This is a genomic window from Hyphomicrobium denitrificans ATCC 51888 (genome assembly GCF_000143145.1).
In the GTDB taxonomy this organism is placed as follows: domain Bacteria; phylum Pseudomonadota; class Alphaproteobacteria; order Rhizobiales; family Hyphomicrobiaceae; genus Hyphomicrobium_B; species Hyphomicrobium_B denitrificans.
This window is the reverse complement of the sequence record NC_014313.1, coordinates 3,577,974-3,622,500: the sequence shown is the minus strand read 5'-3', so window position 1 is coordinate 3,622,500 and position 44,527 is coordinate 3,577,974. Positions and strand designations below refer to the sequence as shown.

The 44,527-nt window shown below is 62.0% G+C and carries 38 protein-coding genes and 1 tRNA gene (2 of these 39 only partly in view); 19 read left to right on the top strand and 20 right to left on the bottom strand.

Annotation, left to right across the window (positions count from 1 at the left end; genetic code table 11):
• Positions 1-709 carry the final stretch of a M23 family metallopeptidase gene (locus HDEN_RS17530; RefSeq protein WP_013217488.1) on the top strand. The gene continues 1,319 nt to the left of window position 1, outside the view, so the window shows 709 of its 2,028 coding nt (coding positions 1,320-2,028); its start codon lies off the left edge, out of view; it ends in the stop codon at positions 707-709.
• Positions 710-898: 189 nt separating this feature from the next.
• Here the strand turns inward: HDEN_RS17530 and HDEN_RS17525 are convergent, their stop codons facing one another.
• Positions 899-2,296 (bottom strand): GntP family permease, encoded by a 1,398-nt coding sequence (locus tag HDEN_RS17525; protein WP_013217487.1) that lies wholly within the window; start codon positions 2,294-2,296, stop codon positions 899-901.
• Between the two features lie 262 nt (positions 2,297-2,558).
• Between HDEN_RS17525 and HDEN_RS17520 the strand changes: the two genes are divergently transcribed.
• Positions 2,559-2,801: a hypothetical protein gene (locus HDEN_RS17520; protein ID WP_013217486.1), complete on the top strand. Its 243-nt coding sequence runs from the start codon at positions 2,559-2,561 to the stop codon at positions 2,799-2,801.
• A gap of 91 nt (positions 2,802-2,892) precedes the next feature.
• On the opposite strand, the gene HDEN_RS17515 is transcribed toward HDEN_RS17520, so the two are convergent.
• Both HDEN_RS17515 and HDEN_RS17510 read right to left on the bottom strand, forming a co-directional pair.
• Entirely contained in the window at positions 2,893-3,294 is a 402-nt protein-coding gene (locus HDEN_RS17515) for a hypothetical protein (protein ID WP_013217485.1), read from the bottom strand.
• Positions 3,295-3,472: 178 nt separating this feature from the next.
• The gene (locus HDEN_RS17510; RefSeq protein ID WP_041922142.1) at positions 3,473-4,549 is read right to left on the bottom strand and encodes a helix-turn-helix transcriptional regulator; all 1,077 of its coding nucleotides are present in this window, start codon (positions 4,547-4,549) and stop codon (positions 3,473-3,475) included.
• Positions 4,550-4,700: 151 nt separating this feature from the next.
• On the opposite strand from HDEN_RS17510, the gene HDEN_RS17505 reads away from it, so the two are divergent.
• Complete coding sequence (locus tag HDEN_RS17505) at positions 4,701-5,399, top strand: outer membrane protein (RefSeq protein ID WP_041921723.1); 699 nt, start codon at positions 4,701-4,703, stop codon at positions 5,397-5,399.
• A gap of 105 nt (positions 5,400-5,504) precedes the next feature.
• On the opposite strand, the gene clpB is transcribed toward HDEN_RS17505, so the two are convergent.
• The 7 genes from clpB to HDEN_RS17470 all read right to left on the bottom strand — a co-directional run bounded on the left by clpB (position 5,505) and on the right by HDEN_RS17470 (position 16,400).
• Positions 5,505-8,099, bottom strand: coding sequence for an ATP-dependent chaperone ClpB (gene clpB, locus HDEN_RS17500; protein ID WP_013217482.1), 2,595 nt, complete (start codon positions 8,097-8,099; stop codon positions 5,505-5,507).
• Positions 8,100-8,524: 425 nt separating this feature from the next.
• Positions 8,525-9,487, bottom strand: coding sequence for a DUF4167 domain-containing protein (locus HDEN_RS17495; RefSeq protein ID WP_013217481.1), 963 nt, complete (start codon positions 9,485-9,487; stop codon positions 8,525-8,527).
• Positions 9,488-9,927: 440 nt separating this feature from the next.
• On the bottom strand, positions 9,928-10,815 hold the full coding sequence (prmC, locus tag HDEN_RS17490; protein ID WP_013217479.1) for a peptide chain release factor N(5)-glutamine methyltransferase: 888 nt from the start codon (positions 10,813-10,815) through the stop codon (positions 9,928-9,930).
• Positions 10,816-10,828: 13 nt separating this feature from the next.
• Positions 10,829-11,908 (bottom strand): peptide chain release factor 1, encoded by a 1,080-nt coding sequence (gene prfA / locus HDEN_RS17485; protein ID WP_013217478.1) that lies wholly within the window; start codon positions 11,906-11,908, stop codon positions 10,829-10,831.
• A 62-nt stretch (positions 11,909-11,970) separates the two neighbouring features.
• Positions 11,971-12,684 carry a helix-turn-helix domain-containing protein gene (locus HDEN_RS17480; protein WP_013217477.1) on the bottom strand — a complete coding sequence of 238 codons (714 nt, stop codon included), beginning with the start codon at positions 12,682-12,684 and terminating at the stop codon, positions 11,971-11,973.
• 87 nt (positions 12,685-12,771) lie between these two features.
• Positions 12,772-15,066 carry a phosphoenolpyruvate--protein phosphotransferase gene (gene ptsP / locus HDEN_RS17475; RefSeq protein ID WP_013217476.1) on the bottom strand — a complete coding sequence of 765 codons (2,295 nt, stop codon included), beginning with the start codon at positions 15,064-15,066 and terminating at the stop codon, positions 12,772-12,774.
• Between the two features lie 71 nt (positions 15,067-15,137).
• Entirely contained in the window at positions 15,138-16,400 is a 1,263-nt protein-coding gene (locus HDEN_RS17470) for an aspartate kinase (protein ID WP_013217475.1), read from the bottom strand.
• Between the two features lie 208 nt (positions 16,401-16,608).
• Here HDEN_RS17470 and ubiG point away from each other — a divergent pair, with 208 nt between their 5' ends.
• From ubiG to HDEN_RS17450, 4 genes are all read left to right on the top strand, one after another.
• Positions 16,609-17,388 carry a bifunctional 2-polyprenyl-6-hydroxyphenol methylase/3-demethylubiquinol 3-O-methyltransferase UbiG gene (gene ubiG, locus HDEN_RS17465; RefSeq protein ID WP_013217474.1) on the top strand — a complete coding sequence of 260 codons (780 nt, stop codon included), beginning with the start codon at positions 16,609-16,611 and terminating at the stop codon, positions 17,386-17,388.
• 29 nt (positions 17,389-17,417) lie between these two features.
• Positions 17,418-18,077: a rhomboid family intramembrane serine protease gene (locus tag HDEN_RS17460; RefSeq protein WP_013217473.1), complete on the top strand. Its 660-nt coding sequence runs from the start codon at positions 17,418-17,420 to the stop codon at positions 18,075-18,077.
• Between the two features lie 135 nt (positions 18,078-18,212).
• Positions 18,213-19,334 carry an acyltransferase family protein gene (locus HDEN_RS17455; protein WP_013217472.1) on the top strand — a complete coding sequence of 374 codons (1,122 nt, stop codon included), beginning with the start codon at positions 18,213-18,215 and terminating at the stop codon, positions 19,332-19,334.
• A 193-nt stretch (positions 19,335-19,527) separates the two neighbouring features.
• Positions 19,528-19,604 (top strand) — tRNA-His (locus HDEN_RS17450).
• Positions 19,605-19,625: 21 nt separating this feature from the next.
• Here HDEN_RS17450 and HDEN_RS17445 read toward each other — a convergent pair.
• Both HDEN_RS17445 and mprF read right to left on the bottom strand, forming a co-directional pair.
• A complete protein-coding gene (locus HDEN_RS17445; RefSeq protein WP_013217471.1) occupies positions 19,626-21,011 on the bottom strand; it encodes an AcvB/VirJ family lysyl-phosphatidylglycerol hydrolase in 1,386 nt (461 codons plus the stop codon).
• Positions 21,001-23,631: a bifunctional lysylphosphatidylglycerol flippase/synthetase MprF gene (gene mprF / locus HDEN_RS17440; RefSeq protein WP_013217470.1), complete on the bottom strand. Its 2,631-nt coding sequence runs from the start codon at positions 23,629-23,631 to the stop codon at positions 21,001-21,003. The genes HDEN_RS17445 and mprF overlap by 11 nt, the downstream gene beginning before the upstream one ends.
• Positions 23,632-23,993: 362 nt before the next feature.
• Between mprF and HDEN_RS17435 the strand changes: the two genes are divergently transcribed.
• Positions 23,994-25,115 carry a sensor histidine kinase gene (locus HDEN_RS17435; RefSeq protein ID WP_245256680.1) on the top strand — a complete coding sequence of 374 codons (1,122 nt, stop codon included), beginning with the start codon at positions 23,994-23,996 and terminating at the stop codon, positions 25,113-25,115.
• Positions 25,116-25,400: 285 nt separating this feature from the next.
• The gene (locus HDEN_RS17430; RefSeq protein WP_013217468.1) at positions 25,401-25,925 is read left to right on the top strand and encodes a hypothetical protein; all 525 of its coding nucleotides are present in this window, start codon (positions 25,401-25,403) and stop codon (positions 25,923-25,925) included.
• 16 nt (positions 25,926-25,941) lie between these two features.
• Here the strand turns inward: HDEN_RS17430 and glpD are convergent, their stop codons facing one another.
• From glpD to HDEN_RS17415, 3 genes are all read right to left on the bottom strand, one after another.
• Positions 25,942-27,438, bottom strand: coding sequence for a glycerol-3-phosphate dehydrogenase (gene glpD / locus HDEN_RS17425; RefSeq protein ID WP_013217467.1), 1,497 nt, complete (start codon positions 27,436-27,438; stop codon positions 25,942-25,944).
• A 68-nt stretch (positions 27,439-27,506) separates the two neighbouring features.
• Positions 27,507-29,435 (bottom strand): sodium/substrate symporter small subunit, encoded by a 1,929-nt coding sequence (locus tag HDEN_RS17420; RefSeq protein ID WP_013217466.1) that lies wholly within the window; start codon positions 29,433-29,435, stop codon positions 27,507-27,509.
• Between the two features lie 453 nt (positions 29,436-29,888).
• A complete protein-coding gene (locus tag HDEN_RS17415) occupies positions 29,889-30,431 on the bottom strand; it encodes a copper chaperone PCu(A)C (protein ID WP_013217465.1) in 543 nt (180 codons plus the stop codon).
• Positions 30,432-30,553: 122 nt separating this feature from the next.
• Here HDEN_RS17415 and coaBC point away from each other — a divergent pair, with 122 nt between their 5' ends.
• The 4 genes from coaBC to HDEN_RS17395 all read left to right on the top strand — a co-directional run bounded on the left by coaBC (position 30,554) and on the right by HDEN_RS17395 (position 34,400).
• On the top strand, positions 30,554-31,834 hold the full coding sequence (gene coaBC, locus HDEN_RS17410; RefSeq protein WP_013217464.1) for a bifunctional phosphopantothenoylcysteine decarboxylase/phosphopantothenate--cysteine ligase CoaBC: 1,281 nt from the start codon (positions 30,554-30,556) through the stop codon (positions 31,832-31,834).
• On the top strand, positions 31,831-32,409 hold the full coding sequence (gene dut, locus HDEN_RS17405; protein WP_013217463.1) for a dUTP diphosphatase: 579 nt from the start codon (positions 31,831-31,833) through the stop codon (positions 32,407-32,409). The genes coaBC and dut overlap by 4 nt, the downstream gene beginning before the upstream one ends.
• 132 nt (positions 32,410-32,541) lie before the next feature.
• Positions 32,542-33,543 carry a cysteine synthase A gene (gene cysK, locus HDEN_RS17400; protein ID WP_013217462.1) on the top strand — a complete coding sequence of 334 codons (1,002 nt, stop codon included), beginning with the start codon at positions 32,542-32,544 and terminating at the stop codon, positions 33,541-33,543.
• 20 nt (positions 33,544-33,563) lie between these two features.
• Positions 33,564-34,400, top strand: a complete 837-nt coding sequence (locus HDEN_RS17395) for a HesA/MoeB/ThiF family protein (protein ID WP_013217461.1) — start codon at positions 33,564-33,566, stop codon at positions 34,398-34,400.
• A 39-nt stretch (positions 34,401-34,439) separates the two neighbouring features.
• Here HDEN_RS17395 and HDEN_RS17390 read toward each other — a convergent pair whose 3' ends face one another.
• The gene (locus HDEN_RS17390) at positions 34,440-35,438 is read right to left on the bottom strand and encodes a 2-hydroxyacid dehydrogenase (protein ID WP_013217460.1); all 999 of its coding nucleotides are present in this window, start codon (positions 35,436-35,438) and stop codon (positions 34,440-34,442) included.
• A 213-nt stretch (positions 35,439-35,651) separates the two neighbouring features.
• Here HDEN_RS17390 and HDEN_RS17385 point away from each other — a divergent pair, with 213 nt between their 5' ends.
• Positions 35,652-36,209: an SH3 domain-containing protein gene (locus tag HDEN_RS17385; RefSeq protein WP_013217459.1), complete on the top strand. Its 558-nt coding sequence runs from the start codon at positions 35,652-35,654 to the stop codon at positions 36,207-36,209.
• Between the two features lie 25 nt (positions 36,210-36,234).
• On the opposite strand, the gene irrA is transcribed toward HDEN_RS17385, so the two are convergent.
• On the bottom strand, positions 36,235-36,681 hold the full coding sequence (gene irrA / locus HDEN_RS17380) for an iron response transcriptional regulator IrrA (protein WP_013217458.1): 447 nt from the start codon (positions 36,679-36,681) through the stop codon (positions 36,235-36,237).
• Positions 36,682-36,945: 264 nt separating this feature from the next.
• On the opposite strand from irrA, the gene fabA reads away from it, so the two are divergent.
• The 5 genes from fabA (at position 36,946) to HDEN_RS17355 (ending at position 41,077) form a co-directional block, all read left to right on the top strand.
• Positions 36,946-37,470, top strand: a complete 525-nt coding sequence (fabA, locus tag HDEN_RS17375) for a 3-hydroxyacyl-[acyl-carrier-protein] dehydratase FabA (RefSeq protein WP_013217457.1) — start codon at positions 36,946-36,948, stop codon at positions 37,468-37,470.
• A gap of 63 nt (positions 37,471-37,533) precedes the next feature.
• Positions 37,534-38,766, top strand: coding sequence for a beta-ketoacyl-ACP synthase I (fabB, locus tag HDEN_RS17370; RefSeq protein WP_013217456.1), 1,233 nt, complete (start codon positions 37,534-37,536; stop codon positions 38,764-38,766).
• 134 nt (positions 38,767-38,900) lie between these two features.
• Positions 38,901-39,770 (top strand): enoyl-ACP reductase FabI, encoded by an 870-nt coding sequence (fabI, locus tag HDEN_RS17365; RefSeq protein ID WP_013217455.1) that lies wholly within the window; start codon positions 38,901-38,903, stop codon positions 39,768-39,770.
• A 46-nt stretch (positions 39,771-39,816) separates the two neighbouring features.
• A complete protein-coding gene (locus HDEN_RS17360; protein WP_013217454.1) occupies positions 39,817-40,662 on the top strand; it encodes a glutamate racemase in 846 nt (281 codons plus the stop codon).
• Between the two features lie 154 nt (positions 40,663-40,816).
• Positions 40,817-41,077 (top strand): hypothetical protein, encoded by a 261-nt coding sequence (locus HDEN_RS17355; RefSeq protein ID WP_013217453.1) that lies wholly within the window; start codon positions 40,817-40,819, stop codon positions 41,075-41,077.
• A gap of 303 nt (positions 41,078-41,380) precedes the next feature.
• Here HDEN_RS17355 and pnp read toward each other — a convergent pair whose 3' ends face one another.
• The 3 genes from pnp to HDEN_RS17340 form a co-directional block, all read right to left on the bottom strand.
• Complete coding sequence (gene pnp / locus HDEN_RS17350) at positions 41,381-43,582, bottom strand: polyribonucleotide nucleotidyltransferase (protein WP_013217452.1); 2,202 nt, start codon at positions 43,580-43,582, stop codon at positions 41,381-41,383.
• Between the two features lie 171 nt (positions 43,583-43,753).
• A complete protein-coding gene (gene rpsO, locus HDEN_RS17345; RefSeq protein WP_013217451.1) occupies positions 43,754-44,035 on the bottom strand; it encodes a 30S ribosomal protein S15 in 282 nt (93 codons plus the stop codon).
• A 182-nt stretch (positions 44,036-44,217) separates the two neighbouring features.
• Positions 44,218-44,527, bottom strand: the 3' portion of a protein-coding gene (locus HDEN_RS17340) for an aminoglycoside phosphotransferase family protein (RefSeq protein WP_013217450.1). It continues 515 nt past the right edge of the window; the window shows 310 of its 825 coding nt (coding positions 516-825); the start codon falls outside the window, past its right edge — the gene reads right to left on this strand; it ends in the stop codon at positions 44,218-44,220.

The window sequence follows — 44,527 nt, the reverse complement described above, 5'->3', positions numbered from 1 at the left end:
CGACACCGACTTCCGCCGCCGCGTTCACCCCGGCGACGCGCTGGAAATGTTCTTCGACATGAAGGACGATCAGTCGACGGAAGGAAATCCGGGTGAACTTCTCTACACCGCGATCAGCAGCGGCGGCTCGCTCTACAAATTCTACCGCTTCCGTTCCGCCGACGGCGTGATCGATTTCTACGACGCGGACGGCAACAACTCGAAAAAATTTCTCATGCGCAAACCGGTTCGCGGCGACGAAGTCCGCCTGACATCCGGCTTCGGCGTGCGGTTTCACCCGTTGTTGAATTCGCGCAAGATGCACACCGGCGTCGACTGGGCTTGCTCGCCCGGCACGCCGATCATCGCCGCCGGCAACGGCACGATCGAAGAGGTCGGGCGCAAAGGCTACTATGGCAATTACATCCGCATTCGCCATGCCAACGGCTACCAGACGGCCTATGGCCACATGAGCCGTTTCGCCGACGTTCACCCCGGCATGAAGGTTCGCCAAGGCCAGGTGATCGGTTTCGTCGGATCGACGGGCTTGTCGTCAGGCCCGCATGTGCACTTCGAGGTGCTGGTCAACAGCCGTTTCGTCGATCCGATGTCCATCCAGGTGCCGCGCGAGCGCAAGCTCGAAGGCAAGGATCTCGCCGAGTTCGAGAAAGAGCGCGCCCGCATCGAAGAGCTGATGCACCGCGCGCCGGTCATGACCGCAAACAAGTAGCCAGCTTCTCGTTATCGGCGCTAAGCGGGAGACCAATCCCCACTCCCGCGCACGGGAAAAGTTTACTCCGGACTCAGCATCGGCGCGCACATCCATCCCCTCTCCCCGCACGCGGGGAGAGGGCTAGGGTGAGGGGCAGCCGCTTGCACGATCGTCCGCGCCAGTCCTGATTTGCATCCCAGCCCGCGCTCACACCCATCCCGTCGCGTAGTAGAGCCCGATCACGAACGCGACCGCGAGCGTCTTGATGCACGTGATCGCGAAAATATCCTTGTACGCCTGCACATGCGTCAGCCCCGTCACCGCGAGAAGCGTGATGACAGCTCCGTTGTGCGGCAGCGTATCCATGCCGCCCGAAGCCATCGCAGCGACGCGATGCAAAACCTCGAGCGGGATCCCCGCCGCGTTCGCCGCCGCGATGAACTGATCCGCCATCGCCCCGAGCGCGATGCTCATGCCGCCCGAAGCCGAGCCCGTGACGCCCGCAAGCGTCGTCACCGTGACGGCTTCATTGATCAGCGGATTCGGAATGCCCTTCAGCGCGTCGGATATCACGAGGAAACCCGGCAGCGCGGCGATCACCGCGCCGAAGCCATACTCCGACGCCGTATTCGTTCCGGCGAGCAACGCGCCTGCGACCGCATCCTTCGATCCTTCCGCGAACTTCACGCGAATAACCCGCCACGCGAATATAACGACCACCAGAATGCCGAGGAGAAGCGCCCCTTCGACGGCCCAGATCGCGGTCATCGCGCCGACATCCGCAATGACGGCTTTGCCGCCTGGCGTAAGCACGGCCTCGAATTTTTCCCCGTAAACAGCGGGGATCAACAATGTCAGCAGTTTGCTCGCAACGCCGACGACCACGAGCGGCAAAACCGCGATCAGCGGGTTCACGGATTTCGCATCGGAGTCGGCGGCAGCAACTGGCTCGTTCAGATGGTGTTCGCCATAGCCTTCGCCGCTTGCGAACGCTTTGCGGCGACGCCAGTCGAGATACGCCATTCCGAACGCCAGGATGAAAACAGATCCGAGCGTGCCGAGCACGGGCGCCGCCCACGCCGTCGTCCGGAAGAATGTCGTCGGAATGATATTCTGAATTTGCGGCGTTCCCGGCAGCGCATCCATCGTGAACGTGAACGCGCCGAGCGCGATCGTCGCCGGGATAAGCCGCTTCGGAATGTTCGAGCTGCGAAAGATTTCAGCCGCGAACGGATAGACCGCGAACACGACGACGAACAGCGACACGCCGCCGTACGTCAGGAGCGCCGCGACGAGCACGATCGCCAGCATTGCGCGTTCAGCACCCAACAGCGCAATCGAACTCGCAACGATGGCGCGCGCGAATCCCGAGATCTCGATCAGCTTGCCGAAGATCGCGCCGAGCAAAAAGACAGGAAAGTAGAGCTTCAGAAATCCAGCCATTTTCTCCATGAAAAGGCCGGAAAATACGGGCCCGACCGCGTGCGGATCGGTCAGCAAGACTGCGCCCATCGCAGCAACCGGCGCAAACAGGATGACGCTGTAGCCGCGATAGGCCGCAAGCATCAGAAAGGCGAGCGCGCCAACGGCGATCAGCAGACTCACGAATTTCCCTCGAGGCAGCTTGCGGCGAGCTTAGCGCGGCAGAGCTTCATCGGCACGAGATTTCGCGCACCGCATCGCTCCATCAAAAATCGCCGCGACATGCGCAGCCTCAACGTGCGCCGAATTTCGAACTCGCTGAGCACAACCGCACGGCAACGCGCACCGCAAATTATCGCCGCATTAACAAACTCGTATCGGCGGGGATGGTATCGTTACGAAAGATTCGCTCGACACCAGCGAACAAGATGAGGGGATCCAGCCAATGAAAACATTTGCACGAGTTGCGATCGTCGCCGCGGGCATCGGTCTCGCGCCGGTGGCCGCCAACGCCGGCGAACGCGTCACCGACGCAGCCTTGGGCGGCCTCGCGGGCGCTGTCGTCTTCGGACCGGTCGGCTTGGTGGCCGGCGGTGTGATCGGCTATACCGCAGGCCCGAAAATCGCCTGCAAAATCGGCGCGAAACGCTGCTACCGCCGTTCGCACGCACGCCGCTACCGTCGCTAGACGGAACGGCCGTTCGAACGAAGGAACAAAAAAACGCCAGGGTCGAGCCCTGGCGTTTTGCGTTTCAGTCGCGCTCAAAGCAGCGCGCATCTCACCACCAGCACAAGCCGATGCAGTAGGCGTACGGCCGGCGATATGCGGGGGCCGCATACGGACGCGCATACGAACGATAATAATAGTGGCGGCGGCCGTAATGGCGGCCACGCCAGGCGCGATTGTGACGCCAGTGGCGATGACGCCAGTGACGGTGCCGCCAGTTTCCACGATTCCAGCGATGATGTTGGCGCCAGCCGCGATGACCGACGTAACCGCAGCGGCGATAGCCGTCGCGCCACCAGCAGCGATAGCGAACGTCCTGAACCGCGCCGACCCGATCTGTCTTCAGCGCGAGAAGACCGGTCGGAAGCTGCGCGGCGCTCGCGCGCGGAGCAAAGCCCCCAAATGCGAGCGCCATCGCGCAACAGAGCGCGACCAGCGAAAGCAATTTTCTCATACGAAATACCCCTTCTAGACAATGCCTGCCGTCCGCATTGCCCCGTTTCCGCGGCAGGTCGGGTTGATACTGCATCTAAGGAATACCGGCACAACCCGTAATCTGAGTTGCCAGCGTGGCTTGCGCTCTCTTGTGCGCACGGTGTGGCAAGTGAGCGTCACCCGGCTCCGGCACGAAACTATTCGAACGGATGCGAAGAACTGAGCAGCGCGACGAGTTCGCCTTGGCGATGCGTCCCTGTCTTGGTGAAAATACGGGCGAGATAGGTCCGGCCAGAACGCTCGGTGATGCCGACAGCCTCCGAAGCTTTCATGACCGAATTGCCAGCGACGAGGGCGGTCGCGAATTTTGCTTCCGCCGGTGTGAGATCAAACAATCCTGTGAGAACCGCCGCCGAAGGCACCAGGGCGGACTTTCGCGGCATGCTGACCGCCACCACCATCTCGCCGCCCGGAAAAATGTCATGCGCTGTCCGCCGAAGGGGAACGACATGCACGACGCAGGCGCTGCGCTCTCCCGTTTCCGGGATTGGAACCGAGCGAACCAATGCTTGCCCGCTTGCAGCTTTTTCGACAGCTTCCTGGAACAGAATATTGGCGCCCGCATTGGCGATCATCAGACGACCGAACGCGGCCGGCATGAAAAGACCCGCAAGCTTTTCAAACAGCGAATTGGTCGACATCACGCGGCCCGACTTCGTCAACACGGCAGCCGGCAAGCCGATCAATTGCAATGCAGCTGTGGTCGCGGCCGCCCGCACCAGGCCGAGACGCGCCGCCATCAGCCCGGCGCGCGCGAGATGCGGATAGAGCAAGTTTAGCGCATCGACGTCGCTACGGCCGTGCGGATCTTTGCACCCCCACTTATCGAAGGAATAGACCACCATCTCGCCAGTCGGCATCGAAATGGCAGCACTGATTTCGCTATCGAGACCGACGGCTAGGCGGTTGGCTCGGCACGGATCGGTCGCCAAGAGATCGTCGGGAAAATAGTCCTTCAAGATGACGAAGCCCGACGGCGGATGTGTCAGCGTATGCGACGCTCGCCGGCTATCACGCCAATGAACTTCGCAGAACGCCCGGATGACGTCGTAGATAGCGGGCGTTCCTCTGAACTGGATCGGCTTCACTTCGTCGAATACGACCATGAGGCCCGAAGCTGAATCCGCGCTCTCCGCCACGCGCTCAAGCACGTCGATCCAGCACTCCGGCTGAAACGCCGCCTCGTAAATCCGGTCGATCAAATCCTCACGCATTCTGGTGCAATTCCGCAACGCGAACATGAAGATCGAGAGCATGCCGCCTATCGACGGCGTACACAGTCATCAAACGCTGACTGCGCAATCGAAACTCTAAGTTCATAGCTCACAAATGTAGGGGATTGCCAACAACCGGAACCGGCGAGGGATGATGAACAAGGTCCAGACGACGCTACTTGCATTCGTCGCAATCGCAGCAGGAAGCGCCAGCGCCGTGCGCGCCGGGGAGCCACACGGTCCCTATGGCACCTTCGACTGGACGGGCGCCTACGCCGGGCTTCAAGCTGGGTACAGCTGGTCAAGCGCGCGATATTCCGATGACACATACCTCTCCGAAGCAAATCCTGAGGGTTTCATCGGCGGCGGATACATCGGCTACAATTATCAGCTGCCAAGCCGTCTCGTGCTCGGCATCGAAGCCGATATCGTCGGCTCCGGCATGGATGGCAGCGACGGCCAAAGATACCTCGACGATCCATCCGTCTCGATTGCCGGTGTCGAATTGGAAATGGAAACACGATGGAGCGCCGCCGTTCGCGGACGCATCGGCTACGCCTATGGCCGCTACCTCCCCTACATTGCGGGCGGCGTCTCATTCACCGACTACGAATTCCGTTGGATAGATCACGTCAACGCAACCGTGCCTTTCAAGCGCGAACAGTCGCGCACGGGCTGGAACATCGGTACGGGCGTTGAGTACGCCGCCAACGATTGGGTGATCGTAAGAGCCGAATATCGCTACACCGACTTCGGCACCGATCACTTTCCGAACGACTTCGCCGGCCCCTATTCCAAGATGGAGCTGCAAACTCACGACCTGCGCCTCGGCGTCGGCGTGAAGTTTTAGTTCGCTGACTTCGCGGACTGCTCCCAGCTTCCCAATAAAGAAAACAGCAACAAGGGCCGTCCCCGGCGGCCGGCTGCGCGGAGCGCAGTCGCCGGGGACAAAACATCAAGCCGCGGCTTTCACTGGCCAGCCGTTGATCGTCAGGTCGCCGTCGCGAACGGACACGACGACCGTGTCGCCGTCCTTGACGCCGCCCGCAAGGATCTGCTCGGCGAGCGGGTCCTGCACGTGACGCTGGATGACGCGCTTCAGCGGCCGCGCGCCATACGCCGGATCGTAGCCCCGGTTCGCGAGCCACGTCTTGGCCTGCTCGTCGACTTCGATCTTGATCTTGCGATCGACAAGCAGCTTCTGCAGACGCGCGATCTGGATATCGACGATCTTCGTCATCTCGTTCCGCTGCAGACGGTGGAACAGGATGATGTCGTCGAGACGGTTCAGGAACTCGGGCCGGAACTTCGTCCGGACCTCCGCCATCACCTCCTCGCGCACGGCTTCGGTGTCCTCGCCTTCCTTCTGGTTGACGAGATATTCCGCGCCGATGTTCGACGTCAGCACGATCAGCGTGTTCTTGAAGTCGACCGTGCGGCCCTGCCCGTCGGTCAGCCGTCCGTCGTCGAGCACTTGAAGAAGCACGTTGAACACATCCGGATGCGCCTTCTCGATCTCGTCGAAAAGCACGATCTGATACGGCCGCCGACGCACCGCTTCGGTCAGCGCCCCACCTTCCTCGTAGCCGACATAACCCGGAGGCGCGCCGATCAAACGCGCGACCGAATGCTTCTCCATGTACTCCGACATGTCGATGCGGATGAGCGCCGTGTCGTCGTCGAAGAGGTAGCCTGCGAGCGCTTTCGTCAGCTCCGTCTTGCCGACGCCGGTCGGGCCTAAGAACATGAACGAGCCGATCGGCCGGTTCGGGTCCTGCAGTCCCGCGCGCGCACGCCGAACCGCCGTCGAAACCGCGACGACCGCTTCCTTCTGACCGATGACGCGCTTCGACAGCGCATCCTCCATCTTCAGAAGCTTGTCGCGCTCGCCTTCGAGCATCTTGTCGACCGGCACACCCGTCCAGCGCGACACGACGGCCGCGATCTGATCCGGCGTGACGGCCTCTTCGACCATCGCGCCTTTGCCTTCCTGCGATTCAATCGTCGAGAGCTGCTTCTCAAGCTCCGGAATTTTGCCGTAGCGAAGCTCGCCCGCACGTGCGAGGTCACCCCGGCGCTGCGCTTGTTCCAGCGCGTTGCGCAGGTTGTCGAGCTCTTCCTTGATCTTCTGCGCCGAACCGAGCTTCTGCTTCTCGCTTTCCCAGCGCGCCGTCATCGCCTTCGACTTTTCCTCGAGGTCCGCGATAGACTTTTCGAGGCGCGCCAGCCGATCCTTCGACGCCGCGTCCGTTTCCTTTTTCAACGCTTCGCGTTCGATCATCATCTGCATGAGATCGCGATCGATCGCGTCGAGTTCTTCCGGCTTTGAATCGACCTGCATCCGGAGACGCGACGCCGCTTCGTCGACAAGGTCGATGGCCTTGTCGGGGAGAAAGCGATCCGTGATATAGCGGTTCGACAGCGTCGCGGCCGCGACCAGCGCGCTGTCGGTGATGCGCACGCCGTGATGCAGCTCGTACTTCTCCTTCAGGCCGCGCAGAATCGAGATCGTGTCCTCGACCGTCGGCTCGGATACGAAGATCGGCTGGAAGCGGCGAGCCAGCGCCGCATCCTTCTCGATATTCTTGCGATACTCGTCGAGGGTCGTCGCGCCGACGCAGTGCAGCTCGCCGCGCGCGAGCGCCGGCTTCAACAGATTGCCCGCATCCATCGAGCCTTCGGTCTTGCCCGCGCCGACGATGGTGTGCAGCTCGTCGATAAACAGAATGATGTTGCCGCCCTCGGCTTCGACTTCCGAAAGAACGGCTTTCAAGCGTTCCTCGAACTCGCCGCGATATTTCGCGCCAGCAATCAGCGCGCCCATGTCGAGCGACAGCAGCTTTTTGTGCTTCAGGCTTTCCGGAACGTCGCCCTTGATGATGCGCAGCGCCAAGCCTTCGGCGATCGCCGTCTTGCCGACGCCGGGCTCGCCGATCAGAACAGGATTGTTCTTCGTCCGGCGTGACAGCACCTGGATCGTGCGGCGGATTTCTTCGTCACGCCCGATGACCGGATCGAGCTTGCCCGTCGCCGCGGCCTCGGTGAGATCGCGCGCATACCGCTTCAAAGCATCGTACGCCTGCTCGGCATTGGCGCTGTCGGCAGTGCGGCCCTTGCGCAGCTCGTTGATCGCAGTGTTGAGCTTGTCGGCCGTGACACCCGCATCGCGCAGCGCCTTCCCGGCATCCGTCGACGGATCGAGCGCCAACGCCAGCAGAAGACGTTCGGCGGTAACAAACTTGTCGCTGGCCTTGTCGGCAAGTTTCTCGACGGCATCGAACAGCCGCGCCGACTCTGGCGACACGTAAACGCCACCCGAACCGCCGGTGACTTTCGGCTTCTTCGCAAGCGCCGCTTCGACACTCCGAAGCGCGGCGCGCGAGTCGCCGCCTGCCCGCTGTATAAGACCGCTTGCGAGGCCTTCCGGGTCATCGAGCAAAATTTTCAGGAGATGATCGGGGGTAACCTGTTGGTGATTTTCACGCAGCGCCAGCGACTGTGCCGATTGGATGAAGCCTTTCGCGCGATCCGTGTAGCGTTCGAAATTCATGACTGACCTCCAGCGCACGCCCCCCGCCCACCAGGCGCGAAAGACATGCCAATTTATTCCCACCTCAAGCGCGGCCAAAGACCCAATCGTAGGCGTCCCTCCGGGCTTGTCTTTTGGCGATATAGGAATCCGGCGCGGCGCGAAAAAGAGGTCGAGGCAAGTGAAGGCCGAATAACATCCGCGGCATGTCGGACGAACCCGGGGGGGGGGGGGGCGGCGACCTCGAGACGCCTAATGCAATGTCGTTAAAGGTTCGACGACGGAACCGATAGAAATCGCGGCGTTAACCGAAGCCTCGGCGGCCGCTGCCACCCGCGCCGTCGCAAGGCGCGCACGAAAACGCCCTGCCGGGACAGATCGCATCGTCGTCGATGCGATAGGCCTCGAGGCAGGGCGAATGGTCGTCTGCAGATGCTGTGCGCGTCTCAGTCCTGGTCTTCGTTCGCCGCCGGCGGCGTTGCGATGACCTCGGTCGGCTCCTCGCGACGCGGACGGCGCACCGGACGTCTCAGGAACGCAGGCTGCTCCTGCTCCGGCGTCACGGCAGGTGGCGGCGGAGGCGCTGCACGCTCCGTCGCTGCCGGTTGCGCCTGGGGCTGCGGAGCCGGAGCAGCGTCCTGGCGGAATCCGCCGTTGTTGAATTCCCGCTCCGCGCCGTTGCCGTTCGAGTCCTGATAGCGCTCGCGACGGCGGAAGCCGCCTTCGGAGCGCCCCTCGCCGCCGTTGCCGTACTGGCGGCGATCGTCACGGAAGCGGTTCTCGCCATTGCCATTGCGGTCGTGGCGGTCGTTCCGGTCACCACGATCGCCTCTGAAATCCTGGCGGTCGCCGCGATCATGCCGGTTGTTGTTGTAGCGCTGATCGCGATCGTTCCGCGGCTGGCGGTTATCGCGGTTATCCCGGTTATCGTACCGGTTCTGATGATCGAAATTGCGCGGCTGCTGAGCGTAATTCTGCTGCGGCGGCTGCGAGCCGTCGCCGGCCGGCTGCTGCTGTTGCTGCGCCTGGACGCCGAACTCGTCGCCCTCATCCTCGCCGAACTCGTCGCCGTCGCTCCCCTCGGGACCGGCCAGCGTGTGCGTGCGGGCAGCACCGTTGCCGAGCGGATCGACACCGCCCTGCTGCGCCATCTGCTCGCGATAGCTCAGGATGATGCGGTTATAGTGCTCGGCGTGCTGGAGATAATTCTCCGCGAGGACGGGATCGCCGGACGAAAGCGCATCGCGCGCGAGCGAGACGTACTTCTCGGCGATATGCGAAGGCGTGCCACGGATTTTGACGTCCGGCCCCGAACTCTCGAAGCTGCGCATCAACGGATTTTGCGATTTGCGGTTGTTATTATTGTTGTTTCGACCGCGGCCACGACGGTTCTGCTGTCCTTGCCTCATGGGCTCCCGTTCACACTCGTTGATATTCTAACGTCCACGCGTGCACACCAGCGATGGGCCGCGTAATGGATCCTACGATCCAATTCCATTTCAAAAGACGGTCCTAAGTCGCCTGTGCCCTACAGGCTGTAGCCCCTTGGCTCTCATGCCCGCCACCCGGGCAAACTACCGTGTCCTCGCCACGACGGACTGCAACGCACGTCCAAAGCATCTGCAAGGAGCGTCTGTGCAGCACTCGCGGTATCGAGAAAAGAAACTCGAGGTCCGCCATTCAGCGGACACTTACGTCCGCGAAATTTGCGCTGATGATCTGAGATAGGACGGCCGGCTTCTTGTACCGCATTCGCGGCAGTCGCCTGATCCAGGCACATCCGATCAAACTCGTCGGTAGTGATCTTACTCCGGAAACGCAATTCCGCAAATAGAAATCATTGAAGCCCTTAAGGATGTATCTCCACGGCCACAGCACGATCATGGCCCCCGAGATCCTTTTGCCGCCCCAATGGCCTCCACCCTGCCGCTCTAAAAATATCTGTCACGTCAGAGGCTTGACCGGCTCCAACCTCCAGCACGAGCCGCATCGGCCGAAGCGGATTGCGGGCAACTTTCGCGATCTCGCGATAAACGTCCAGGCCGTCCGCTCCGCCATCCAGAGCAAGCTGGGGATCGTAGTCGCGAACCTCTGGCTCCAAACCCGGAATATCGGCTTCTCGAATATAGGGTGGGTTCGAGACGATCAGATCAAAAGGCCCAGCGCACCCATCGAGACTGTGTGTCGCAACGAAGCTGGTTCGATCGGCAAGCCCAAGCCGCTTCGCATTCCGTTCCGCAACAGCCAGCGCCGCCGTGCTGATGTCCGTCGCGACGCCGCGTGCATTCGGCAATTCGAGAAGCAGCGTCGCGATCAGGATGCCGGAACCCGTCCCGATGTCCGCGATCTGAAGCGGGGCCGACGTAAGCCCGTTCGCGCGAACGATCTCCAACGCAAGCTCGACGACCGTCTCCGTATCCGGCCGGGGATCGAGCACGTCCGGCGTGACGATGAATTCGCGGCCATAGAATTCGCGCACGCCGAGGATGCGCGTCACAGGCTCATGCGCCAGCCTTCGACGCACGGCATCGCCGATCAGCGCAGCCTTGTCGCCAAGCGGCTGTTCTGGCCGGGTCAGCAGCGCCGTGCCGTCGATCCCGAGCAAACCCTGCAGCAATAAGCGCGCATCTCGCGGCGCGGACTCGATCCCTTCGGCGGCGAACATGCGCACCATTTCAGCCAACGCATCGCCGATCGTCTGATCGCGTTCGAAGCCCTGATGCGTTTGTGCGGTCACGATGGTCGGCCCGTCATGCGGCGTTGAGTTCGGCCAGCATCGTCGCCTGATGATCGGTGATCAGCGCATCGACCAACGCATCGAGCCCGTTGCCGACCATGACCTCATCGAGATTGTAGAGCGTGAGGTTGATGCGATGATCGGTGACGCGTCCTTGCGGGAAGTTGTACGTCCTGATCCGCTGCGAGCGATCGCCGGAGCCGACCTGCGACTTGCGGGCGTCCGAACGCTCCGTCGCCGCCTTCTCGCGTTCAAGCTCATACACGCGCGCCTTGAGCACGTTCATCGCCAGGCGGCGGTTCTGATGCTGCGATTTTTCCGCTGATACGACGACGATCCCGGTCGGCAGATGCGTGATGCGCACCGCGCTTTCCGTCTTATTGACGTGCTGACCGCCGGCGCCGCCCGCCCGCATCGTATCGATACGGATGTCGTCCGGCTTGATGTCGATCTCGACGTCCTCAGCCTCGGGAAGTACCGCAACCGTCGCGGCCGACGTATGAATGCGCCCGCTCGCTTCCGTCGCGGGCACGCGCTGCACGCGGTGCACACCCGATTCAAACTTGAGCCGCGCGAACACGCCCTCGCCTGTAATCGAAGCCACGATCTCCTTGTAGCCGCCGAGATCGTTTTCCGAAGCCGAGATGACCTCGACCTTCCAGCCTCTGAGATCGGCATAGCGCGAATACATGCGAAAGAGATCGGCCGCGAACAGCGCAGCCTCGTCGCCGCCCGTTCCGGCTCGCACTTCGAGGATCGCGCTTTTCTCGTCCGCCGCGTCTTTCGGCAGAAGCGCGATGCGCAACTGCTGTTCGAGTCCGCCGATGCGCTCGGCGAGAGCTGCGCGCTCCGCATAGGCGAGATCGGCCATGTCCTTGTCGGCCGAAGGGTCGCGAAGCAGCTGCTCGAGATCGGCGCTTTCAGCTTCGGCCTTGCGCAACGCCTCGATTTGCGCGGCAGCTGGCGACAGCTCCGCGAATTCCTTCGTCAGCTTGACGTACTGAGCTTGCGACACGCCATGATTGAGCTCGTCCTGGATCGCCATCCAGCGCTCGAAAAGGCGGTCGAGTTTATCGCGCGGCAATGAAGTCATGATGTCCGATGATGCAGTCCGTGTGGGCCGCGATCAGACGACCCCGGCGCTCTCGGGCGCATCTAATACGAACCGCCTGCGATCCGCAATTTGTCGGTCCGGCGCAACCGGGGATCATTCACGTCGATCCAGCGCAAACCATCCTGAACCGGCGCAAAATGCTCTTGAAAATAAACGCTGACATGACCGACGGCCGAGCTGAACGGCTGCGCGACGACCTGCAGGATCGAGGCGTTGAAAAACAGCAGGATGAACAGCGGCAGCGACAGGGCGTAAAGCGCGCGCTGCGGCCGTTCGCGGATTTGGTGAATGGCGTCCTTGGGCAGCCTGCGGGCACCGCTCGCGATAGCCGATCCGGCCCGGAAGAAATGCCGCGCCTGCGGCTCGTGCTCGTCGTCCACGTGCTCTTCGGGCTCGTCCGGCGACGGCTGAAGCGTCATGATGAGATTGCCGATGGCGTTCAAAACGGGGCGCCCATCGACGCCCGCCATCGACGTGTAGCCCATGACGATCTGAACCGTCTGCGGCCACGGCGGCAGGTATTCGACCTGTCCGGTTTCCAGCGCTTCGAGAACGCCGGTGTGCACTTTGAGATAATGCGCGGCCTGCGGCAGCGTCAGCCGCAACGCGCGGCGCAAATCCATGAAGAACCGTGCGATCAGCTCACGGTCATGCGAAACTTGTACTTGATTTGAGAACTCGCTGCGATCGCGCGCCGTGCGCTCCACCCGCACACGGCCGCCGACCGAAACGTTCCGCCCAACGCCTCGACGCATACACAATCCGGCACTACGCACCGGTCCCTCAACCCTCACCCCAATGTTGGTTAAAAAAGTATTTTTGTCAAAGGCTTTTCAAGCGCATCAGCCGTCGATGGCGACGCCTTCGTTTTCGGCAAACTGCTGCAAGGACATGCGTATGTCTTTAGCATCCCCTTTGAGAAGTTCTTCGACGTAAGCCGTCGCTTTTTCCGCATCGAGCGACAGGATCATCGTCTTGATCGGACCGATCGATGCCGGCGCCATCGACAGCGAACGCAGCCCAAGCGCGATGAGCGACATGGCTTCGAGCGGACTGCCCGCCATCTCACCGCACAGTGTGAGCGGCACCTTGTGCTTCTTCGCAGCCTTGATCAGCATCCGGAGCGCGCGAAGAGGCGCAGCCGTCAACACGTCGAACCGGCTTGCGACACGCGCGTTGGTACGATCCGCGGCGAACATGAACTGCATCAGGTCGTTCGAGCCGATCGACACGAAATCGACCCGCGACAGAAACGCGTCGAGATCGAACAGCAGCGCCGGCACCTCGAACATCGCCCCGACAAGGATGTTGCTCGGAAGCTGATGCCCATGCGTCGTCAGGAACGTCTTTTCTTTTTCGATCAAGGCCCGGATCGCGCCAAGCTCATAGGACGCCGAAACCATCGGGATCATGACCCTGAGTTCGCGTCCGGCGGCGGCCTTCAGAAGCGCACGTATCTGCAGGCGGAAAAGCTCCGGCCGGTCGAGCGACATGCGGATCGCACGCCAGCCTAGAGCTGGGTTCTCTTCCTTCGGCTGCCGGAGATACGGCAGCACCTTGTCGCCGCCGATATCGAGCGACCGGAACACGACCGTCTTGCCCTGCGCTTCCTCGATCACCGAGCGATAAAGCTGCGTCTGCCGGTCGAGCCTCGGAAAGGAATCCGACAGCATGAATTGCAGTTCGGTCCGGTAGAGCCCGACGCCATCGGCGCCTGACTCCGTTAGATGCGACATGTCGACGAGCAGCCCGGCGTTCATAAGCAGCGAAATGCGAATGCCGTCCTTCGTCACCGCCGGACGCCCGCGCAGCGACTGATAGCGCTTCTGCTTGCGCGCCCGGAACCGCACCTTGTCGGAATAGGCGGCAATCACCTCATTCGTCGGCCGCAGATGAACTTCGCCCGCGACCGCATCGATGATCGCGGCGTCGCCGGCCACAACGCGATCGACGATCCCGGCCGCTTGTCCGATCGCGGCGATACCCAGCGCCTTGGCGACGACGGCGACATGGCTCTGGCTCGACCCGTCCTCGACGATCAGGCCGCGCAGACGGCTGCGATCGTAATCGAGCAGTTCCGCAGGCCCCATTGTGCGCGCGACGAGGATGACCTCGGACGGCAGGCCGCTGCCGTCTTCCGAACTCTTGAGCCGCCCCGCGAGCACGCGCAGCAGGCGATCTGAGAGATCGTCGAGATCGCGTTGCCGCTCCTTCCAGTAGGTGTCGTGCTGCTTCAGCATGCGCGTGCGCATGGCGTTCTGCACGCGCTCGACGGCCGCTTCCGCCGTCAACCCGCCCTCGACCGCTTCGCGCAAGCGCCGGTGCCAGCCCTTGTCGTGCGCGAACATGCGATAGGCTTCGAGCACATCGCGATGTTCGCCGACCGCCGAAAGATGTTCATGCTCGAACATCTCGTCGATATTCGCCTGCAGCTTGGTGAGCGCCGTATCCAGCCGGTCCATTTCGGCGACCGGATTGTCAGACAGCAAATGCGTGACGACGATGCGCGGCTCGTGCAGCACCACGTGCCCGAGCGCGATCCCTTCCGACAGAGGTTCGCCCTCGATCGCCATCGGCTGCGACAGCGAACCTTCGAGCGCCGCACCGGTGCCTGCGACCGCGCCGGAGACGAGATTTTCGGCGACGACCATCGCCGTCGCCTGCAGCACCTCGACGTCCTCGTCGGAATATTCCTTCGACATCCGGTTCTGGATGACGAGCACGCCGAGCACCTGGCCCGAACGCGAGATCGGAACCGCCAGCAGCGAGTGATAGATTTCTTCGCTCGTCTCAGGACGGTAGGAAAACGCCGGATGGCTCGAAGCCTCGGGTTCGTTGACCGTTACGCCAAGCTCGGAACAGCGACCGACGAGCCCTTCCCCGCGCTTCATCCGCGTCTTGTGAACGGCAGACGGATTGAGCCCTTCGGTCGCGAACAGCTCCAGCGAGCCATCCTGACGCTTGAGATAGATGGAGCACACATCGGCGACCATGACGCCCGCGATCTGGCGCACGATGCGATCGAGCTTGTCCTGGCCCTCGCCGCCTTCGGACATGATCTCGCGCAAGCCGCGCATGATCACCCGGAGCGAGGTTTCGCTCGGAAGCGGTCTTGGATCGTTGGGCCGCGCGATCATGCTCTTCGTACCGCCCGCCCGCCCGGACGGTCCATAGGGGCTAAGAACAGCGCGGCCGAAAGAATCCGCGCTCAGTCGCTGTCGAGACCATAGACCGTGTGCAGCGTGCGCACGGCAAGCTCGGCATAGACAGCATCGATCAATACACTGATTTTTATCTCGGATGTCGAGATGGCGTGGATGTTGATGCCTTTTTCGGCAAGAGTTTTGAACATCTGCGCCGCAACACCAGCATGACTGCGCATGCCGACGCCAATCACCGAGATTTTCACGACGTCCGCCGAGCTTTTGACGTCGAAGTGGCCGATGTCGGCTTTCGCCTTCTTCAGAACATCGAGCGTGCGCGGCAACTCCGAAGCCTGCACGGTGAACGTCATGTCGGTGTGCTTCCCGTCCGGCGTGACGTTCTGAACGATCATGTCGACGTTGATGCTTGCGTCCGACAACGGCCCGAAGATGCGCGCCGCGACGCCCGGCTTATCGTCGACCTTCAGAAGCGTCACCTTGGCTTCGTCTTTGGCATAGGCGATGCCGCTCACGACCTGCTGTTCCACGATCTCATCCTCGTCGCAAACGATAGTTCCGATATTCTCGACGTTGTCGGGTCTGTAGGGCTGCATCGCGTCCGGCGCGACGAAGCTCGACAGAACGCGCGTCTTCACCTTGTAGACCATAGCCAGCTCGACGGAGCGCGTTTGCAGCACCTTCGAGCCGAGCGACGCCATTTCCAGCATCTCTTCATAGGATACTTTGGCCAACCGCCGTGCCTTCGGCACGATCCGCGGATCGGTCGTATAAACGCCGTCGACGTCGGTGTAGATATCGCAGACGTCCGCTTCGAGCGCGACCGCGATCGCAACCGCACTCGTATCCGAACCGCCCCGGCCGAGCGTCGCGACGCGATTGGAAATCTCTTCGATGCCCTGGAAGCCGGTGATGACCGCAACCTCTCCACCGTCGATCTGCCGTTTGAGATCGGCGCCCGGGATATCGATGATGCGCGCGGCACCATGAGCCGTGTCGGTTTTGATCGGCACCTGCCATCCGGTCCAGGAGCGCGCCTTGAGACCCATGGCTTGCAGCGCCAAGGCCAGAAGGCCTGCCGTCACCTGCTCGCCGGTCGCGACGACGGAGTCGTATTCGCGGGCGTCGTAGAGAGGCGAAACTTCCTTGACCCAGGCGACAAGCTGGTTCGTGACGCCTGACATCGCCGAGACGACCACGGCGACCTTGTTGCCGGCGTCGACCTCGCGCTTGACGTGCCGCGCCACGTTCTGGATGCGCTCGATGTTGGCGACCGAGGTGCCGCCGAATTTCATCACAACGGTCGCCATCCTGAGTGTCTGTCCTGCACTTGCTATAGGCTCGGACGGGCCCAGATAGGACCTGTGAAGCCTTAATTTCTGGATTGAGTCCCGGCTTCTTAGCGGCTCGCGAGCCCCCGGGCAACTATCCAGGGGCCATCCCAAAGACGAGCGGGATCGTGCCGCGCTTGACAAGTTCCCCGCGCCGCTGGCGACTAGCCGCAAACCGGAGCCCGAAATGACCGCCGCATCCCGCCAGCACGACGATCCGACCCCTGCAAGCGCGAACCTCGATCCCGAGGAAGTGCGGCGCTTTTCCGAGATCGCTTCCGAATGGTGGGACCCGAACGGAAAATTCCGCCCCCTGCATCAGATTGGGCCACCGCGGCTCTCGTTCATTCGCGATCAGGCCGTCGCCCATTTCGGCCGCGATGCAAAAATTCTGAAACCGCTCGCCGGTCTGACGGCGCTCGACATCGGCTGCGGCGGCGGCCTCGTCGCCGAACCGCTGACGCGAATGGGCGCGACGGTTACGGCGATCGACCCCTCGGAGCGCAACATCGCCATCGCCAAAAGCCATGCCGAGGCGCAGGGCCTCGCCATCGACTATCGTCCGGTCCGCGTCGAAGACCTCGTCGCCGAAGGCCGCACCTTCGACATCGTCGCCTGTCTCGAAGTCGTCGAGCACGTTCCTGATCCGCAAAAGTTCATTGCCGAATGCGCGAGCCTCGTCCGTCCCGGCGGACTCGCCGTTTTCTCGACCTTGAACCGCACGTTGAAGGCATGGGCACTGGCGATCGTCGGCGCCGAGTACGTTCTGGGCTGGCTGCCGCGCGGCACGCATCAGTGGGACCGGTTCGTGACCACCGACGAGCTGCGGCGCTACGCCGAGACCGCCGGCCTCACCGATCCCCAATTTGAAGGCATCACTTACACGCCGCTACGGGATGTATGGGCTCGCAATCCCGACACGGACGTGAATTATCTGATGTCCGCGAAAAGGCCGTTGGCCGCCTGAACGGCGGCCCAAATCGAAGAGGGACGCGCATGTTTCCGATCGGCGACGACGACAGTGCGCTGAGGACCACGCCGGTCGTCACCTACGGCCTGATCGCGATCAACGTGCTCGTCTTTCTCCTGGAGCTGAATGCCGGAGACCAGTTCATTCAGGATTGGTCGTTCATCCCGAGCCGCTTCAACGACGACCCCGCCGGCAACCTGCCGACGCTCTTGACCGCCATGTTCATGCATGGCGGCTGGATGCATCTCTTCGGCAATATGCTGTACCTCTACATTTTCGGCGACAACATCGAAGATCGCTTCGGCCACGTCCGCTTCCTCGCGTTTTATCTCGCCTGCGGCATCGCTGCGACGTTCGCCCAGTATTACGTCAACAGTGGCTCCAGCATTCCGAACGTCGGAGCCTCGGGCGCCATCGCAGGCGTCCTCGGCGCTTATATTCTGCTGTTCCCGCACGCGCGCGTCGACGTTTTCGTCATCCGCCAGATCGTTTCGCTCCCGGCGCTCGCAGTCATCGGCTTCTGGATCGTGCTGCAGCTTTTCAGCAGCGTCGGCTCCATCGCCCGAACCGACGAGACCGCCGACGTCGGCGGCGTCGCCTACATGGCGCACGTCGGCGGCTTCGTCGCAGGGCTTGTGTTGGCGTTCCTACTCGGCGGGCGCGGCGGCCCGTCGCGAACTATCTGACGAGCGGCAATCCGCCTACGGGCCAGCGTCTTTGTCGGTGCTGCTTCCAGGCTGTGGAGATCCTCACCCAAACCTTGGAACCGAGAGATTCATTTGTTACTCCCAAATGAATGATCCTTTCGGAGTAGTCCCAACATGGGCACGTACCGACTTTTGCTCGCTGCAATGGTCATGTCGTCCCATATCGGGTTTTTACCCGTGGCCGGTTTCAACCAAGGCCCCGTCGCCGTCATCTCGTTCTATCTGATCAGCGGCTACGTGATGACGATGCTGATGCAGAAGCATTTCTCGACAGTCGGCCGCGTTCCATTTTTCTACATCGACCGCGCAGCGCGACTTCTGCCGCAGCTCTACTTCTACATGCTCATGGCGCTGCTGCTCGTCAGCATTGCAGCCGTTCCCGTCGAATACCTATCGAAGTGCAACGCCAAAACCGTCGCGCTCAATTTTTTGGTCGTGCCGCTGGATTTTTTCAATCATTGGAAGCCGCTGAGAGATGTCGGATATTGCCAGCTTGACCCGCCCGCTTGGAGCATCGGTCTTGAAATAACCTTCTATCTTTTCGCTCCGGCAATCGTTCTCTTACCCAAGCTGACGCGCGTAGCAGCCGTCATATCAATCGCTATTTTTCTTTATGCCTGGCTTGGCTTCGTACACGTGTTTGTCTTCGGCTACTCACTGTTGCCGGGCACACTTTTCATGTTCTTGGTCGGCGCGTCATTCGCGAAGCCTGACCTGATCCACAGGAAGCTGCCTCTGATCGTCTGGCTCTGCGCAGCCATCATTTCCGCGGCCGTCTGGAATTTTCCGGCGTTGGCTGCCGAACCGCTGAACTATGAGATCCCGATCGGTCTTATTATCGGAATTCCCGCGTTAGCCGCGCTGTCCCGGCTCGCAACGCCGGATAGCGCCTCGCGCTGGTCGGCGCTCTACAGGCTCGACGGGCTTCTAGGGAATTACAGCTACGGCGTATTTCTCAACCACTACCTGCTCATCTGGCTAGCCCTGCTAGCCGGGATCAACCTTGGCGATCATCTCGTCGCCTTCGCCCTCGCGTCGCTTGCACTCTCGGCCTTCAGCTTCCACGTTATCGAAGCGCCCGCCCTCAAGCTGCGACGCGCATTCCGCTACAAGACCGAAACCACCACGTATTCAACCTTTACCAAAAAGCGCGCCGATTGGCCCAATCTCCGTGGGGGCGAACCGGTGGGTCAGCGGCACGTCACAGCGGGTCGCCAAGACATTCCTCAGACCTGAATTGCTCGGTGACTACGCAACTGAGCGAATCCGCCAAGGCCATGTCGTGGAGGACCACACATAAATGACGCGCCCGGCTTGACCCATGGAGAGAGCTGTGGTGATAGCAGGGCTCTGAAATCGGGGAGCGCCGGTCCGAAAATAATGGACGGCCGCGCCATCCTCGATTTATTGCTTTGTAAACAAAGCCTGTGCCGCCTTAGCTCAGTTGGTTAGAGCGCTAGATTGTGGATCTAGAGGTCCCCGGTTCAACTCTGGGAGGCGGTACCATCCACCTTTGCAAGCCCGCCGTCACTTCTCGCCCGCCGCGTTGAGCCGCTCGAGAATGATCCGCGCGATATCATCGTAATCGCCGCCGAAGTGGTGCCCGCCCGTCCGGCCGATGCGCGTCGCCCCATCGAGCTCCGCCAGCGTACACCCGGTATTGTTGTCCTTCTGCTCCTCGACGCTATAGACGCACATGACGCGCGCCTGCGGCAGCTGCGCCAAATATGGTCCGAGCGGAATATCGGCCGAAGAATTCAACCCCAGCCAGCCCGCCATCGACATCTGCAGCCGCGCCACAGGCTCCAGCCCGAGCATCGCGATCAGCTTGATCTGGTCTTGTGTCGCCGGTGCGAGCTTCGGCCACGTCAGCGGAATGATGCCTGCCCCGAAGGAATATCCCGCGAGCGCGAAGGATTTCACACCCCAAGCGGGTCCATAGTGAGCGATGATGCGATGGATGTCGGCAGCAATCGTCTGTGGCTCCTTCTTGCTCCAGAAGTAGCGCAGCGCATCGACGCCGATCACTGCGACACCATCCTTGGACAGCAGTTCGCCGAGCTGCTTGTCGATGTCGCGCCAGCCGCCGTCGCCTGAGAAAAAGATCAAGAGAACTTTTGGATGCTTCGCGGGAAGCTCCACGAGCGGCAGATCGCTGAGCGCCGCCCCCGTCGTCGCCGCAACCTCAAAGACGGCCTTGATCGCGGCATCACGTCCCGCTTTGTCGCCGGCAGGCGCAGCAATCGCCTGCGAGCCTGGGTGCGCATCGAGAAACGGCTTGAGGCTTGGCTCACCGGCGTTTGCGGTGACGGCGATCCAACGCCCCGCCAATTGCGCAGGCTGATAGGTGAACGTCTGCGTACCTTCGCCCGCCGACGACGTTACATCGCAAAAGGGTTTCGCCGAAGCGAGCGTTGGTGAGAACCCGAAGCTCACCGCACCTGCAAGTGTGTTCGACGGCGCCTGCGCCAGTCCGAGATAGGCCACCACACCGCCATCGCCGATGCCAAGCAGAACCGGCTGTTGCCAGGTCGCCATGCCGATCTGCCGCTCGGCCATACGCGCGAGACTTTCCAAATCACCGAACAGATCGATACACGCTTTGGCGCTGCCGGAGGCTTGCAGAATGGACCGCATCGCGGTCGCATCGATGACCGCCACGGCAGCGCCGCGATCGGCAATCTCCGTCGCGATCTCGCGAGCAGCGGACGAAGAATCATTCGGATCGCTGAGCAAAATGACGAACGCGGAGGCAGAGGTCTTCGGCGTCACGACTTCGACGCTTCCGAAACGCGGCTGCGTCACAGTCGTCGCCGCCATGGCGACGTTCGCAGTCAGCAGCGCCTGTGCACCCAAGATCGCCGCAAGCGCAGACATGCCGAGAACGCCCTTGGGCCGAACGCTAGGCGTCATGTCGCTGACGCTCCGCGACCACGCGCTGCGGACTTGAGCTGATCAATCCCGCAATATCGAGCAAGGTTTGCGGCAGACGCAGACCGTGCTCGTACGCGAGATACTTCGGCCGCCATTCCGGTTTGAACTTGCTCTTGAAAATGCGCACGCCCTCGAAGTTGTAGAGCCTGTCGCCGTAACGGAAGAACAGCCCGGCGAGCCGCGCCCAGCGCGACGCAAGCCGATGCTCGGGCAGACCGGAGAGCGGCGCCATGCCGAGGTTGAACCATTTGTAGCCCTCAGCCTTCATTTGCTCGAGCAGCATCACGACCAGATAATCCATGACGCTCTCCGGCGCATCCGGCACATGCCGCATCAAATCGAGCGACGCCGTCGCCGAAGCGGGCTTACGCAAAACATTCGCGAACGCGACGATGCGATCCTCGTGTCGAACGACGGCGACGTCGTGCCGGCTGAGATAATCTTCGTTCCAGAAGCCGAGCGAAAACCCCTTTTCGCGACGCCCATGCACCTGCAGCCACGCGTCCGACACGCGCTTCAAAGCCGGAAAATAATTCGCGACATTCTCGGCTTTGACGATTTCGAACGACACGTTGCTGCGCTCGACGCGTGATTTCGTCTGCCTGAGCCGCCGCCCGACTTTACCGTCGAGCGTGAAGGCCTCGAGATCGACCCAGGCATCCTCGCCGAGCTTGATCAGCGAGAAACCCGCGTCGAGATAGACCGGCAGATTGTCGGCCGCGACCTGATAGAAAACCGGCGAACCGCGGCGCTCGTCCGCATTCTCCTTGAACCGCCAAACGAGGTCGGTGAGATCCGCGCCTCCGTTCGCGATCGGATCGCCCATCGCGACCCACGTCGAGCCGCGCACGTCGTACATCACGAAACCGTCGCCGCTTTGAGAAAACAGAAATCGCTTGTCGCCGATGAGCGCCAGCTCCGACGTGATCTGCGTCGATGCACCGACGATCGCCTCGACCTCCTGCATCTCGGACGGCGAAACGTGGCGCCGCTCGGGCGCAACCTTGTGCATCAGCTGATAGGCGGCGACGACGATGACGATGGTCGCCGCACCGAGCGTGGCGCGCAGGAACCGCGACGCGTCCTGGTGATACGCGAATTCCCACCACAGCGAATTGTCGTAGGGAATGCCGCGATAGATCGCGAGACCGATGAAGGCCGACGCGCTGACTGCAACCGCGACGGCAAGCAGCGACGACGCCGACGGGCGTCCCGCGAATACGCCGCCCTGGCGATAGAATTCCCGCCGTCCGACGATGAGCAAACCGGCCGCCGCGAGACAGATTGAGGCTTCCCCGAAATTCAATCCTTTCGTCACCGAGAAGATCGCGCCGCCGCCAAGCAGGAGCAGCGCCAGTTGCCATGCCGAGCGCAACCTGTGCGCCAGGCCGTTCGCGACGACGAGCAGGATCGTTCCGACGAGACTGGCGATGAAATGCGACGCTTCGACGAACGGCAGCGGAATGAAATTTCGCACGACCGCGATGCGCTCCGCCGGCAGCGTCCCCGCGACAAGCAGAACCAGTCCGCCGAAAAACGTCGCGACCGCCGCAAGCGGTGGAATGATCGGATCGAACAGTGCCGCAGTCTGACTGCTGTCCTCCTGCGCAACGCGCGAGCGGGCGCGCACCTCGTAGGCAACGAGCATCATCGCCGCGATGGTCACCGGCACGAAATAATAGACGAGCCGGAACAGCACCAAGGAGCTGACCAGTTCCGGCGACGGCGCACCCTTGGCGATGCCGAGCAGCACGATCGCATCGAAGACGCCGAAACCACCCGGCACGTGACTGAGCACACCGACAACGATCGCCAGCGAAAACACGACCAGAAACCCCGGCAACGTGACGGCGACGTCGTGCGGCAACAGCACCCACAGCGCAACGGCCGCGGCCGCGACATCCGCCATCCCGACGAAGATCGCGGCAAGCGTCGTGCCTGCTCCCGGCAATGGCAGCTGCCAGTCGCGGACGGCGATGACGGTCCTTTTGCGCGCCGAAATCGCCAGCCACAGCGCCAGCGCAGCCAGAATGGCAAGCCCAAGAATTCGACACGCCGCTGCATCCAGTCCGACCAGCGCCGCCACCAGTTCCGGATCGACGGCAAGGCAGATGCCGGCGATGGCGGCAAGTCCCGCCCAGAAGCTCAACGCGCAAAGCAGGACGACGGCCAGAACTTGATCGGTCGAAACCTTCCACGGCCGATAAAGACGCATGCGGACGGCGCCGCCGGTCAGTACCCCGAAGCCGAACGTGAACGTCACGGCATGGCTGATGAACGAGGTGATGGCGGTTGTTCGCAGTGGAACGCGGCGCGCTCCGACCAATCGCAATGCGATGAGATCATATCCGACGAGAGCGAGATAAGACGCAGCCGTCGCAAGTCCTGCGAGAGCCAGACGCGACAGCGGAAACGTAACGATCGTGTGACGGACCTGATCCCACGAGATGCTTTCGAGCGTCTTGTAGAGAACGGACGCAGCATACGAGAACGCCGCAAGCGCGACGATCGCCCCGACGAAAGACCAGTCGACGCGATCCCAGATCCCACGGTTGCCGCCGATCTTTTCACCGTCATGTTTCTGGTGCGCAGTCTGCAACCTGGACTCCCGAACCCGCGAGCCTTGCGCCCCTCGCGGCAAAGCTCGCCCTACTACTACTCTCCGCGTGAAAAAGCAGCCGCTTCAGGTTGATTAAATTTACGCGCCGGCCGAACACCTCGACGCAGGCTGCGAGCCGGTCCCCACGCCCGATTGCGAGCGGCGCGGACGTGGTCGTCCGCTGTGCCCACCCTCGAACGGTGCAAATGGCGCACACTCGGCGGTAGCTTCGTCAGCGGGGGGTATCGGCGCGTAGGACAACGGTGGAAAATACGCGAATTCCATATAACTGCGGCCGGCAAATCGCTTAGATGCATTGGGTAAAGTGCTTGAGTAGCACTTGGGGTCTGAAGATTTCCGCTATGACGGCTGCGATTATGCCCTCAGTCCAGCTTCCGCGCGACAGCGAGCCTTCGCTCGGCGTCGCAAACGATTCCGGCGTCATCGTTGTCGACCCCGAACGCGCCGAAATCGTGACCGCAGATACCGCCGGCACGCGCGCCATCGGGTTGTTCGCCTACGCCGCATTTCCAATCGCGCTCGATGCCTCGACCCCCGCCCTTGCACGGCTGCGCGAGATCGCGGCGCTTGGCAACGCCAATAGCAAATCGGTCGAAACGTTGACCTTCTGGAGCAACGGCCGGCTGAAGGCGCTCCGCTGCACGGTGACACGCCAGACTGCCGACCGGTCGGGATTGTTCGTCCTGCACGTCCTCGATGAGGCAGACGCCGAAACGGCGTTGATTGCCCCTCCCGAGTCACTCGCGGCCCGGGCAGCCGCCACGGCGTCGCTGCTCGATCCCGACCAACTCGCGAAGCTCGCGCACGAGCTGAAGACGCCCCTGACGGCCATCGCCGCCGCAGCCGAAGTGATGCGCGACGAGCGATTGGGCGCGATGGGCAACGCCCGCTACCTGAACTACGCCGCCGACATCCACGAAAACGCGACTCACGCCCTGGACGTCATCACGTCGCTGCTCTCGGAAAGCCGCCGCCAGGGAACCGCGCCGCCGCGCCTCATCGCGCTCGACCTCAATGCGATTGTCCAGCGCACCGTCTCCAGCGTTCAAGCCCTCGCGCAATCGCGCAATCTGGCTCTGACGTTTCGCGCCGAAAAAAGCCGTCCGCACGTCGTCGCCAATCCGACATCGCTGCGTCAGATCCTGCTCAACCTGCTGACGAACGCCATCAAGTTCACGCCAACCGGCGGCGCCGTGCAGGTCGAAACCGGCTGCCGTGCCGACGGCCGCGTGTTCCTCGCAGTGCGCGATACCGGCTGCGGGATCGGCGGCAGCGCGGTCGCGGCGAGCGCATCCGATGAAGGCGCGAACAAACAACTCTGGCTGAGCGGCAGCGGCATCGGCCTGCCGCTCGTCCATCGCCTCGCGAGCGAAATGAGCGCCGAATTCGAAATCGAGGACGGCTCCGACCGGGGCACGCTGGCGCGGATCACGTTCGCCGGATTTGCCCAGTGGCCGGGTTGAAAAACGCTCGCCGGGTTGGCCAGATTTTCCCGATCGTACGTACTTGAAAATTATAAAAATTCTAATGTTCTGCGCGTCGTTCGCTAACGGTTGACCTGCCCGATATGATCAGGTTAGCACAAGTTTACGGTGCCGTAGCGGCATCGCGCGCCAGCGTTGGCGCCAACCGATACCGGGGCCTTGAACCCCGCATATTGGAGCGGAAAATGAGCCCAGATTTCTGCGCGATCTCTCGCGCAAATCATCGTCCTTCCAGATTGGTTCAGCCGACGGAGGTATCCGCCCGTGGCTAGTCCTTCAGTGAACGCCAGAACCACCTCCTCAACCCCGTCCGCGAAAGTCGTTCCGCTTTCGGCAAAAGCGCCCGAGCGCCTCGTCGGCGTCGGATTTCGATGCTGGCTCGCGGGCCTTTCGACCGGCGACATCAAATGCTGGGAAGACGCCTGGAATTCCTTCTCCGGCATCCTCGGCCCTGAGCACGCAAAAGCTCTGCTGCTCGATCTCTCCAAGTTCGTCCGCGCCGTCAAAGCCAACGCTCAGCGCGATATCGAGATCTCGCCGTCCGGCTGCCGCGGCTTCTGCCGCGACGAATGCCTGGCCATTTCGATCATTGCAGCGTGCCAGCACGATGAGCGCCAGGCGCTGACGGCGTCGGCCGCGGCGTTGATCGGCTCGGACGACATCGGCGACACGCTCAACGGCGCACAGGCTCTCGCCGCAGCGCTGAGCAAAGCCAACCAGCTGCTGTGCCCCGAATCCGTCTGCCCGGCGACATGCGCTCTTCGCGCCCAGCGCCGCCGCTTGATGTAGTCGAAGCACGCGACGCCTAAAGCTTGTCGACGTAACCTTGAATGGCCTCGGCGGCGCTCGCACGCGCCCCCGGAGCAATGTGCAGACCCGTCTTGGTCCGCCGCCAGAGAATATCCTCAGCCGCGTCCGCCCATTCCTCGGATTTGAGATAGGCGATCTCGCGCGCACAGAGACCTGCACCGAAATCCTGCCCCAGATCGCGTTCCGACGTTGTGCCGTCGAGGATGCGCGCCGTTCGGGTGCCGTAGCGGCGCGCCAGCCGCATCAGCGTGCGCCTCTCGAAACCGGCATGGCGGCGCGCGAAATCGTCGAACCACGCATCGAACGTGCAGCCCCCGAAATCGCCGCCGGGCAGCGGTGCCGTTCTGGTCGAGCCGGACCGCGCCCCCGGAATGTGCTGCGCGAGAAGATCGAGCGCCGCCTCCGCGAGCTTGCGATAGGTCGTGATCTTGCCGCCGATCACATTCAGGATCGGCGGTGTCCCCTCCGACTGAAGATCGAGGCGGTAGTCTCGCGTGATTGCCGAAACATTGTCGCTTCCGTCGTCATCGAGCGGGCGAACCCCGGCAAACGTCCACACGATCTGGTCAGGTTTTAGTGGAACGCGGAGATACCGGTTCACGGCCGTGAGAAGATAGCTCTCCTCGTCGCTGGACACGGTCGCGGGACGTGGATCACGGCCCTGCGGCTGCTCCGTCGTGCCGATCAGCGTGAAGTCGGATTCGAACGGCAGCACGAACACGACGCGGCCATCGGAATTTTGCAGAGTGTACGCATCATCCGCTCCGGCGATGCGCGGAACGACGATGTGGCTGCCTCTGACCAGCCGGACGTCAGCGGATCGCGCGCCGGAAGATTTGCCGAGACGCGCGACATCGCCGACCCACGGACCCGCCGCATTGACGACCGCCCGTGCCGCAACGTCGCGAGACCCGTCCCCGAGCAACACGATCCAAAGTCCGTCTTCGACACGAAGCGCGCGAACCGGCGTCCGCGTCACGATCCGCGCACCCGCCTCGCGCGCGGCGATCGCATTGAGAACGACGAGCCGCGCATCGTCGACGGCGCAATCCCAATAGCTGAACGCGTGCTTCAAATGTGATGCCAGCGGCACGCCCGCCGGGTCGGCGCCGAGATCGATTGCGTGCGAGCCGCCCAAGGTTCGGCGCGCCGCAAGATGATCGTAAAGAAACAGCCCGGCCCGAATGAGCGCGCGCGACCGCATTCCGGCAACATGAGGCAGAACGAAACGCATCGGCCGGATGATATGCGGAGCCTTCGCAAGCAAAACCTCGCGCTCCGCCAGCGCTTCACGAACAAGACGGAACTCATAGTGTTCGAGATACCGAAGCCCGCCATGAATGAGCTTCGAACTCGCCGACGACGTCGCGCCGGCAAGATCGTCGGCTTCAGCCAGCATCACGCGCAGTCCGCGCATCGCCGCGTCGGCAGCGATGCCCGCGCCGTTGATACCGCCGCCGATCACGACAAGATCGAAGATCTCGTTCGACATCCGTTGCCGCCGCTCCGCATCGTCCGTCCAAACACGAGTTTAGATGACTCGCCGCACGACCCGAAGGGTCAGCCTGCAGGCTGCACAGACTTTCGATTGCGAAACAGAAGACTGACCGCAATCGACACGAGCAGGCTGACCGGCACCGTGATCAGCACGATCGCGGCAGGTTTCAACCCACCCCAGTTGGCGACGGTCGCCGCGTAATCACGAAGCGCACTCCACGCCGCAGCGCGTGCCTGCGGATCGGCGGCAGCGCTGAAAGCCGCATCGAGATCGCTGAACTGCTGCGCCGCTTCCTCACCGGCATCCGAAAACAAACCCGAGATTCGATAGAACTCAACCGGCCAGACGTGCACGCCGAGCATGTAAGCGAGTGCGATCAACGTCCCCATGGCCATCGCCGCGATGGCGCCTGCGGAATTCATATGCCGCCAATAAAGGCCGAGCACGATCGGCACGAACAGACCCGCGGCGATGAGCGCGAACCCTTCCGCGAACAGCAGGCCACTGCCAAGCGTCGAAACGCTGGCGATGATCGATCCACCCGCGAGCACGCTTGCCCCGAGCGTCGCCGAACGAAAATCCAATTCGCCTTGCCCCGGAGCACCGCCTTTTCGCACTTCCGCATCGGCATCGACAAGGCTCGCGAGAAGCGCGTTCCCCATCAGCAAGGTCGCGATCACCACGGCGATCAGCAAGGGATACTGCAACGCGCGTTCGACCGCCGCCATGTACGGCGCTGCGACGACAAATCCGTCCGTCGAAAACACGAGATCCTGCAATCTCAAAAAGCCGCGCTGCTCCGGCGCGTTGGCGCACGCTGTCGCAAGCTCTGCGACGTTGCGCGAATTCTTATCGCAGATTTTGACCCACCCGAGATCGCTGGCCTCGGCGAATTTCTTCGGGATGACGGCGTCTTCGATGCCTTTTGAAAGCACGGTCTCGAATGCGACGCGGCTGTAAACCGCAAGCGGCGGTAGGCTGACGACGACTACGGCGACGCCGACCAGCGCCCAAGCGGTCCGGCGCACTGCCCCGCCCGGTGCAACGGCAGCTTGCGAAACGTGCCGTCCGAGCAGATGCGGAGCGGCGACGACGCCGAACGCAACGGCAAGCAGAAGCCCCGCGAAATTGCGCATCGAAAGCTGCAGGAACGGCGAAGCCAGCGCCGTCAGCGCATCGACATCGGCGAGGCGGTTGACGACCAGCGTCATGTTGAGGCTGAGGTGATTTTCGAGCGCGGCGCCAAGCGTCAGATGCGGGATGGTCCAGCCTTGCGCGCGAGCTGCGATGGCTGCGAGCGTAACGAGCACGCCGATGACCATCGCCGCGAAACTGATGCCGGCAAGCGTCCGGACATTCAGCACGCTGCCGACGAGCCAGACGGCCGCCACGCTGACGACCAGGATCGTCACGGCCTCAGCCGATTCAATCCGCGCCAGGCTTTGCATCGCGTAGGCGCCGGCCTTCAAATCCGCGGCCAGCAGAACGATCGTCGCCGCCGTGGTGATCAGCAACGCCAGTCGGCGCGCGAGATTCCCGCCATAACGAATGGCGAAAAATCCGCCGATCGATCGCACCGGGTAGAGGACAAATCGCGGAGCGACGAGGATGGCGAGCAACGTCAATCCGGATACGAGGCCAAGCGGCAGCGCCAGCGCGTCGTATCCGATCGCCGCAATGAAACCTGTGAAGCCGATGATCGCCGCGGCGCCGGTCGCCTCGCCTGCGAACGCGAAACTCGGCCACACTCGTTCCGCAGGCGCAACGCCTCCGGCGCGCCATGCATAAAAGAACGCAAGAAGGACCAGCGCGATCAAAGAGCCCTGGGCGGCGATCCAAAAGCCGAGCGGCGAGCCGCCAAGACGGAAAAAGTTGAGCGTCAACGCCGAAAGCGGCAGCGCCAGCGTCACGACCAGCCAGATCGCGACGCCCGCAATAATGAGGCTGCGCGACGGCCGGCTGGCATCCGTGATGTCCCCTTGTCGGCGCATTTGCTCCCCTCTGCCCCGATCGTAACCCAATGATCCGCGTATTGCCGCGAGAAAGACGCCCCGATCAAGGCAGATCAGGCCGAATTGGGACACGGAAATATGGCGAGGGGCGAGGTGTGACGCAGCTTTGGCTTACAGATCGTAGCCGTTGCTCGATCCGGTGACCTCGCAGCCACTATGCCGCGCGAGCCATTATTTTCGTCATCGCAGCAGGCGAAATTGAATTGGACCGAATTGCATTGCTGCAAAACTGAATTGGGGTGGAGCGCTAAGCGCACCACCCCAATAGTTTCGTCCCTAGACTTGGACCTTTATTCTTTTTTATTGGAGCCTTCGACCGGTCCGGCCGTCGAAGGTGGGCGCACCATGTACTATCATCCGCTCTGCGTCAAGTAACCGCGCGACATAAAAAATTCGCCTCAACCGGAGAACGTCAGATCACGGAAAATGCCCTTAGTGGTGCATGTCGCCGTGCATCTGATCATGGGACATCCCCTCGTGCGACATAGAGTCCTTTTTGCCTTGGGAATTGGTCTGAGCCCCCTTCGGCCCCATTGCCGCAATACCCGCGACGCCGGCTTTGACGGCAATAGCGCCCGCCTTTTCAAAGTTCAGAGTCAAATCGACCGTATCGCCGTCCTTCAACGGCTGCTTCAGGTCGAAAAGCATGATGTGATCGCCCATCGGCTTCAAAACGAGCGCCGTCCCCGGCTTCAGGTCGATCGTTTCGAGACGACGCATTTTCATGACGCCGCCTTCCATCGAGCTTGAATGAATTTCGGTTCTGCCGGCCGCAGGAGACGCGATGCCGGTCAACCGGTCAGAGGTCGCTTTGTCCGTCCGTATCTCGAGAAAGACCGCTCCAACGGTTGCACCACCCGGCGTCGCACGCGCCCAGGCGTTCGCGACGGTGACGCCTTTGCTGGTGGCGTCCTGGGCGAAAGCCGTCGCCGGCAACAACGCCATTAAGCTCAAAAGCAGAAATTTCGTGCGCATGACGACGCCTCCAAAACGAATACCTGCGAGGGATATAGGCCAGGCGCAGCCGATCGGCCATGCGCACTACCCGCATATTTCGGTTGCGGCCTCAACTGGCTTAACTTCCGGCGACGGGGAATATGATAAAGTCTAGGCTTCTTGCAGCGAGATCGGATCTTACGGATTTGTCATCGGCGAAGCGCATTCTTCTCATCATTGGCGGCGGCATCGCTGCCTACAAATGCCTGGATCTCATCCGGCGTTTGCGCGAGCGCGGCCATCACGTTCGCGTCGTGATGACGAAAGCTGCCCAGCAATTCGTCACGCCGTTGTCGGTCGCAGCCCTCACCAACGAGCGTGTCTTCACCGATCTTTTCGATCTCGATGATGAACGCGAGATCGGGCACATCCGCCTGTCGCGCGACACAGACCTGATCGTCGTCGCGCCCGCAACGGCGGACTTGATTGCACGGATGGCAGGCGGGCACGCCGACGATCTCGCCACCGCTATTCTACTCGCGACCGACAAACCCGTGCTTGTCGCGCCGGCGATGAACCCGCGCATGTGGCTGAACCCGGCGACGCGCCGCAACGTCGAACAGCTCAAACGCGACGGGATCGATTTCGTCGGACCGGCGATCGGAGAGATGGCCGAGCGCGGCGAAGCCGGACCGGGCCGCCTCGTCGAAGTTCCGGATTTGCTCGCTGCCATCGAAAGCCGGTTTTCGTCCACGTCTGACGCTAAGCCGCTCTCCGGATGTCGTGTGATTGTCACGAGCGGCCCGACGCACGAGCCCATCGATCCTGTGCGCTACATCGCCAATCGCTCCTCAGGAAAACAGGGTCACGAGCTTGCCGCCGCAGCCGCAAGGCTCGGCGCCGACGTCACGCTTGTTTCGGGTCCGGTCTCGATTGCCGAACCGGCAGGCGTCCGCATCGTGCGCGTATCGACGGCAGAAGAAATGCTCGCCGCGGTGAAGCACGCGCTACCGGCCGATATCGCGATATTCGCCGCCGCCGTTGCCGACTGGCGCGTTGCCACGCCGAACACTTCGAAAATCAAAAAGTCCACATCCGACGCGCCGCCCGCGCTGACGCTCGCCGAAAATCCCGACATTCTGAAAACGATCGCTCAATTGCGAAAGGGACGCCCGCCGCTGGTCGTAGGCTTTGCCGCCGAGACCAACGACGTCGTTGCGCACGCGAAAAAGAAGTTGAAATCGAAAGGCGCCGATTGGATCGTCGCAAACGACGTATCATCGCCGATTGGAGTCATGGGTGGTGAACGCAACGCCGTTCATCTTCTGACGAGCGCGGGCGTGGAAAGCTGGCCTGAAATGAGCAAGACCGAGGTCGCAATCAGAATTGTGACTCGCGCGGCCGCACATCTCGCGACGTTGAAGCGAGACGCCGCAGAATGATCCGGCGTCCCGAGCAAAACAACGTAAAGGTCAACGTCCGGCGGCTCGATCACGCCACGGATCTTCCGTTGCCCGCCTATCAAACGGCAGAAGCCGCAGGCTTCGATCTCGTCGCCGCAGTTCCCGCCGGGAATCCGGTCACGCTTTCTCCTGGCGACAGCGCGCTGATCCCGACCGGATTGATTTTCGAGCTGCCGAAAGGAACCGAAGCTCAGGTCCGGCCACGTTCCGGACTCGCAGCTAAGTTCGGCCTAACGGTTCTGAACAGCCCCGGCACGATCGATTCCGACTATCGCGGCGAAGTCTCGGTCATATTGATCAACCTCGGCAAAAAGCCGTTCACGATCAATCGTGGCGAGCGTATCGCACAGATGATCATTGCGCCGATTATCCGAGCCGTGCTCATGGAAGCCGCGGTCCTTTCCGGAACGAAGCGCGGTGCCGGCGGTTTCGGTTCGACGGGCTCGGCAACAAGTGCATCCTCTGCACAGAAGAAAAAACAAAAACCGGTTACAAAAACGAGAAACAACAAGAAATCAAAATCCCAATTGAAAAAGAGCGCGCGAGGCCGCTAAATACGAAAAAAAGCTATGCTTATTAAATGCTTATTAGCGTCGCGAAGGACTTGAGGATATTCTCTGAAACTGCGAGAAAAGCGCGGCATTCGACACCGCGCCTCCGCACCCAACGCTGACCAAGAGAGCCACATGACACAGACGCTTGATATCAAGACAATCGCGGCCACGGGCACATGGGGACGCGGGCGCGTCTATGACAGCATCGACCAGACGATCGGCAACACGCCGCTCGTTCGGCTTTCGAAAATCAAAGCATCCGCAAATCTCAAAGCCGACATTCTGCTGAAGCTCGAATTCTTCAATCCGCTTTCATCGGTGAAGGATCGTATCGGCGTCGCGATGATCGATGTTCTCGAGGCCGAAGGACGTATCAAGCCCGGCAAAACAATTCTGATCGAGCCGACCTCGGGCAACACCGGCATCGGTCTGGCGTTCGTCGCAGCTGCACGCGGCTATCGCCTCATCCTCGTGATGCCAGAAACGATGTCGCTCGAACGCCGCAAAATTCTCTCGCATCTCGGCGCGGAACTCGAACTGACGCCAGGACCAGGCGGCATGCCGGCTGCGTTGGCAAAAGCCGACGAACTCGCGAAATCGCTGCCGGACGCCGTCATTCCCGGCCAGTTCAGCAATCCCGCGAATCCGCTCGTGCACGAGAAGACGACCGCCGAAGAAATCTACAACGACACGAATGGCAAGTTCGACGCGCTGGTGGTCGGCGTCGGCACCGGCGGCACGCTGACCGGTACGGGCCGCGTCCTCAAGAAGCGCATTCCTGGCCTCAAGATCATCGCCGTCGAACCGACGACGAGCGCCGTCATCTCCGGCCAGCCCAAAGGCCCGCACAAGATTCAGGGCATCGGCGCAGGCTTCATTCCCGACAACCTTGATACCGGCCTTATCGACGAAGTCGTCACCGTCGCAAGCGACACCGCTTTCGAGGTTTCGCGCACAGTCGCGAAGGTCGAAGGCATTCCTGGCGGCATTTCGACCGGAGCCAACGTCGCGGCCGCGATTTCGGTAGCGCAGCGGCCTGAATACGCCGGCAAGACGATCGTGACGTTCGCGCCGTCGTCGGCCGAACGCTACTTCTCGAGCGAGCTGTTCGTCGAACCGCAGCCGCGCAGCTGATATCCAAGAAGGCATGACGAATGACGACGCTGACGGCCGAGGAGGTGCAACGCTACAAGCGCCACCTCGTGCTGCGCGACGTCGGCGCGCCGGGCCAGCAGAAACTCAAGGCGGCACGCGTTCTCGTCATCGGAGCGGGAGGGCTGGGCTCACCCGTTCTCATGTATCTCGCAGCAGCTGGCGTCGGAACGATCGGCATCATCGACGACGATCGCGTCTCGCTCGATAATCTCCAACGCCAGATTGCTCACGATACGGACGACACGGGACGCCTCAAGGTCGAGAGCGCCCGCGAAACCATTCACCGGCTCAATCCGCTGGTGAATGTCGAAGTTCACGCCGAACGCCTGAACGCGCGCAACGCACTCGAGATCATTGCGCGCTACGACATCGTTGCCGACGGCTCAGATAATTTCGCGACCCGCTACCTGGTGTCGGATGCCTGCTACCTGGCGAAACGCCCGCTCGCCTACGCGACGCTCGGTGCCTTCGACGGCTACGTCTCGCTCTTCAAGCCATACGAAAAAACCGCTGACGGCACGCCCTACCCGACGCTGCGCTGCCTGTTTCCGGAAGCCCCGCCTGCTGGCTTGGTCGCCAACTGCGCCGAAGCCGGCGTGCTCGGGCCGGTCGCGGGCGTGATCGGCACGCTGCAGGCAGCCGAGATCGTCAAAGAGATCATCGGCATCGGCGAAAGCCTCGCAGGCCGGCTCCTGATCTGCGACGTGCTCGCCAGCCGCTTCGAGGTCGTGTCGATCTCGTGGGACCCCGACAATCCGCTGTCCGGGCAGACGCCGACGATCACCGATCTCTCGATCCACGGATCGACGGACGGCAGCGCCTGCGCCGCAGAATAGCGGCGCCAGCGCCCATTCAATTTCGAAGCAGTTCGCCCGTCAGAGCATCGCGACGTGGACACGATCCGGCGGCGCATGACCGTCGGCAAACGCCTTGATGTTGATGATGACCTTCTCGCCCATGTCGATACGGCCTTCGATCGTCGCCGAACTCATATGCGGCAAGGCCACGACACGTTCCGAGGCCAGCAGGCGCGGATTGACCACCGGCTCGTTCTCGAACACGTCGAGGCCCGCACCGGCGATCGCACCGGTTTCGAGAAGCCGCGCCAGCTCGTTCTCGTCGATCACCTCGCCGCGCGCCGTGTTGACGACGTAGGCCGAAGGCTTGAGCAGCCGCAGCCGCCGCGCCGACAGCAGGTGATACGTCGCGGGCGTGTGCGGACAATTGATCGACACGATGTCGACACGCGTCAGCATCTGGTCGAGGCTTTCCCAGAACGTCGCCTCGAACTCCGCCTCGATGTCTTCCGGCAGACGGCGCCGGTTGTGATAGTGGATCTGCAGTCCGAACGCCTGCGCCCGCCGCGCCACCGCGCGACCGATGCGTCCCATGCCGATGATTCCGAGACGCTTGCCGTAGATGCGATGCCCGAGCATCCACGTCGGCGACCAGCCCGACCATTTCGTCGCCGGATCGCGCATGTAGGCCGCGCCTTCGGCAAGCCTGCGCGGAACGGCGAGGATCAGCGCCATCGTCATGTCGGCGGTGTCTTCGGTCAGTACGCCGGGCGTGTTCGTGACCAAAATGCTGCGATTGCGCGCCGTATCGAGATCGACGTTGTCGACGCCCGTGCCGAAGTTCGCGATCAGCCGCAGTCGCGGCCCCGCTTGCGTCAGCACCGCGCGGTCGATGCGATCCGTCACGGTCGGCACGAGAACGTCAGCCGTTTTCACCGCCTCGACAAGCTGCGCTTGCGTCATCGGCTTGTCTTCGACGTTGAGCTTCGTATCGAACAGCTCGCACATGCGCGTCTCGACCACGTCGGGAAGCTTGCGCGTTACGATGACGACAGGTTTTTTTGTGGGAGTTGGCATTCGCTTTCCGTTGCACAAAGGCCGACCGATTGGGCCCAATGGCGCGCCCGCTTGAGAAAGTGCGGCCCCGTGTCTATCAGATGGCCTTCGCGAAGACAAAGTGCTGATTCATTAAGTGCGACGGCATTTTATCCCTGAACCCATCATCAATTAGAAGCACGTGAAACGCTTCAGATGACCGCATCACTACGATCTCGATCAAAACGCGCGACCATGGACCGTAAAAAGCGGACCTTGGTGCCGGCGCTTATCTGTGCCGCGGCAATCGCCGGGGCCGCCGCGCCGACGCCTCTGCGCGCCCAACCGGCCGAGTCTTCCGGGCTGTCCGGCAGCGGTCTTCCCGTGCCCCGGTTCGTCAGCCTGAAATCGGATCGCGTTAATCTAAGGAACGGCCCGGGGACCGATTATCCGACCGGCTGGGTCTATCGCCGCGCCGGTCTGCCGCTGGAGATCGTCCAGGAATTCGAGAGCTGGCGCAAGGTCCGCGATTCCGAGGGCGCGACGGGATGGGTGCTTCAGTCATTTCTATCGGGGCGCAGGACGGCGCTGGTGCTCCCTTGGGAGCGCAAGGCGAGCACGAAGCCGCCGCTGGTGCCGATCCACGCCAGCGACAGCGAACGCTCGCACATCGTCGTCAACGTCGAGGCCGGCGTGATCGCTGACCTGCGCACGTGCGACGGCCGCTGGTGCCGCGTCACGGTCGACGCCTACACCGGCTACATCGAGCAGAAAAAACTCTGGGGCGCGTACGAAGGCGAAACGATCAAATGATCGACCGGTCCGCCCCTTTAGCCGCTTAGCGGCCTTCTTCCCTCGCGAGGCGAACGACCACGTCGACGTGCGTGATCTTCATGCCATCAGGCGGCTGCGGCAAACCATCGACGCGGATCGCGTCTCCAGGAATGTCCATCAGCTCGCCGTTGCTCTCGAGCAGGAAATGATTGTGGTTCGAGGTGTTGGTATCGAAGTAGGCCTTCGAACCCTCGATTGCGAGTTCCCGCACCAAGCCCGCTTTCTTGAACTGGTGCAGCGTGTTGTACACCGTCGCCAGCGACACGTGTTCGCCCAGCGACGAAACCTCGGCGTGCAGCTGTTCGGCCGTTACGTGCCGGTCGCCACTGCCAAACAGAAGGCGCCCGAGCGCCAACCGTTGCCGCGTCGGACGCAGCCCCGCCTGCCGAAGCATGCTCGGTATCGTGACTGTCGGTCGGATCTCGGACTCAGCCGGTAATTTCTCGGACATTTCTGTTTGAACAATCGCTCTGAAGTTCCCACGTTGCACCCATCGCGGCGCAACGCGCTTTTGCGGTGAAGTATAATATGACGTTAGAAATCCCGCAACTTGCGACAACAATACGTTATTTGGTGCGAAAACTCGTCGTTACAACGCCACACCGGGGTGTGCTAGGCGTTATGACGGGGTTGTGATACGAGCCGCACCCGCACGACCGGCCTGAGACTGTTTAGAATAAATCTCAGCTGGCAGGGGACGAGACGAGGGGATTGTATGGCCGAGCGCCGTTCGAGTTACGAATTTGAAGACCTGTTGGCGTGCGGACGCGGTGAGCTTTTCGGTCCCGGAAACGCTCAGCTGCCGCTGCCGCCGATGCTGATGGTCGACCGCATTGCAGCAATCTCTGAGACCGGCGGCGCGCACGGCAAAGGTCAGATTGTCGCCGAGCTTAAGGTCGCAGGAAACGAACGCCTGGATTGGCTGTTCGCCTGCCATTTCAAAGGCGACCCGGTGATGCCTGGCTGTCTCGGCCTCGACGCCCTCTGGCAGCTCACGGGCTTCTTTCTCGGCTGGCTCGGGCTCAGCGGGCAGGGCCGCGCCTCGGGCGTCGGCGAAGTGAAATTCACGCGCGAAGTGACGCCGGACGTCAAGCTTCTCGAATATGTCATCGACATCAAGCGGGTGATCGCTCGTAAATTGAAGCTCGCGGAAGCCGACGGTGTCCTTAAAGCCGACGGCGAAGTGATATACACAGCCAAGGATCTGAGGGTCCTACTCAAATCGAGCGAAGGCACTTAAGCGTTTCGCACTGCCCCGATTAGCCTCGCGGGCTTTGCAAAAACCGCAGGAGATTAGGAGCGCATGCGGCGCGTTGTTGTTACTGGAATGGGCATTGTTTCCTCGATCGGAAACAATACTCAGGAAGTGCTTGCTTCCCTGAGAGAGGCGAAGTCGGGCATTTCACGCGCTGAGAAATACGCTGATCTCGGCTTCAAATGTCAGGTTCACGGCGCACCCAATCTCGAATGGGAAAGCGTCGTGCCGCGCAAGCCGCGCCGCTTCATGAACCCCGGCGTGGGCTGGAACTGGATCGCAATGGATCAGGCGATCCGCGATTCGGGTCTCGAACCATCCGATGTCGTCAACGAGCGCACGGGCATCATCGTCGGCTCCGGCGGTCCGTCGACTCGCGCGATCGTCGAAGCGGCCGAAACAACGATTGAAACGGGCGGACCGAAAAAGATCGGCCCGTTCGAAGTTCCGAAAGCCATGTGCTCCGGTCCTTCCGCCGCACTCGCAACGGCATTTCAGATCAAGGGCGTGAACTATTCCATCGCATCGGCCTGCGCGACGAGCACGCACTGCATCGGGAACGCGACCGAGTTGATCCAGTGGGGCAAGCAGGACGTCATGTTCGCCGGCGGCTGCGAGGAACTCGACTGGACGCTGTCGAACCTGTTCGACGCGATGGGCGCGATGTCGTCCCACTTCAACGCGACGCCCGAAAAGGCGAGCCGCGCTTACGATAAGGATCGCGATGGCTTCGTGATCGCCGGTGGCGCAGGCGTCGTCGTGCTCGAAGAACTGGAGCACGCGAAAGCCCGCGGCGCCAAGATTTACGGCGAGGTCAAAGGCTACGGCGCCACATCGGACGGCCACGACATGGTTGCCCCGTCCGGCGAAGGCGCCGAGCGTTGTATGCGCCTCGCGCTGAAAGGCTTCGACGGCAAGGCCATCTCCAAGATCGACTACATCAACCCGCACGGCACCAGCACGCCGGTCGGCGATGCCAAGGAAATCGACGCCATCCGCGCCGTCTTCGGAAACGCCATTCCGCCGATCTCTGCGACCAAATCGCTCACCGGTCATTCCCTCGGTGCGATCGGCGTTCAGGAGGCGATTTTCTCGCTCCTTATGATGAACAACGGCTTCATCTGCGAAAGCGCGAACATCGAAGAGCTGGACCCGGCATTCGCCGACGTTCCGATCGCGCTGAGTCGCATCGACAACGCCGAACTTAACTGTGTGATGTCGAACAGCTTCGGTTTCGGCGGCACCAATGCCACTCTGATTTTCGGCCGCCACGATGCCTGAGTAACGCGCGATTCTGCGCCTTGCCAGCTTGTCGTCGTCCGGCAGGCTGGCGAGAGATAATGAGAGTTTATAAGCGCGGCAGCGGTTGGTTCGACGTCCGCGGGCGCACATTTGGTGACAGAACGAGGCATTCAATGACCGATATCGATATTGCCAAGCCGGGTCCGATCATGGCGGGCAAACGCGGCCTCGTCATGGGCGTCGCCAACGATCGCTCGATCGCGTGGGGCATTGCACGCGTGCTCGCGGGCCAAGGCGCGGAACTCGCCTTCACCTATCAGGGCGGTGCCTTCGGTCGCCGCGCCGCGCCGCTCGCGCAGTCGCTCGGTGCGAAGATCATCGAGGAATGCAACGTTCTCGATCTCAACAGCGTCGACCGCGTTTTCGATCGCATCAAGGAAGAATGGGGCGGCATCGACTTCGTCGTCCATGCTCTCGCGTTCTCCGATCCCAAAGAACTCTCGGGACGTTACGCCGACACCACCCGCGAGAACTTCATCAACTCGATGGTCATCTCGTGCTTCTCGTTCACCGAGATCGCGAAGCGCGCTTCGGCCCTGATGCATAACGGCGGTTCGCTGATCACGCTTTCCTACGGCGGCGCGACCCGTTGGGTCCCGTCCTACAACGTCATGGGCGTTGCCAAGGCCGCGCTCGAAGCCTCCGTGCGTTATCTCGCGGCCGATCTCGGACCGCAGGGCATCCGCGTCAACGCGCTGTCGGCCGGCCCGATGCGCACGCTGTCCGGCGCCGGTGTTTCGGATGCCCGCGTCATCTTCAATTTCCAGCGCGACAACTCACCCTTGCAGCGCACTCCGACGCTCGACGAAGTCGCGGGCTCGGCACTCTACCTGCTCTCGCCGCTGTCCGGCGCGGTGACGGGCGAAGTGCACTTCGTCGATTGCGGCTATAACACCGTATCGATGCCGTCGCTGCAGAGCCTCAAAGAGCACGACAGCGAAGCCAAAGGACCGAGCGCCTCGCCTTCCGCTGCGGCTGAGTAATCGAAGCCGTTGACGTTCACCGTCCGGCATCGCAAACACTCGGGCCATGATCGGCGTCTTTGATTCAGGTCTTGGCGGCCTCACCGTTCTGCGCGTCCTCACTCAGCGGTTCAAAGCCGCCGATTTCGTGTATCTGGCCGATCACGCGCACGTTCCTTACGGCAACAGACCATCGGACGCGATCGTCGGTTATACGCGCGATTGCGTCGAGGATCTGTTCGCGCGCGGCGCCAAGCTCGTACTGCTCGGCTGCAACACGGCAACCGCCGTTGCGCTGAGACGTCTGCAGCAGGAATGGCTTCCGCGAAGCCCGTGGGCCGGAACGCATAACGTCCTCGGCATCGTTGCGCCGACGGTCGAAGCCGCGACGCAGACACCCTGGGCGGTGACGTCGCCGCAATATCCGCAGAAATACAACACCGATACCATCGGCGTTTTCGGAACGACGCGCACGGTGACGGCGGGCGTCTATCCGGAGGAAATCGGCAAGCGCTGTCCGAAGGTGACGGTCGTCCAGCAGATCTGCTCCGAACTCGCGGGCGCGATCGAGGAAAAGCAGCCGGAGGCGCATCTCGAGGAACTCGTCCGCGCGGGCATCACCGGGCTTTTAGATCAGACGGACGGCGTGCCGCCGCATCGTGCGATCCTGGGCTGCACGCACTTCCCGCTTGTCGAGCACCTGTTTCGCAAGCACCTGCCGCCGTTCACGCGCATCCTCTCGCAGCCCGAAGTCGTGTCCGATAGCTTCGAAGATTATCTCGCGCGGCGGTCGCATTATTTGAATGGCGACGAATCCGGAAGTCTCACGCTCCTGACCACCGGCGATCCCGTCGAAGTCAGCGAAAAAGCCCGCGTCTTCTGGCCGAACGTGCCCGCCTTCGCGCGCGCCTGAGGCCCGAGGCTTGCGCCTGAGACGCTAAGTTGCAACAGCGGCCGACTGTTCTCGCGCCCTGGCGATTGATCTGTTGGCGACCCGATGGCGCGCGGCTAGCGTCACCGCGCATAACCCGAAAACCTCCGGCGTTTGGGAGAGAGGAGTACCACCAATGAAAAAGAATATTTTGCTCGCGGCAGCATCGCTCGCCGCCGCCATCGCATTTTCCAGCGCATCAGCCAACGCGGCTTCGCCCGCTCCGCTGAGCCTGCTCAAGGACGTCAGCGCGCAATCATCGAACGTCGTGCAGGCGCACTTCTGGCATCGCAAGTGCCGTCGCGGCCTGAACGGCTGGCACAAGCACGTGAAGGGCATCGGCCGCGTCCAGTGCACCAACCACGTTTGCAGACACGGCAAGTGCTACTGGTACTGAGCCGCTAAAATTGCGGAATTAAAAGGGCCATCCTCGCGGGTGGCCCTTTTCTTTTAGCTCTCGAAATCGATCAGCTGCGATCGCAGCGCAGAGACCGCTCAACGACATGCGAACCCGCGCGCACTACACCCCGCCACGCCATGGCCGCCCTTGAGGCAGCCATCCAGAGCCACATACGACCACCACCCGTTCAGCTCTGGATCGCCGGGTCACACCCGGCCATGAGGTGAGGGAGTTGGAAAAGAAAAGGCCGCCGAATATTAGTCCGGCGGCCTCGGTTATTCAGTCATGCGAACGTGACGATCAGTTGCGATCGCGACGCGGACCGCGAGGACCGCCACGGCCACCTTCACGACGCGGCGGACGGCTCTCGAAGACTTCTTCCGGCTCGCCTTCCGCACGCGGAATTTCCTGGCCCGTCGCCTGATCGACGATCTTCATCGACAGACGTGTCTTGCCGCGATCATCGAAGCCCAGAAGCTTCACGTAAACTTCCTGGCCTTCCTTGACGACCGCGCCGACCGACTCCGGACGCCCCGGAGCAAGCTGCGAAATGTGAACCAGTCCGTCCTTCGCGCCGAAGAAGTTCACGAACGCGCCGAACTCCATCACCTTCACGACCTTGCCCTTGTAGATCTGTCCGACCTCGGGCTCCGACGTGATGCCGCGAATGCGCGCCAGCGCCTTCTCGATCGACTCGCGATTGGCCGACGCGATCTTCACCGTGCCGTCGTCCTCGATGTCGATCTTGGCGCCCGACTCCGCGACGATCTCGCGGATGACCGAACCGCCCGAACCGATGACTTCGCGGATCTTGTCGACCGGGATCTTGATCGTCTCGATACGCGGCGCGAACTCGCCGAGTTCCTCGCGCGCGCCCGTCAACGACTTCGCCATTTCGCCGAGGATGTGGATGCGGCCATCATGCGCCTGATCGAGCGCGATGCGCATGATCTCTTCGGTGATGCCGGTGATCTTGATGTCCATCTGCAGCGACGTCACGCCATTGGCCGTGCCCGCCACCTTGAAGTCCATATCGCCGAGATGATCTTCATCGCCGAGAATGTCGGAGAGAACGACGAATTCGTCGCCTTCCTTGATCAGACCCATCGCGATGCCCGCGACCGGCGACTTCAGCGGCACGCCCGCATCCATCAGAGCCAGCGACGAACCGCAGACCGTCGCCATCGACGACGAGCCGTTGGACTCGGTGATCTCTGAGACGACGCGCAGCGTGTAGGGGAAGTCTTCCTGCGACGGCAGCATCGGATGAATGGCGCGCCACGCGAGCTTGCCGTGGCCGATTTCGCGGCGGCCCGGCGAACCCATGCGTCCAACTTCGCCGACCGAGTAGGGCGGGAAGTTGTAATGCAGCAGGAAGCGCTCTTTCTTCGTGCCTTCGAGGCTGTCGATGAACTGTTCGTCCTCGCCCGTGCCGAGCGTCGCGACGACCAGCGCCTGCGTCTCACCGCGCGTGAACAGCGCCGAGCCGTGCGTACGCGGCAGAACGTGAACTTCCGACAGGATCGGACGCACCGTCTTCAGGTCGCGGCCGTCGATGCGCATCTTCGTCTTCAGAACGTCGCCGCGCATGATGTCCATTTCAAGCGCCTTGAAGGCATCCGAGAGCAGGACCTTCTCGTTCGGATCGTCGGCAGGAATCGAAATGCCTTCCGAAATCGCCTTCTTGGCTTCCGCGACGAGGTCCTGGCGCTTGCCCTTTTCCTTCGTCGAGAACGCCTGCTTCAGCGTCTTCTCGGCGAGCTTCTTCACCTCGCCCGCATACTTCGCCTTGTCGGGGATCTTGATGTCCCACGGCTCTTTCGCGGCTTTTTCGGCGAGCGTGATGATCGCCTGGATCACGGGCTGCATATGCTTGTGGCCGAACACGACGGCTTCGAGCATCTGCGCCTCGGGAAGCTCCTTGGCTTCCGATTCAACCATCATCACCGCGTCGGCAGTGCCGGCGACGACGAGATCGAGCGCGCTGTCCTTCATCTCGTCGATCATCGGATTGAGCACCAGCTCACCGTTGACGAGGCCGACGCGGGCGCCGCCGATCGGTCCGAGGAACGGCAGGCCCGAAAGCGTCAGCGCCGCGGATGCAGCCACCATGCCGAGAATGTCGGGATCGTTTTCGAGATCGTGCGACAGCACCGTCACGACGACCTGTGTTTCGTTCTTGAAGCCTTCGACGAACAGCGGGCGGATCGGACGATCGATGAGCCGCGACGTCAGCGTTTCTTTTTCACTCGGACGGCCTTCGCGCTTGAAATAGCCGCCGGGGATCTTGCCCGCCGCGTACGTGCGCTCCTGATAGTTCACGGTGAGCGGGAAGAAGTCGATGCCGGGCTTCACGGAGCGTGCGCCGACGACGGTCGCCAGAACCGTCGTGTCGCCGTATTGCGCCATCACGGCCGCGTCGGCCTGGCGTGCATAGTGGCCGGTTTCGAGCTTCAGCTTGCGGCCACCCCAATCGATTTCGACTCGATGGATATCAAACATGTTGGATCTTTCGTTTTCGCTTTTTCTGTTCGGTCGGACTTGCTCGCCGGCCTCATGCCAGACGAACACCTATTGCGCCGGCACCCCAAGGGCGCCGACGGCTCTCTTCTCTAGATCGTTGCGCGTTTGGCCATGTATGGCCCCGTCTTGAGCGCGAAGCGACTTCGCGGCTTAGCGGCGAATACCGTGCTTTTCGATGATCTTCTGATAACGCGCGTTGTCCTTGCTCTTCACGTAGTCGAGCAGCTGACGGCGCTGGCTGACCATCTTCAGCAGCCCGCGACGCGAGTGATTGTCTTTCTTGTGCAGCTTGAAATGCTCGGTCAGCTCGTTGATGCGATGCGTCAGCACTGCGATCTGGACTTCCGGCGAGCCGGTGTCGTTGGACTTCGTCGCGTTGCCCTTGATGACAGCCGTTTTCGCCTCACGGCGGTGAGGTGCGATCTGCGACATCGGTAGCTCCTTTCGAATTGGAGTGTGAAAAAAGCGGCCACGGCCGGGATGTCGTCCAGCGGGGTCGCAAATGAAAGCCGCGCGAGAGTGCGAGCACCCCGCGCGGTGGCGCTACTTATACACGAAACCCGCGCAGTTGCGAGATGCCCTGACACTTTTAATTTTTATTATATTTCAATTATTTAGGTCGCATCTGAGCAAGCGAGCGCCAGCGATAGCACCGCCATGTCGACGCCAGGGTCGTCGCCATCCGCGATGATCCAGCTTGCCGAAAGGCCGGCCCACGCCACGATCCAGTCGAGCAGCCGACGGCGATCGAGGCCCGCGGCCGCGCCGACGGTCGCAAGCCGCCGATGAAAAATGTCCGTCCTTACGGCAACGGCCGGCTCCGGGTGTTCGATGTCGGGATTGCAGAAAATATTCGCGTAATCGAACCCGCGCTCTCCCCAGAGTCCTTTGGGATCGATGGCGAGCCAGCCGCGCGGGCCGAAG

What these genes read in the sequence shown, in the direction of transcription:
- HDEN_RS17520 (WP_013217486.1), top strand. Translation starts at nt 2,559, where the DNA reads ATGAAAACATTTGCACGAGTTGCGATCGTCGCCGCGGGCATCGGTCTC.
- HDEN_RS17515 (WP_013217485.1), bottom strand. Translation starts at nt 3,294, where the DNA reads ATGAGAAAATTGCTTTCGCTGGTCGCGCTCTGTTGCGCGATGGCGCTC.
- HDEN_RS17510 (WP_041922142.1), bottom strand. Translation starts at nt 4,549, where the DNA reads ATGCGTGAGGATTTGATCGACCGGATTTACGAGGCGGCGTTTCAGCCG.
- HDEN_RS17505 (WP_041921723.1), top strand. Translation starts at nt 4,701, where the DNA reads ATGATGAACAAGGTCCAGACGACGCTACTTGCATTCGTCGCAATCGCA.
- clpB (WP_013217482.1), bottom strand. Translation starts at nt 8,099, where the DNA reads ATGAATTTCGAACGCTACACGGATCGCGCGAAAGGCTTCATCCAATCG.
- HDEN_RS17495 (WP_013217481.1), bottom strand. Translation starts at nt 9,487, where the DNA reads ATGAGGCAAGGACAGCAGAACCGTCGTGGCCGCGGTCGAAACAACAAT.
- prfA (WP_013217478.1), bottom strand. Translation starts at nt 11,908, where the DNA reads ATGACTTCATTGCCGCGCGATAAACTCGACCGCCTTTTCGAGCGCTGG.
- HDEN_RS17480 (WP_013217477.1), bottom strand. Translation starts at nt 12,684, where the DNA reads ATGCGTCGAGGCGTTGGGCGGAACGTTTCGGTCGGCGGCCGTGTGCGG.
- ptsP (WP_013217476.1), bottom strand. Translation starts at nt 15,066, where the DNA reads ATGATCGCGCGGCCCAACGATCCAAGACCGCTTCCGAGCGAAACCTCG.
- HDEN_RS17470 (WP_013217475.1), bottom strand. Translation starts at nt 16,400, where the DNA reads ATGGCGACCGTTGTGATGAAATTCGGCGGCACCTCGGTCGCCAACATC.
- ubiG (WP_013217474.1), top strand. Translation starts at nt 16,609, where the DNA reads ATGACCGCCGCATCCCGCCAGCACGACGATCCGACCCCTGCAAGCGCG.
- HDEN_RS17460 (WP_013217473.1), top strand. Translation starts at nt 17,418, where the DNA reads ATGTTTCCGATCGGCGACGACGACAGTGCGCTGAGGACCACGCCGGTC.
- HDEN_RS17455 (WP_013217472.1), top strand. Translation starts at nt 18,213, where the DNA reads ATGGGCACGTACCGACTTTTGCTCGCTGCAATGGTCATGTCGTCCCAT.
- HDEN_RS17445 (WP_013217471.1), bottom strand. Translation starts at nt 21,011, where the DNA reads ATGACGCCTAGCGTTCGGCCCAAGGGCGTTCTCGGCATGTCTGCGCTT.
- HDEN_RS17435 (WP_245256680.1), top strand. Translation starts at nt 23,994, where the DNA reads ATGACGGCTGCGATTATGCCCTCAGTCCAGCTTCCGCGCGACAGCGAG.
- glpD (WP_013217467.1), bottom strand. Translation starts at nt 27,438, where the DNA reads ATGTCGAACGAGATCTTCGATCTTGTCGTGATCGGCGGCGGTATCAAC.
- HDEN_RS17420 (WP_013217466.1), bottom strand. Translation starts at nt 29,435, where the DNA reads ATGCGCCGACAAGGGGACATCACGGATGCCAGCCGGCCGTCGCGCAGC.
- HDEN_RS17415 (WP_013217465.1), bottom strand. Translation starts at nt 30,431, where the DNA reads ATGCGCACGAAATTTCTGCTTTTGAGCTTAATGGCGTTGTTGCCGGCG.
- coaBC (WP_013217464.1), top strand. Translation starts at nt 30,554, where the DNA reads ATGATAAAGTCTAGGCTTCTTGCAGCGAGATCGGATCTTACGGATTTG.
- dut (WP_013217463.1), top strand. Translation starts at nt 31,831, where the DNA reads ATGATCCGGCGTCCCGAGCAAAACAACGTAAAGGTCAACGTCCGGCGG.
- cysK (WP_013217462.1), top strand. Translation starts at nt 32,542, where the DNA reads ATGACACAGACGCTTGATATCAAGACAATCGCGGCCACGGGCACATGG.
- HDEN_RS17395 (WP_013217461.1), top strand. Translation starts at nt 33,564, where the DNA reads ATGACGACGCTGACGGCCGAGGAGGTGCAACGCTACAAGCGCCACCTC.
- HDEN_RS17390 (WP_013217460.1), bottom strand. Translation starts at nt 35,438, where the DNA reads ATGCCAACTCCCACAAAAAAACCTGTCGTCATCGTAACGCGCAAGCTT.
- HDEN_RS17385 (WP_013217459.1), top strand. Translation starts at nt 35,652, where the DNA reads ATGGACCGTAAAAAGCGGACCTTGGTGCCGGCGCTTATCTGTGCCGCG.
- irrA (WP_013217458.1), bottom strand. Translation starts at nt 36,681, where the DNA reads ATGTCCGAGAAATTACCGGCTGAGTCCGAGATCCGACCGACAGTCACG.
- fabA (WP_013217457.1), top strand. Translation starts at nt 36,946, where the DNA reads ATGGCCGAGCGCCGTTCGAGTTACGAATTTGAAGACCTGTTGGCGTGC.
- fabB (WP_013217456.1), top strand. Translation starts at nt 37,534, where the DNA reads ATGCGGCGCGTTGTTGTTACTGGAATGGGCATTGTTTCCTCGATCGGA.
- fabI (WP_013217455.1), top strand. Translation starts at nt 38,901, where the DNA reads ATGACCGATATCGATATTGCCAAGCCGGGTCCGATCATGGCGGGCAAA.
- HDEN_RS17360 (WP_013217454.1), top strand. Translation starts at nt 39,817, where the DNA reads ATGATCGGCGTCTTTGATTCAGGTCTTGGCGGCCTCACCGTTCTGCGC.
- HDEN_RS17355 (WP_013217453.1), top strand. Translation starts at nt 40,817, where the DNA reads ATGAAAAAGAATATTTTGCTCGCGGCAGCATCGCTCGCCGCCGCCATC.
- pnp (WP_013217452.1), bottom strand. Translation starts at nt 43,582, where the DNA reads ATGTTTGATATCCATCGAGTCGAAATCGATTGGGGTGGCCGCAAGCTG.
- rpsO (WP_013217451.1), bottom strand. Translation starts at nt 44,035, where the DNA reads ATGTCGCAGATCGCACCTCACCGCCGTGAGGCGAAAACGGCTGTCATC.